This is a genomic window from Microbacterium sp. KKR3/1, from assembly GCF_021272365.1.
Lineage (GTDB): Bacteria > Actinomycetota > Actinomycetes > Actinomycetales > Microbacteriaceae > Microbacterium > Microbacterium aurugineum.
Window position 1 is genome coordinate 2,387,704 of the sequence record NZ_JAJSDW010000001.1, and the last position, 57,201, is coordinate 2,444,904.

Here is a 57,201-nt window from a genome sequence, read left to right on the forward strand (position 1 = left end):
GGCCCCTCGCTCCGGTACGCGACCGCTCAGGTCACGCGTGCCGCCTCGACCGGCGGTGCCGGTGGTGGCGGCGGCGGACAGTCTCGCCCCGCGCAGCAGCAGGTGTCGGAGGAGCCGTGGTCCACGCCCGGCTCGTCGACCAGCGCGGATGCCTGGAGCACTCCGGGCAGCTTCGGCGACGACACTCCGTTCTGAACAACTTCTGGATCCGGTCCGCAGGGCCGGCATCCGCTCATCACTAAGGAAAAACAATGGCTGGAAAGTCGAGCGGCGACCGCCGCAAGCCGCGGAAGGGCGCGAAGAACGCTGCTCCCGCGAAGTCCATCCGGGTCGGTGTCATCGATTACAAGGATGTCGCCACCCTTCGCAAGTTCGTCTCGGAGCGCGGCAAGATCCGCGCCCGTCGTATCACCGGTGTCTCGGTGCAGGAGCAGCGTCTGATCGCCACGGCGATCAAGAACGCGCGCGAAATGGCGCTCCTGCCCTACGCTGGCGCCGGCCGGTAAGGGGTATCGAGATGGCAAAGCTGATTCTCACGAATGAGGTCGCCGGGCTCGGTAGCGCCGGTGACGTGGTCGAGGTCAAGAACGGGTACGCCCGGAACTTCCTCATCCCGCAGGGTTTCGCCACGGCGTGGACCCGCGGTGGCGAAAAGCAGGTCGCATCGATCCAGGCCGCGCGTCAGGCACGCGCGATCCACGATCGTGACGACGCTGTCGCGCTGAAGAACGCTCTCGAGGGCACCAAGGTGCGCCTCACGGTCAAGGCCGGCAAGGAGGGTCGTCTCTTCGGCTCGGTCAAGACCGACCACGTCGCGGATGCTGTCGCAGCCGCCGGCCTGGGGTCGATCGACAAGCGCAAGGTGCACATCACCTCGCCGATCAAGTCGACCGGCGACCACGAGGCGACCGTGCGTCTGCACGAAGACGTCACTGCAGTCATCACGCTGCAGGTCATCGCCGCGAAGTAACGCTGTTCTCGAACGCCCCCTCTCCTTCGGGAGAGGGGGCGTTCGGCGTCTCCGGGGCGTGAGGGCACGGCCGCACGAGGACACGGACGTGATTCTGGATCCAGAATGCAGAGTTCGGTGCGATCATCCGATACTGTCGCTCCATGGTGCAATCAGGAAACGTCGCGTCGGCGAAGGATCGGGCCGACGCGCTGCAGAGACTCGCGCAGCGGCACGGAGCCGGATACCGCTCGGTGGGCGCGATGGCGTACGACATCATCCGCGATGCGATCCTCGACGGCACGCTTCCTCCCGGGATGAAGCTGCGGCAGGAGACGCTGGCTGAGTCGATCGGCATCTCGCGCCTGCCGATCCGATCCGCGCTGATCCAGCTGGAGGCGGACGGCCTCGTGATCTTCCACGCCCGCCGCGGGGCGATGGTGCGCGCGCTGTCGGTCGAGGAAGCCACCGAGGTGTACCACCTGCGCACCCTGCTCGAGAAGGAGGCGCTGCGGCTGGCGATGGCCGAGATGACTCCGGAACGGGTCGCAGCTCTGCGTGAGCTCGCCCGGACCGCCGACGACATCTCCGAAGGCGGGGAGTTCGTGGAGGCGCGCACCGAGTTCTACGCGACGCTCTACGACGCGCAGTCGCGTCCGCTGATGTGGGAGATGATCGAGCAGCTCCGTCTGAAGCTCGGCCGCTACGTGCTGGGCTGGCGTCTGGTCTCACCCGGCAGCCATGACCATTCGCACGGCGAGTTGATCGACGTGGTCGCCGCGGGCGATGCGGAGGAGGCACTGCGCGTGCTCGAGTCGCACCTGAACCACGTGCGCGACGGCGTGATCGCACTCCTGGACGCCGCCGCCACGGAGGCCGCAGCCGACGGATCCTGACACGCACAGTTCCGCGCCTCCTTCCGGGTACGCATGCATGATTCCCGCACGGATGCATGGCGGGATCGCCGGGCACGGTCATACAGGTGTCCCCGGGTCATGCAGGTGAGGCAGGGCCCGGGCTCAGGTGACGGTGCCGCGGCGCGCGAAACGGGGCTCGCGCCAGATCTCACTGTGCAGCACGTCCTCCAGGGCCTCCACGGCATCCCACACGTCGGTGTAGGACGTGTAGAGGGGGGTGAAGCCGAAGCGGATGAGGTCGGGAGCGCGGAAGTCACCGATCACGCCGCGCTCGATCAACGCCTGCATCACCGCGTAGCCGTCTTCATGGCGCAGGGAGACCTGGCTGCCACGGCGGGCGGATTCGCGAGGAGTGACCGGCTCGATGCCCCAGCGCGGGGTCAGGCGCGTGTCGACGAGGGACAGGAAGAGCTCGGTGAGGCGCAGGCTCTTCTCCCGCACGAGGGTCAGATCCACGTCGTCCCAGATGTCGAGACTCGCTTCGAGTCCGGCCACCGAAAGCAGCTGCGGGGTGCCGACGCGGAAGCGTTCGATCCCCGCGGCGGGGGCGTAGTCGACCGTGAAGTCGAACGGTCGTGCGTGGCCGTGCCAGCCGGTCAGAGCCGGCCGAGCGGTGTCGTGGTGTCGGGCGGCCGCCCAGATGAACGAGGGTGAGCCCGGTCCGCCGTTGAGGTATTTGTAGGTGCAGCCCACCGCGAAGTCCGCCTCCGCAGCGTTCAGGTCGATCGGCACGGCGCCGACACTGTGGCAGAGGTCCCAGATGACGAGCGCGCCCGCGGCGTGCACCGTGCGCGTGACCTCGGCGATGTCGTGCATCCGTCCGGTGCGATAGTCGACCTGGGTGAGCACGACGACCGCGACATGATCGTCGAGCACATCGTCGAGGGTGGGCCCGTCGTCGGCGATGAGCCGACGCTCCAGGGGCGTCCCGCCGCCGAGCAGCTCCTGCACGGCCTCGAGCATGTAGAGGTCGGTGGGGAAGTTCCCCCGCTCCGCGACGATCACGCGGCGACCGGGGCGGAGCCGGACCGCGGCGACCGCCGCTTGGAACAGACTCGCCGACGTGGAGTCGCCGAGCACGACCTCGCCGGCGTCGGCGCCGATCAGCGGTGCGATCCGGTCACCGACCGTGCGCGGCTTGGCGAACCATCCGGCCTCGTTCCAACTGCGGATGAGCCCCGTGCCCCACTCCTCGGTGATGACCTGCTCCAAGCGTGCCGCGGTGTGGCGGGGGAGCGCACCGAGCGAGTTCCCGTCGAGGTAGATCACATCGTCCGGCAGCACGAACCGTTCCCGCATCGGTGCGAGCGGGTCGGCGTCGTCGAGGGCCAGGCACGTGGCGCGGTCGATGGCGGGGCGGGTCGGGGTGATGCTCATGGAACAGTCCGTTCGAAGTCGATGCGGGGTCAGCGCCCCAGGAACCGCAGCGCGTTGTCGCGGCGGATGGCGCGCTTCTGCGCCTCGTCGAGGAAGTCGGCCCGGTCGACGACGCTGCCGACCGGACGCTCGCCCAGCGGGTACGGGTAGTCGCTGCCCACCATCACCTGACTCGTGCCGAGCGTCTCCACCAGCGCCCGCAACGCGATCGGGTCGAAGACGACGCTGTCGACGCTGAAGCGGTCGAGGTACGCCGACGGCGGCCGTTCGCTGACCCCGATGAGGTCAGGGCGCTGGAGCCACGCGTTCTCGAAGCGCCCGAGCCAGAACGCGAAGGAGCCTCCTCCGTGCGCGAACGCGAGACGGAGAGTCGGTGGTACACGATCGAAGACACCGCCCAGGATCATGGCGATGATCGACAGGTGCGTCTCGGCGGGCATGCCGGTGAGCCAGCGTGCCATCCATCGGTCGAGCCGCGGCGAACCCGGCATGTCCCACGGATGCACGAATACCGGGATGTCGTTGTCGGCGCAGTGCTGGAGGAACATCACCATGCCCTCGTCGTCGAGGTCGCGGTCACCCACGTGGTTGCCGATCTCGACGCCCGCGTGGCCGGACGCGAGCGCACGGTCGGCCTCGGCGCACGCGGCATCCGGATCCTGCAGCGGCACCTGGGCGAACGGGATCAGCCGCTCCGGTGCCGGGGCGCAGATCTCCAGAGCGAGATCGTTGAAGATGCGTGCGACCTTGACCGCTTCATCCCCCGACTTGTCGTAGGAGAAGAACAGCGGGGTAGGGGAGACGACCTGCATCTCGACGCCGTCGGCATCCATGTCGGCCAGGCGCACCGAGGCATCCCAGCAGTCGTCGCCGATGCGGCGGAACTCGGTCTCGCCGAGCATGATCATCGCGTCGCGTTCTGAGTCCACGCGAAGGGTCGGCCAGAGACCTGGCCCGACCTGTGTCGACAGGTCGGGCCAGGCGCTCGGCACGAAGTGCGTGTGGACGTCGATCGTGCCCAAGGGGCTTCAGCCCTTGCCGGGGTGGACGGTTCCGCACTGCGGGCAGGTGCGCCCCTCTTCGCTCTCGTAGAAGTCACGGAACACCGGCGGCAGGTCCTCGACGATGTCGCGCACCTGCAGCTCGACCTCGTGCACCTTGGCGTTGCAGTTCGGGCAGAACCAGGCGAACTTCTCGAGCGTGCCCTCTTCGCGGATGCGCTCGATCACGATGCCGATGGAACCCTCTTCGGGGCGCTGCGGAGAGTGGAAGACGTTGCCCGGCAGCAGCCACATCTCGCCCTCGCGGATGTCGATGCGCTGCAGACCTTCTGGCGTCTGGATGTTGACGTGCATGTTGCCGCGGTACTGGTAGAACCACTCCTCATAGGGATCGAAGTGGAAGTCCGTGCGCTGGTTGGGTCCGCCGACGACCTGCACGATGAAGTCGCCCATCGGTGTCCAGGCGGCCTTGTTGTTGACCGGTGGCTTCAGGAGATGCTCGTTCTCCTTGATCCATGCGGGGAAATCGATGACGGGTGGGATGGTGCTCATTTCTCCTCCTCGAGAGTGGCAGCGGTGATGGGGTCGGGCCGGCGCGCGATCGCCTGGATCTCGATGCGCAGGTGCGGATGGGGCAGGGCGTGCACGGCGACCGTGGTGCGGGCCGGGCCCTGCTCGTCGAAGTACTCGGCCCAGACGGCGTTGTACGCGGCGAAGTCGTTCATGTCGACGAGGAAGGTGGTCGCCTGGACCAGATCGCCGAGGTCGCACCCGGCGGCGGCGAGCACCGCGCGGATGTTCTCGATGACGGCGCGGGTCTGCACCGCGATGTCGAGACGCGTGGCGCCGAGCTCGTCGACCTCCGCACCGGCGATCGTGTTGTCGGGGCGCCGGCTCGACGTCCCGGAGACGAACACGAGGTCACCGGAGACCTTCGCGTGCGGAAAGCGCCCTCGGGGCGTCGCCTTGCCCTCGACGAGGATCCCTCGTGAATCGGTCATCGTGCTCCCTCCTCGGGCTCGTCGGATCCCTCATGCGTGCGGACGCCGACGCGCCCGAGTCCGGCGATGGACGCCTCGACGACGCCGCGGTCGGGCAGGAGGACGGCGGCGGTCGCGGCTCCGGCGAGCAGCACCATGCCGGCACGCAGTGCGAACCCGTACTGCGTGGCGAGTCGTGCGGCCGCGGCGACGGCGCGCGCCGGGTCGCCCAGGATGGCGGACGTCGAACCCGTAGCGCTGACCCGACCGTCGACCTCGAGCAGCACCGCTCTGTTGTCGAGGTCGCCGGCGCGGTCGAAGGGAGTCCAGGGGCCGGTCACGTACGCGGCGGCGGACGTGTTGTCGGCCACGACATCGGCGAGGCTGAAGCGGAAGTCCCGGTACCGCGAGTCGATGATCTCCAGGGCGGGAGCGACCGCAGCGATGAGGTCGGACAGCGGGCGTCCGGGGGCGGAGCCGTCGATGTCGGTCGCCAGGAGATACGCGACCTCGGGTTCGATGCGCGGGTGGATCGCGGATCGACGGTCGAAGACGGTGTCGTCGTCCAGGCGCATGGCATCGGTCAGAGTGCCGAGGATCACGTCGTGCACGCCCATCTGCTGGGCCTTCGCCTGACTCGTGAAGCCCAGCTTGAGGCCGGTGATGCGCTCGCCGCGCGCGAGGCGGCGGGCAATCAGCGCGTGCTGCGTGGCATAGGCGGTGTCGAGCCCGACCTCTTCCTCGGAGGAGAGCTGGTTGATCGAGGTCGCCGTGCGCTGAGCGGTGTCGAGCGCGGCGGCGAACACGGCGTCGGCGGTCATGCGGTCACCGCCGTCCGCGCGGAGACGAGGTCGAGAGCGACGTCCACGATCATGTCCTCCTGGCCGCCCACCATGCGGCGGCGGCCCAACTCCACGAGGATGTCGCGGGCGTCGAGGCCGTGCTTCTCGGCGGCGCGCTCGGCGTGCAGCAGGAAGCTCGAGTACACACCCGCATAGCCGAGGGTGAGGGTCTCGCGGTCGACGCGCACGGGACGGCGTTGCAGCGGACGCACGAGCTCCTCCGCGGCATCCTGCAGCGCGAACAGGTCGCAGCCGTGCTCCCAGCCGAGCAGATCGGCCACCGCGATGAACGCCTCGATCGGGCAGTTCCCCGCCCCCGCTCCCTGCCCTGCGAGCGAAGCATCGACCCGGTACACGCCGTGTTCGACGGCCGTGACGCTGTTGGCCACGCTCAGCGAGAGGTTCTCGTGGGCGTGGATGCCGATCTGCGTGCCGGGGTCGAGGACCTCGCGGTATACGTCGACGCGGTCGGCGACGTCGCGCATCGTGAGGCGCCCGCCGGAGTCGGTCACGTACACGCAGTGCGCGCCCGCGGACTCCATGATCTTCGCCTGCGCGGCGAGGCCGCGAGGGTCGTTGAGGTGGCTCATCATCAGGAACCCCGAGACGTCCATGCCGTGCTCGCGCGCCCAGGTGATGTGCTGGATGGCGACGTCGGCCTCGGTGCAGTGCGTCGCCACCCGCACGCTCCCGACACCGAGATCACGGGCGCGGGCGAGGTCGTCGATCGTGCCGATGCCGGGCAGGATCAGGGTGGTCAGGACGGCACGGTCGAGCACCCCGGCCGCCGCTTCGATCCACTGCCAGTCGGTGTGCGCGCCCTGTCCGTAGGCGACGCTCGACCCTCCGAGACCATCGCCGTGGGCGACCTCGATGGCGTCCACTCCCGCCGCTTCGAGAGCGCGGGCGATGCCCTGCACCTGATCGGTCGTGTAGCTGTGGCCGATCGCGTGCATGCCGTCGCGGAGGGTGACGTCCTGCACGTACACGCGGGGAGTGGTGGTCATGCGGGAACCCCTGTCCGTTCGGCGACGAGTCGCTCGGCCGTGCGCAGGGCGGCCGAGGTCATGATGTCGAGATTGCCCGCGTACTCCGGAAGATAGTGGCCGGCGCCCGCCACCTCCAGCAGGACGGTGACGCGGGTTCCTCGGAACGGACGGTCGAGAGCCGGCACGTACGCCTCGTCGACCGCATCGAACTGCACCTGTTGCTTGAGGCGATAGCCCCCGACATAGGCCTGCACGTCGGCGACCATGGCATCGACCGAGGCGCTCACGGCATCGCGATCCAGCGTGGCGGGGTCGCCCTCGACCAGGCAGAACACCGTGTCGCGCATGATGAGGGGCGGGTCGGCGGGGTTGAGCACGATGATGGCCTTGCCGCGCTCGGCGCCGCCGATCACCTCGAGCGCGCGGGCAGTGGTCTCGGTGAACTCGTCGATGTTGGCCCTGGTGCCGGGGCCGGCCGACTTCGAGGCGATCGAGGCCACGATCTCGGCGTAGGCCACCGGGGCGACGCGCGACACGGCGGCCACCATCGGCACCGTGGCCTGGCCGCCGCAGGTGACCATGTTCACGTTGGTCGCACCGAGGTGGGCGTCGAGGTTCACGACCGGTACGACGTACGGCCCGATGGCGGCGGGGGTCAGGTCGACCATGAGGCGTCCGGAGTTGCGCACGAGCGCGTCGTTGCGGGCATGGGCTCCCGCCGAAGTCGCGTCGAACACCAGCTCGACGTCGGCGAACTCCGGCATCGCGATGAGCCCGTCCACCCCGTCATGGGTGGTGGCGACACCGAGTCGACGTGCGCGGGCCAGGCCGTCCGAGCGCTCGTCGATGCCCGCCATCGCGACCACGTGGAGGGTCCTCGAGAGCCGCTTCACCTTAATGAGCAGATCGGTGCCGATGTTGCCCGAGCCGATGATGGCGATGCCGATGGTCATGCTGCAGCCCTTTCCGATACGGTGCCGAAGAAGTCTGCTCGGACGTCGCCGAGTCCTTCGAGGCGCGCGCGGAACACCCCGGCGGTCGCGTCGACCATCGGGCCGAGCGCGCCGGAGAGGATCACTTCGCCCGCGCGCAGCGGCTGTCCGCGCCGGGCGACCTCACGCGCGAGCCAGGCGACCGCGATGACAGGACTCCCGAGGCAGGCGGCACCGGATCCGGTCGAGACCGGGCGGCCTTCACGGTCGAGGGTCATGCCGAGCGTCGTGAGGTCGAACCCGTCGAGGCGCCGGGGCGTCGTACCGAGCACGACCGCCCCGCTCGACGCGTTGTCGGCGATGGTGTCGGTGATGCGGATGTCCCAGTCGGCCACGCGGGAGTCGACGACCTCGATAGCGGGCAGCACGAACTCCGTGGCCCGGATGACATCGGCGACGTGCGTCGTGGGGGAGTCCAGGTCGCGGCCGAGCACGAAGGCGACCTCGGCCTCGGCGCGCGGCTGCAGGAAGCGCGCGAGGTCGATCGGCTCGCGGTCGGCGAAGATCATGTCGTCGAGCAGCACGCCGTAGTCGGGGCTGTCGACGCCGAGCTGCGTCTGCACGGCGGGGGAGGTCAGCCCGATCTTGCGACCGACGAGGCGTCGTCCCTCCTGCAGTCGCCGGGCGATGCCGAACGACTGGACCGCGTACGCGGCATCCTGATCCGTCTCGCCGAGCAGGTCACGCACCGGCGCGCACGGCTGTCCGGACTCGGCGGCCCGCCGCAACCGCTCGTCGGCGGCGCGGACGGCGTCGACGTCGTGCTCGGTGCTCACAGCTGCACGCACACGTTCGTCGGCTCGGTGTAGAACTCGAGCGAGTGGTGGCCGCCCTCTCGGCCGATGCCGGAGAGCCCGACCCCGCCGAAGGGGCTGCGCAGGTCGCGCAGGTACCAGGTGTTGACCCACGACATGCCGGTGCGCATCTGCTGCGCGACGCGGTGTCCGCGGGTGAGGTCGGTCGTCCAGGTGACGGCGGCCAGTCCGTAGTCCGTGTCGTTCGCCAGCGCGATCGCTTCCTCCTCGGTGTCGAACGGGATGACGGCGGCGACCGGGCCGAACACCTCTTCGCGCACAGTGCGGTGGCTGTTGTCGAGGCCGGTCCACAGCGTCGGCTCGATCCACGATCCGCCATCGAGTCCATCGCCGAGCGTGGGGATGCCCCCGCCCGCGAGCACGGTCGCGCCCTCGGCGACGGCGAGGTCGAAGTACGACAGGACCTTGTCGCGGTGGGCCTGAGAGATGAGGGGGCCGGTGGTCGTGGCCGGCTGCTCCGGACGGCCCAGCCGCAGGCGGGCGGCGTGCTCGGCGAGTCCGGCTGCCACGTCGTCGAAGATCGCGCGCTGCACGTAGATGCGCTCGGTGCACAGGCACACCTGGCCGGTGTTGAGATACGTGGAGCGGGCGAGTCCGGCGACGGCCGAGTCGAGGTCGGCATCGGCGAACACGAGCGCGGCGTTCTTGCCGCCGAGCTCGAACGAGACGGGGCGCACGCGCGGCGCGACCGCCCGCATGATCGCGGAACCGGTGGACGATTCGCCGGTGAAGGTGACACCGTCGATGCCCGGATGCGTCGTGAGCGCTTCGCCGGCGGAGTCGGCGCCGAAACCGTGCACCACGTTCACGACGCCCGCGGGGACACCCGCCTCGGCGAGGATCTCGGCGAGGAGCGTCGCCGAGGAGGGCGTTTCCTCCGAGGGTTTGATGACGACGGTGTTCCCGGTGGCGAGAGCGGGTGCGAGCTTCCACGTGAGCAGGAGCAGCGGCAGGTTCCAGGGCACGATCACCGCGACGACGCCCAGCGGCTTGCGCACCGCGTAGTTCAGGGCGCGGCGGCCGTCGGGCAGCTCGGTGAGGAACGAGTCGAGCCCGGCGGTCGAGACCGTGTCGGCGAACGATCGGAAGTTCGCTGCGGCCCGGGCCACGTCGAGGTCGCGGGCCAGGGTCTCGGGCTTGCCGGTATCGCCCACTTCGGCCGAGACGAGTTCGTCGGCGCGGCGGTCGATGGCGTCGGCCACTCCGCGCAGCAGGCGGGCGCGCTCGGCGACGGTCATCCGCCCCCAGGGGCCGTCGAACGCGGCACGGGCGGCCGCCACCGCACGATCGACCTGTTCGGTGCCGGCCTCGTGCACCTCGGCGACGACCGAACCGTCGACCGGACTGATCTTGGTGAAGGTGGCGATTCCCTCCACGCGCTCGCCGGCGATCATGTTGTGGATCGCGCGGGGCGCCTGGCCCTGCTCCGTAGCACGGAGGGGAGGCGTCATCGTCTCGAAAGGCATGGGCTCAGGCTAGGAAGGTTCGAGGGATGCCGACAAATACTCTCTTGATGCACTGCCATGCCCGTACGGCTATAGTCCCGATCATGGTCACCGATCGACTGCTCGACGGACGGGTCAAGATCCGCCACCTCGTCCTCGTCACCGCCATCGCCGACGAGGGCACCCTGGTGCGCGCCGCCGAGTCGCTGCACATCACGCAGCCCGTGGTCACCCGAGGGCTCCGTGAGGTCGAGGAGGTGCTCGGCGTGCCCCTGTTCGAGCGGATGCCCCGGGGCGTGAAGCCGACCCCGTACGGAGACTCGTTCATCGAGCGCGCCCGGTCGGTGCTCGCCGAGCTGCGCGCCGCGGGCGAGGAGGTGCGGCTGCTGCAGTCCGGTCAGCTCGGCACCGTCACGGTCGGCACGCATCTCGCCGGATCGAACCTGCTGCTGCCGCGCGCCATCGCCGCGCTGAAGGTCGAGCATCCGCGGTTGACGGTGGTCGTGCGCGAAGGGACGCCCGACACCCTGCAGCAGCTTCTCCTCGCAGGTGACCTCGATCTCACGGTCGGGCGGCTCTCGCCGACGGTCCCGGTCCGTCTCGAGCAGGAGCGGCTGCATCAGGAGCCGATACGTCTGGTCGCTCGCGCGGGGCATCCCGTGCTCGGCGGGGTCAAGGCGAACTCGCTCGCCGAGCTGCTCGCGTACCCCTGGATCTTCCCGGTCGCTCAGACCGCGCTGCGCGCCGAGCTCGAAGCGGTGTTCTTCCATGAAGGGCTGCCGCTGCCGCCCGACCGGGTGGAGTGCACGTCGATGCTGACGTTGCGGACTCTGCTGATCTCGACCGATGTGATCGCGGCGCTGCCGATGTTCATCGCCGTCGACGACCGCGAGCTGCGGATCCTGCCCACCCCCCTGAGCTCGATCCGTCGATCGGTCGGAGTGACGCTGCCGAAGGATCGGGCACCGTCGCCGGCGGCGTCCGCGCTTCTGAGTCATCTGCGCGAAGAGGGCGCGCGGCTTGCCGAGTTCGAGCGCGAGTACGCCCTGACGGAGTCCCGACCGATCGGCTGATATGCCTGAATGGTCATAGCTCTGACCCGTATGGATATTGGACAGCATCGCTTCTCCAGGGTGAATCTGAGGAGGACGACACGACGTCGTGACGATCTCACCCGATTCAGCCAATGGAGGCGACATGGCCGGCTCTCCCTACGTGCCCGACGCGAAGAAGTACCGCCCGGAGGATTTCCGCCGGGTCGCGGGGGAACCGGCCGATCCCGACCCCTCGACCTGGGGTATGCAGCCGGACGGGACCTTTCTGCCGCCGGCGCACACGCCGTCCGTCCCGCGTGACGTGTTCGTCGACTGGCCCGGTCAGCTCGACTATCGCGATCCCGAGACGTACACGTTCAATGCGACCACCGAGGCGTTCTACCCGATCGTGGTGAACACGAGCCACTCCTGGCAGTGCATCTACGACTGGGATGGCCGACGCCTCATGCTGCACTACGGCGGTGGCAACCACTGGAAGCTGTACGACATCACCGACCCGCGCGACCTCACGATTGTCGACGAGGAGCAGTGGGGGTGGGATGATCCGCGTCCGCAGTTCGGCGCGACGACGGTGCAGTGGAACGAGAAGCTCGGGAAGCACATCGCCATCCAGGCGAGCGAGACCCCGCGGTACTTCCTCAAGGGGCGGGTCGCCAACAAGTGGATCGACGACACCGTCGAGGGTCAGTTGAAGGAGTGGGAGGGCCTGCGCGGCTTCCGCACCTGGGAGATGAACGGACCCAGCCCGAGGGAGTGGACGCTCCTGACCGAGGTCTCGACCGATCCGAACCACGGGCCGGACGAGATCCAGGAGGGCAACGGCGTCCTCGACCTGCCGGTCTACTACGGCGACAAGTACCTCTTCGTGGCGACCGCGCCCGACAACACGTTCACCAACCAGCCGTACAAGACCACGCTGTGGACGGCGGGGCATGCGGCCTACGACGTCTCCGACCCCTCGAAGCCCGAACTGCTCTCGACCTGGTGGGTGCCCGGATCCCGCGCCGGCGAGGAGGTGGACTCCGAGTACCTCGCCGACAACGACCGCTGGAACAACAAGACGAGCTGGTTCGGCTCTCGCATGGGCGTCTTCATGCCCCGCTCCGTGGAGTCGGGCTACCGCTACGCGTACGCCGCGCAGGGGGGTCAGGGCTTCTTCGTCCTCGACGTCTCCGATCCGACGAACATCCATCACGTCGGATGGTGCCCGCTGCCCACGAGCGTCGCCGGGACCGAAGGCGACAACGTCGACACCACCCAGGTCGAGGAGACCGGGTACGTGTACGTCTCGGGCTACCCGATGAACACCGACTGCTACGAGCCGGCCAAGGAGATCTACCAGATCGACGTGTCGGACCCGACGAACCCGCGGGTGGTGCGCACTCTGCCCCGCCCGACGCCGCCGGCAGAGGCCGCGTTCACCGACTGGGCACAGCGCCGCGGCTCGTTCGGCCCGAAGCGTTCGGGGTACTTCACGAACACCGGAACCCCGCACGGCGGAGTCGTCCCCTACGCGTTCTACGCCGCGGGGCTGCAGATCTTCGACGTGCGCGATCCCGAGAACCCGCAGGTCGGCGCCTACTTCGTGCCTCCGATGGGTCTGAAGGACGACGATGACCTCGCCGCCCCCGTGCACGGGATCTTCGTCGAGTGGGACCGGAACCTGATCTGGCTCTTCGCCAATCACGGCATCTACGCGGTCTCGACCCCGCTGCTGGGCGAGCCCGTCATCGGCATCCCCGCCGCCGACGGCTGACACCCGGCCCCCGGAACTTCGGCGTCCGCCCTGCACATAAGGGGCTTGCAGGGCGGACGCCGAATCCCCGCTCCCGTACCTTCCGCGACGATCCCTCCCGAAAGTGATCCATGACTCAGACAGTCAGGCCCTGGCCGGCCCTGTGGGCGCTGTGCATCGGCTTCTTCATGATCCTCGTCGACACGACGATCGTGGCGATCGCCAACCCGGTCATCCTCGCGGCCTTCGACGCGGACCTGACCACGGTCATCTGGGTGACCAGCGCCTACCTCCTCGCCTACGCCGTCCCGCTGCTGATCACCGGCAGGCTCGGCGATCGCTTCGGGCCCAAGCGCGTCTACCTCATCGGTCTCGTGGTGTTCACCCTCGCTTCGCTCGCGTGCGGTCTGGCCGACAGTATCGGCATGTTGATCGCGGCCAGGGCGGTGCAGGGTTTCGGTGCGGCGCTGATGACGCCGCAGACCATGGCGATCATCGCGCGGGTCTTCCCTCCGCGCGGACGCGGTCAGGCGATGGGTGCCTGGGGCGCGGTCGGGGGGCTCGCGACGCTCGTCGGTCCGATCCTCGGCGGCGTGCTCACCGACACGGTGGGCTGGGAGTGGATCTTCTTCGTGAACGTGCCCGTCGGGATCGTCGCGTTCCTCGTCGCCTGGCGTCTGGTGCCGAACCTGGAAGGACACCCGCATCGGTTCGACTGGCTCGGCGTCACGCTGTCCGGCGTCGGTCTCTTCCTTCTCGTGTTCGGCATCCAGGAGGGTGAGGTCTACGACTGGGGTGTGATCCTCGGACCGATCACGGTGTGGAGCCTGATCATCTCCGGGGTCGTACTGCTCGTGCTCTTCGTCGTCTGGCAGCGCGTCAACCGCGCCGAACCGCTCATGCCGCTCGCGCTGTTCCGTGACCGCAACTTCTCGGTCGCGAACGCCACGATCTTCCTGGTGGGGGTCGGCATCACGGCGATGCCGGTGCCGCTCGCCTTCTACTTCCAGGTCGGCCGGGGTCTCGACCCGACGCTGGCCGCACTCATGCTCGCGCCGATGGCCGTCGTCTCGGGGGTGCTCGGCCCGTTCGTCGGCAAGCTGAGCGACCGGGTCGGGCCGCGCTGGGTGACGTTCGCGGCTTTCGTCGTCTCGGCTGCGGCCATGGTCTGGTACGCGGCGACGATGACGCTCGATGCCCCGTTCTGGCTCCTGCTGCTTCCGTCCGCCCTGTTGGGGATCGGTGTCTCGGGGATGTTCGGACCTCTGGCGTCGACGGCCACCCGCAACCTTCCGCACACGCAGGCCGGAGCGGGATCGGGTGTGTACTCCACGACCAGGCAGATGGGCTCCGTGATCGGGTCGGCGTTGCTGGCCGTCCTGATGAACGCGACGCTCGCCCTGCATATCTCGGGCTTCGTGCCGGGGGCGATCCACCCCGGCAGCGACCTGTCGGCGGAGGACGGCAGCGGGCTGGCCACGGCCATGTCGCAGTCGCTGCTGTTGTCGGCCGTCGCTTTCGCGGTGTGCGCGATCGTCGTGGTGTTCTTCGAGAAGCCGCGGCCGTGGGGCGCGCCGGCAGCCCCGCAGACAGTGGAATCCGTCGTGAGAGAGGGACGATGATGGTGGCGATCGCAGTGGATCCAAAATCCAGAATGAAGAAGGACGAGAGGGTTCCGATGACCGCGAAATCCGGAGGCGGAAGACTCGTCGTCGACGCCCTCAAGAAGGACTACGAGCTCGACGGCGCCGCGGTTCCCGTGGTCAAGGACGTCACGTTCACGATCGAGCCCGGGATGTTCTACTCCCTCCTCGGCCCGTCGGGATGCGGCAAGACGACCACGCTTCGCTGTGTCGCCGGGCTCGAGCGGAGCAACGGCGGGGTCATCTCGCTCGACGGCGAGGTGCTCTCCACCGGCACCGCGCACGTGTCGCCCGACAAGCGCGACATCGGGATGGTGTTCCAGAACTACGCGATCTGGCCGCACATGACCGTGTTCGCCAATGCGATCTTCCCGCTCCAGGTGGCCGGCTCCCGTCTTCCCAAGCAGGAGGCGCGCAAGCGGGCGATGGAGTCACTCGAGCTCGTGCAGCTCGATCACCTCGCCCAGCGTCCGGCCACCGCACTGTCGGGCGGCCAGCAGCAGCGCCTCGCTCTCGCACGGGCGCTGGCCCACCGGCCGCGGTTGCTGCTGCTCGACGAGCCGCTGTCCAACCTCGACGCGAAGCTGCGCGACACCATGCGCAATGAGTTGCGCAGTCTGCAGCGCACCCTCGGGATCAGCGCGCTCTACGTCACACACGACCAGTCCGAGGCGCTGTCGATGTCGGACCGCGTCGCCGTCATGAACGGCGGGCGCATCGTGCAGGAGGCTTCCCCTCGGGAGCTCTACGATCAGCCGGCCGACCGCTTCGTGGCGGACTTCGTCGGTCGCGCGAACATGATCCCCGCCCTCGTGATCGATCGCGACGGCGCGGGTGACGCGGTGGTGGAGGCCTTCGGGACCCGGCTGCGCACGCCCGTGCCGGACGAGGTCTCGGCGGGCGACGAGGTCACGTTGACCTTCCGCCCCGAAACCGTGCGCTGGCACGAGACCGACGCCGACCGTCCCAACGTCGTTCCCGTCCGCATCGTGCGGGTGGAGTTCCTCGGCGAGATCGTCGAGTACGAGGCCGAAGTGCTCGCCGAGGGCGAGTCCGTCGGCACCATCGTCGGCCGCGGTGCACCGCTGGCGACACCCCCCGAGGGCGGCAGGGTCTTCCTCGAACTCGTCCCGCACGCCTGCCGCGTGCTGGCTGCATGACGCAACCCCGCACCACACCCGTAGATCACATTCCTGATGTCAGAGAGGACATTCAGATCATGAAGAGAACACTGGGAGCGACCGCCGTCGTGGCGGTCTTCGCACTCGCGCTGAGCGGATGCAGCACGCCGAGCGAAGCCACCGGGGGCGACAGCGCCCTGAAGGGCGACGCCGCCGAGGCCGTCTGCGACGCCGTCGAGATCGGAGCGATCACGCGCTGCGAGAACTTCTACGACGACTACTGGCCGGAGATCGACAAGCAGCTCGACACCCTCTACGAAGAGGCGAAGAAGGCCGATGGCGGCACGCTGGTCATCTGGGACTGGTACGAGCTGGCGCCCGAGGTGATCGCGCAGTTCAACGAGCGCTTCCCCGACATCAAGGTCGAGACCCGGGGTCTGACCTACAACCTGTCCTCGGCGATCATCTCGGCCAAGGCCACCGGTGCCCGCAACACCGACGTGGTGTCCGGTTCGATCACCTCGATGGCGGCCATGTACGACGAGGGGTTCTGGGAGAAGGTCGACTGGGAGAGCTTCGGCGTCCCCGCGGAGTACCTGACCATCGGTGCGCCCGAGCTCATGCCCGACAGCATCAACGGCACCCTCATGCAGTACAACACCGAGAAGGTCGAGTCGGTGCCCGAGACGCTCGACGGTCTCCTCGACCCCGAGTACAAGGACAAGGTGTCGGTCGCCGGCTACAACGCGGTGGTCTTCGCCGGATACGGGATGGCCGAGGGGGAGGACAAGATGGTCGACCTGATCGGCGACCTCATGTCGTCCGGCAACCTGAAGCTGCTCGAGGATCAGGGCGCTCCGCTGTCGAGCGGTGACGTGCCGATCGCCCTCAACCAGACCCTCTTCAACCCGAACCCGGCGCTCCAGGTCTCGCCGTTCGAGCACGCCGGCGTCTGGGCGCAGTTCTCCGGTGTGAATTCCGACGCCAAGAACAAGCCGGGCGCGGCGCTGTGGACCCTGTGGAACGCGTTCGACCCGGACTGGATCGAGCTCCGCATGACGGACGAGCGCTTCGCCAGCACCCAGGTGCCGTTCGCCGGGCTTCCCGCTGCGACGTTCGCCGAGGCCACCGGGCTCATGAAGACGAACTCCGACGCACTGCTGCTCGGCCTCGAGAACGGGGCCGAGACCGAGACGCAGGCCACTCGTGACGATTGGCAGGCCATGATCAACGCCGCCGACAAGGCGCTGAACGGATAACGATGTTCCAGGCAGGACGGACCACGGGGCGAAAGCGTCCCACCACGATGACGATCGCGATGATCGTCTCGGGCGCGGTCATCTTCATCCTTCTCGCGGTACCGCTGATCGTCCAGGTGATCACCGCGTTCCGTGGTCCGTTCCTGCCCTTCGGCGTCTCGTCGGCGAAGTGGGGCGTCGAGAACTTCGTCACCCTGTGGCAGCTGCGCGAGGACTTCTGGGGTGTGCTCGGCGCGACCGGCGCGTTCGTCGGCGGCTCGACGCTCCTCACGCTCCTGATGGCTTTCGGCCTCGCCTGGGTCACGGTGCGCACGGATGCGCCGTGGCGTCGCCTCATCTCGGTGCTGGTGATCGTGCCGTACATCATCCCGCCGATCGTGAAGGCACAGGCCTACCTGCTGATGCTCTCGCCCGAGTCCGGGGTGCTCAACCAGCTGCTGCGGTTGCTCCCGTTCGCGAGCGACGTGCCGATCGATCCGTACGCCTTCCCGACGATGATCTTCATCCAGGCGCTCACGAACGTCACCTTCCCCTACCTGATGATCGTGCCCATCCTGACGAACATGGACGGCTCGCTCGAAGAGTCCGCGCGGGTGTCCGGGGCCTCCTGGCCGCAGACGCTGCGACGGGTGACCCTGCCGATGCTCTGGCCGGGCCTGCTCGGGGTGACCGTGCTCACCTTCATCCTCGGTCTCGGCAGTCTCGAGGTTCCGCTGCTGTTCGGTCAGGAGTCCGGGCGCAACATCTTCGCCCTCAAGCTCTGGACGCTCATCAGCTCCAACGCGGGCGAGCTGCCGCAGTACGGCCTGGCCGCCGCGTGGGGACTCGTGTTCCTGGTGATCACCACCATCGCCTTCGCGGTCTATCTCCGCGCGACCCGCAATGCCGAGCGCAGGGCATCGGTCTCGGGCAAGGGCTTCCGGCCGTCGACCATGCGGATGGGGCCGTGGAAGATCCCGGTCATGCTGCTGGTCGCCGTGTTCGTGCTGCTCACGGGCATCCTCCCGCTGCTCGCCCTGCTGTGGGCGGCGATCACGCCCTATCCGGTGGCGTTCTCGATCGATGCGATGCTCGGCAGCACCGACTTCGGTGCGTTCGGGGTGGTGCTCGCGGATCCGGAGTTCTGGGTGTCGCTGGGACGCACGGTCCTCATCGCGGGCGGCAGCGCCACGATCGCGGTCGTGTTCGCCACGGTCCTCGCCTACGGCATCGCTCGTAGCAAGAAGACCGGCTGGGTGAAGGCTCTGGACCTGTTCGCCTCGTCGTCGGTCGCTATCCCCGCGACCATCGCCGGCTTCGCGATGTTCCTCACCTTCATGGTGATCAACCCCTACATCCCGATCGCGGGAACCCTCCTGGCGCTGGTGATCGCCTACTCGTATCGGGTGTCGATCGCCTACCGTTCGTCGTACAGCGCGACCCTGCAGATCCGGCCCGAGCTGGAGGAGGCCGCGCTCACCAGCGGGGCGAGTCGCTTCGAGGGGTTCCGCCGCATCATCGCTCCGTTGCTGATGCCCACCGTGATGGCCGTGTGGATCCAGATGTTCATCCTCGGCACCAACGAGTTCACGCTTCCCGCGTTCCTGGCCACCCCGTCATCCCGTCCGCTGTCGATGTACATCTACGCGATGATCAACCCGCGCTCCGCACAGCTCTATGCACCGGACCAGGGCGCCGCGATGGCGCTGATCTTCACGCTGATGGTGTTCGCGATCGGATACGGCCTGCAGTGGGCGCTGTCTCGTCGCGCGATCGGTCGGACCCGCAAGGCGGTCGGTGCCGGTCTTCCCGACCTCGCGACCCCTCCGGCCCTCGCTGCGGATTCCGCGACCGCAACCCTGGCCGTCCAGTCCCGCCCCCGCCCCCGCCCCTGACCCCGCCCCCCGTCCCCCTTCCCGCCCGCCCCCGTCCCGCCCGCCGCGCTGTTGCGGGATCGAAAACGCGCCTCAGGGCGGGTCCGGAGGCGCGTTTTCGCACTTCGACGCGGCCCGGAAGCTCACACGCTTGACTTTTGGATCCAGTATCCATTCAATGGAGACAGAGAGGCGAGGAGGCCGACATGCACATCGGATACGCCGCGATGCTCGAGCAGGTCGAGCCGACCGCCGCGATCGAGAACTGCGTCCTCGCCGAGGCGCACGGGTTCCGCGGGATCATGGCCACCGACCACTTCCAGCCCTGGTTACCTCGCCATCGCAACGCCGCGCACGTGTGGACGATGCTCGGCGCGATCGGCGCCCACACCACCGGCGACCTCGGTCCCGGTGTCACGACCCCCGGTTTCCGCACGCACCCCGCGGTCGTCGCGCAGGCCGCAGCGACCCTTGCGGCGCTCTACCCCGGTCGTGCCTGGCTCGGCGTCGGTTCGGGGGAGGCGCTGAACGAGCACATCGTCGGCGGCTACTGGCCGGAGCCCGCCGAGCGGATTGACCGCATGTTCGAGGCCGTCGACCTGATCCGCAAACTCTTCACCGCCTCCCTCGCCGGGCGTGACGCGCGCCATCGGGGTGAGCACTTCCGGATGGAGACCACCCGGCTGTGGACGATGCCGCCCACCGCGCCGCCGGTCTACATCGCCACCGCGGGGCCCGCCACCGCACGTCGTGCCGGCCGCAATGCCGATGGGCTGATCACGACTTCCGCCGAGGTCGAACGCCTCGAACCCCTGCTCGCGCGGTTCGCCGAGGGTGCACGGGAGGCGGGCCACGATCCCGACGTTCTCCCGAAGGTGCTCCAGCTCCGCCTCTCCTGGGCGCCGACCGAGGAGCAGGCGCTCGCGAACGCGCTGTCGGAGTGGCCGATCGCGGGTCTCCGGATGCGCCGAGGCGACGTGCGCTCGCCGTATGACTTCGAACAGCTGGTGCGCGGGGTGACGGCGGAGGACCTGCGCGCGTCGATGCTGATCTCCGCGGACCCCGACGTGCATCGGGCGCAGATCCAGCGCTATGCCGACCTCGGCTTCACGCGCATCTACCTGCACAACGTCGGCCCCGACCAGAGGTCGTTCCTCGAGGTGTTCGGTCGAGACGTCCTTCCGAAGGTGCACGCATGAGCGCCCCCGCGATCACCGTCTTCGCCCTCACCGGCATGGGCGAGGTGCAGCCCGGTGACGACCTCGTGGCCTTGATCCTCGACACCGGCGTCGAGCTCGCGCACGGCGACATCCTCGTGGTCACCTCCAAGATCGTGTCCAAGGCCGAGGGCTGCTACGTGCAGGCCGCCGACCGCGAGGAGGCGATCACCGCCGAGACCGTGCGCCTCGTCGCCTCTCGCACCGCCGACGGCCACACCATGCGCATCGTCGAGAACCGCCTGGGGATGGTCGCCGCGGCCGCCGGTGTCGATGCCAGTAACACTCCCGACGGCTGGGTACTCCTGCTCCCCGAAGACCCCGACCGTTCGGCGCGGACGCTCGCTGCCGGCCTGCGTGCGGCCACGGGGGCGGAGGTGGGGGTGATCCTGAGCGACACCCTCGGGCGTCCCTGGCGAGAGGGACAGACCGACGTCGCGATCGGTGGCGGAGGCGTGCGGATGATCGCCGACCTCCGCGGCACGACCGATCAGGCGGGCAAGGTGCTCAGTGTCACGACCCCGTGCCTCGCCGACGAGCTGGCTGCGGCTTCCGACCTCGTCAAGGGCAAGGCGAGCGGCAACCCGGTCGCCGTGGTGCGCGGACGCCCCGATCTCGTCGGTCCCCTCACCCTGCCCGGTGCGTCGAGCATCGTGCGCCCCTCGGAGCGCGACCTCTTCTGGCTGGGCACCGCCGAAGCACTCGACCAGGGGTACCGCGACGGCTATGCCGCCGCCCTGGCCGCCGTCCACGCACACGAACCGCACGAACACGAACAGAAGGATGCGACATGACACTGACCCTCGGATACAAGGCCAGCGCGGAGCAGTTCGACCCCCGTGAGCTCGTCGAGATCTCGGTGGCGGCGGAGGCGCACGGCATGCAGTCCGTGTTCGCCAGCGACCACTTCCAGCCCTGGAGACACACCGGCGGGCACGCCCCGTTCTCCCTGACCTGGATGGCGGCGGTCGGCGAGCGCACGTCGAGCATCCGCATCGGCACCTCGGTGCTGACTCCGACCTTCCGCTACAACCCGGCCGTGCTCGCGCAGGCGTTCGCGAGCCTGGGCTGCCTGTACCAGGACCGGATCATCCTCGGGGTCGGCTCCGGTGAGGCGCTGAACGAGATCGCGACGGGCTTCCGCGGCGCGGGGGAGCAGGAGTGGCCCGAGTTCAAGGAGCGCTATGGGCGACTGCGGGAGTCGGTGCGCCTGATGCGGGCGCTCTGGTCCGGGGACCGGGTGAACTTCGACGGTGAGTACTACTCGACGCACGACGCCTCGATCTACGACCGGCCCGAGGGCGGTATCCCGATCTACATCGCCGCAGGCGGGCCGATGGTCGCGCGCTACGCCGGGCGCGCGGGCGACGGCTTCATCTGCACCTCGGGCAAGGGACGCGAGCTCTACGTGGACCAGCTGCTCCCGGCGGTGGCGGAGGGACTCGAGCAGGCCGAGCGCTCGAGCGACACCTATGACCGGATGATCGAGATCAAGCTGTCCTATGAGGAGACGCGCGACGCGGCACTGGAGAACACCCGCTTCTGGTCGCCGCTGTCGCTCTCGAAGGAGCAGAAGCACGACATCACCGATCCGGTCGAGATGGAGAAGGCCGCCGACGCGCTGCCGTTGGAGACGATCGCGAAGCGCTGGATCGTCGGGAACGACCCGGATGCGGTGGCCGCCGAGATCCAGCAGTACATCGACTGGGGCTTCAACCACCTGGTCTTCCATGCGCCGGGTCATGACCAGCGGCGTTTCCTGCAGCTCTTCGAGCGCGACATCGCGCCCCGACTGCGCGGCTGAGGACGCCGACATGCTCCGCGGTGGTGGTGTCGGGCCCTCGGTGCCGGGGGCGCCCGTGCGTGAGTGGGTGGTCGTGATCCCGGTCAAGCGGGCCGAGATCGGGAAGTCGCGCCTGCGACTGCCGGGGGTCGAGCGCGAGCCGCTCGCTCGGGCGATAGCGCTGGACACCGTCGAGGCCGCCGCGGCCTGTGAGCGGGTCGCCGAGGTCATCGTCGTGACGAGCGACGAGATCACGGCGACCGCGCTCCGCGTGCTGCCCCGCGTGCGGGTCGTGCGGGACCGGGGAGAGGGGTTGGGCGCGGCGATCGCGCTCGGCGTGAGCGCGGCGCCGGATGCTCGTCCGCGGGCCGTGATGCTCGGTGACCTCCCGGCGCTGCGCCCAGATGAACTGGCCAGGGCACTCGCCTTCGCGTCTTCGCATCCTCGGGCGTTCGTTCCGGATGCGGAGGGGACGGGCACCGTGCTCGCGACCGCCCGGGCGGGCTTCGAGCTGCGCCCGTGTTTCGGCGATCGCTCGGCCGTCGCCCATCACGAGGCCGGCTTCGCGGAGGTCGGGTTCCCGGTGCTGAGCGGACTGAGGCGTGACCTCGATCATGCCGAGCACCTCCGTGCGGCACGCCGCGCCGGTCTCGGGCCGCGGACCGCGGCGCTCGTGGATCGGCCCCTGGTGCTGGCGTCATGACAGTCCCCGCGGCACCACGCGTCGTGGTACTCGCCGGCGGTGTCGGCGGATCGAAGTTCGTCGTCGGCGTGCGAGAGGCTGCGCGCCGACGTTGGCCCGACGGGGAGGGGGGCACCCGCGCCCGGATCACGGTGATCATCAACACCGGTGACGATCTGTGGCTCAGCGGTCTGCGCCTGCAGCCGGACGTCGACTCGATGATCTATGCCCTCGCCGGGGTGAACGATACCGGGCGGGGGTGGGGCCGAGCCGGAGAGAGCGAGCGAGTGGCAGCGGAGCTGGGAGCCTGGGGGGCCGGCTGGCCGTGGTTCACACTGGGGGATCTCGACCTCGGAGCGCATGTCGCGCGCACGGGGTGGCTTCATGGGGGTGCGACGGTCACCGAGGTCGTGGGTCGTCTCGCCGGGCGCTGGCCGCTCGGTGTCCGGTTGCTCCCGATGACGGACTCCGAGGTCGACACGCACGTGACGACCGACCAGGGGCGCATGCACTTCCAGGAATGGTGGACGCGGCATCGGGCCGGTCTCCCGGCGCAGGGCTTCGACTGGCCGGGCATCGAGCGGTCCGCGCCCGCGCCCGGGGTGCGGGAGGCTCTGGCGGAGGCGGACGCTGTGCTCTTCGCGCCCTCGAACCCCGTGGTCTCCCTCGGCCCCATCCTCGCCGTCCCCGGGATCGCCGAGGCGGTGCGTTCCTGTCCCGGAGCGGTGGTCGGGGTTTCCCCGATCATCGCCGGCGCTCCGGTGCGGGGGATGGCCGATGCGTGTCTCGCCGCGGTCGGAATCCCCGCTGCCGCCGATGCGGTCGGGCGCCACTACGGTGCGCGAACATCCGGGGGTCTGCTCGATGCGTGGGTGATCGCCGAAGAGGATGCCGCGCTCGCCCCCGCGCTCGAGGCCGAGGGGATTTCCGTCCCGGTTCGTCCGCTCTGGATGCGCGACCGCGGCACCGCCGCCGCGCTCGCCGGAGCCGTGCTCGACCTGGTCGACGAGGTTCGGAGGACGCGGGACTAGGTCCTGATGTGCCTGTCCACACCTCATCCAACGCTGCCTATCGGTTCGGGCGTGCGTCTCGGTCCATTTTATCGGCTTACTTTATTGGCTCGGATTGGATAAGATCGAGGCCGTGGCACCATCCTGGGCGAAGTCGGCGGGCAAGCACGGTGTCGATCGTCGAGATGTCATGTATGCGCTCCTGCATCCGAACTATGTTCGCGACATGGAGGACAACGGTGACGGCACGGTCAACCGGCTCTTCATCGGTCCCGAGCACGGACAGACCGAGCGCGAGCTTGAGGTGATCGTGCGGGTGGCTGTGGACGGTTCCGGACGAGAGGCGGTCATCTTTCACGTCATGCAGTTGGGGCCGGCGATCCGGCGATACCGAGAGGAGAATCCGGAATGAGTGGGAAGAACATCGATTACGACGCGTTGAGCGATCGCTATGCGGACCCGGACGCGACGTTCACGGCCGTAGGTCCCGCGCTGACCGGCGAGGCGGCCGCTGCCGCTGGCCGTGAGTTCGCGATCGCCGAGTACGGATCGGTCGAGGCAATGGAGGGCGAGATTCGCCGGGGCCGTCCCCGCATCGGTGCGGAGCCCCAGCGTGCGGCGACGGCGCGCACAGTGCGAGCCACGCTCTCCGATCGGGACTGGGAGGCGTTCGAGCAACTGCGTGCACAGAGGGGTGCGCGACAAGCAGAACTGGTCCGTGAGGCCGTGCACCAGTACCTCGTGGGCCAGCGACTGGCCGGGTGATTCCGCCCCCGGACCTTAGACGTTCGGCGAGAGATCTGGACGAAAGTCGCCAATATATCGGCGTAATGAGACGTGCCCTCGACCCGTCTCATTAGTGGGAGCAATGCTCGGCCGATCACGGTGCGAGCTCATCGGGCGGAGGGGCCTCATGAACGGACGAAACGGAGTGACTCAGCTCTTCGAGGAGCTGGAAGTCGAATGCGGCGCAAGTGTGGAGTGCATCACGGACCGGGTGTCGGTCCTGCAGGGGGTGGACATCGAGGTCGAGCTGCTCGGCGAGGGGGAGTGGGCGTGCATCGCGCCCTTCGTGCTCGTGTACGGTGATCGCGCGCGGATCCTCCTCCGGGAGTCCGACCCGCGGTGGTACCGGCTGCACGTCGTGGTCCACCAACTGGCGCATCTGCTCTGCGGGCACACGCAATGCGCGGCGCTGCCCATGTCGTTCGAGGGGTCGCCGGATCCGAAGCCGGCCGACCGTCTCACCCACGAGCTCCTGCACCGGCAGGAAGCAGAGGCGGAAGAGATCTCCCGGCGGCTGAGCGCGTTCGTCCTCGCTGCGGACTCCGCGCCGTCGCGCGCTCTGCTCGTCTAGTCCAGGCGATCGTCACCGTCCCAGGACGGGAACCGGCGCCTCATCGAACACGATCAGGGGGCGATCGCTGTCCGGTCGGGAGAGGACCACGGCGTCGACGTTCCACACCCGGGCGATGAGCTCGCGGGTGAGGACCTCCTGTGGCGACCCGGCCGCCTGCACATGACCGTTCGCGACGACCACGATCCGATCGGCGAAGGCCGCCGCATGGTTCAGGTCGTGCAGTGCCGCGAAGACGGTCATCCCGTCCCCGGCGAGTGAGCGCAGCAGCGTGAGGGCGTCGAGCTGGGCGCGGATGTCGAGATGGTTCGTCGGTTCGTCGCACAGCAGAAGTGCCGGACGCTGCGCCAGGGCCCTGGCGAGGTTCACGCGCTGACGCTCGCCGCCGGAGAGGGTCGCCGCATCGCGGTCGGCGAACGCGAGGGCACCGGCACGGCGCAGTGCCGTCTCTGTGGCCGCGGCGTCCGTCGCCTCGCTCTCGAACGACAGCCAGCCCCGGTGCGGAAGGAGCCCGAGTGCGACGATGTCGCGTCCTGTCATTCCCTCGGCCGCCGACCACTCCTGCTCCACCAGGGCCACCCGCTGCGCGCGCTCCCGGCGCTTCATCGTCAGGAGCGAGTCCCCGTGCAGGCAGGCGGACTCGACCTCGCCGCGCAGCGTGCCGGCGATCAGTCGCAACAGCGTGCTCTTGCCCGAACCGTTCGGGCCGAGCAGAGCGGTCACCGCCCCGCCCGGCGCGGTGAGGTGCATCCCGTCGAGGATGAGCCGATCGTCGCGACGGAAGCGGATGCGCCGCGCGTCGAGCCCGTCTCGGTGATCGGTCATGTCCGGTTCCTCCGCATCCGCAGCATCAGCAGCGCGAACACCGGTCCGCCGATGAGTGCGGTCACGATTCCGACCGGGAGCTCGCGCGGTTCGAACACGGTGCGGGCGATGGTGTCGGCCCAGATGAGGAACACCGCCCCGGCGAGGAACGAGACCGGCAGCAGCGCGCGATGCCGGGCGCCGACGACCGCGCGCACCGCGTGCGGGAGGATCAGCCCGACGAATCCGATCGAGCCGCTGACCGCGACCAGCGCACCGGTCAAGAGGGCCGTGCAGAGGAAGAGGAGCACCCGCATCCGGGTGACCGGCACGCCCAGGGCTTCGGCGGCGGTGTCCCCGAGCGTGAGACTGTCGAGCGGACGGGCCGACGCCAGCAGGGGGACGGCGCAGACGAGCACGGCGACACCGGCCAAGGTCGCATCCGCCCAGTCCGCGCCGCCGAGTGAGCCGAGCAGCCAGCTGAGGATCTCGCGGTAGCTGTCGTTCGTCGCACTCCAGAAGATCACCAGGCTGGTCAATGCGGCGAGCACGGCCGACACCGCGAGACCTGCGAGCACGACGGCGGTCGGTCCCGCGGAGCCGGCGGCGCGGGCAAGGGCGAGCGTCAGCACGAGAGCGAGCACCGCACCGGCGAAGGCCGCGAACGGCAGCGCCACCGCGGCGCCCAGGACGATCACGATCACCGCCCCTGTGGACGCGCCTGACGACAGCCCGAGCAGATACGGATCGGCGAGCGGGTTGCGGGTGAGTGCCTGCATCACAGCACCGCAGAGGGCCAGACCACCACCGACGGCGGCCGCCGTGAGCACGCGGGGCACGCGTCCCTCCCAGATGATCGCGTCGCGGATCGGGGTGAGGCCGCTGGCCGCCCCGGTCAGGTGCGACCACACGCTCGCCAGGAGCTCCCCGGGGGTGATGTCGGCCGGTCCGATCGCGACGGCCGCGATCACGGTGGCGGCGAGGGCGGGCAGCAGCACGGCGATGGCAGAGACCGCGCGCCGCCGTCTCGGCTGGGCGGTCGATGTCGCCGCGACCGGGACCGCCGCCCGCAACGGGACAGTGACGCTCATCGTTCTCCGAGCTGGGTCACGATCGACTCCACGGCGTCGACGTTGCGGATCCCCGCCTCGGTGGCGGGGAAGTCGACGATCACGAACCGTTGGTTCTGCACGGCGTCGAGCTCGGATGTGACCGGGTTCGACGTGAGCAGCGCGATCTTGGACTCCGCGGTGTTCCACGCGGCATCCACCAGCACGATCACGTCGGGGTCGGCCTCGGCGATCAGCTCCCAGGAGCTCGACGTCCAGGTGTCGTGCACGTCGGCGAACACGTTGTCGAGGCCGGCTGCCGACATGATCATCTGCGGTGCCCCGATGCCCGCACCGACGAAGGGCTGGTCCGTGCCCGAGGAGTACCAGAGCGCCGTGAGTCCGCGGTCGTCCGGGGCGATCTCGTCGAGGGCGGCGCGCTGCTCCGCGATCAGCGCGGACGCGGCATCCTGCTCGCCGAGCAATTGGCCAGCCTCGGCGAAGCCGTCGAAGACGGCGTCGAAGGTGAGCGGGTCGGGCATGTAGCCCGGCGCCTTGCAGGCGGCGGGCGCGACGTAGGTGGTGATGCCGAGCTTCTGCAGGTCGGCGCGCTCGCCGGCACCGTCGACCGAGAAGTTCGACTCCCACCCGGCGAACACCAGGTCGGGCTCGAGCTCGAGCACAGCCTCCTTCGACGGCACCTTGTCGGAGACGACGTCGATGCCCTCCGCGCTCGCTGCGAGATCGTCCGGCAGGGGCCCGTCGGAGAAGGCGGAGCCGATGATGCGGTCGCCGGCGCCGAGCGCCAGGGCGAGCTCGAGTGTCGAGGACTTGATGGTGAGGATCCGCTGCGGGGCGGCCTCCACCGGCACCTCGGTGCCGCAGTTGTCGAGGACGAGGGGTTTCGGATCGGCGGCAGCGGCGGGGGCTGCGGGAGCGCCGTTGCATCCGCTCAATCCGGCGGCGACGAGGAGGGCGAGGAGCGGGGTGGCGGCGAGGGCGCGGGTGGTGGCAGGCATGGTTCTCCGGAAGACGAGGAAGGGAAGGGCGCAAGCGAGAGCACGTTCGCAGTCCAAGTCGGGACCACCGGCGTCGGCCAATCGGGTCGACGCGATGCGGTCATGCTAGCGCGGATTCTGGATCCAAATCAATACTGGATTCTGGATCCAAAATGGGTGATGATGGGAATCGCCCCACCGCAGCGGCGCAGATCGCCGATCGCGACGCCGCGTTCAGCCGAGAGGAACCCATGCAGACCACACCCGTCTCGTACTTCAGCGAGGGTCAGCGCATCTCCGCCGTGTGGCGCACCCCCGATCACGCGGGCCCCTACCGTGCGCTCGTGCAGGGGCCGGGCTGGCTCGGGCTCAAAGATGCCAAGCTCTACGTCCGCTATCACGAAGCCCTCGTCCAGGCGGGCTTCGCCGTGCTCGTGATCGACTACCGCGGTTTCGGCGACTCCGAGGGCGACCGCGGCTACCTGTCCCCGGCCTGGCAGCTCGAGGACCTCGTGAACGCCGTGACCTACCTCACCACGCGCGAGGACGTGATCGCCGACGCGATCGGGGTGTTCGGAACGGGCGGGACGGGAGGTGGCAACGCCGTGCTCCTGGCCGACGCCGACCCGCGCATCAAGGCCGCTGTGAGCCAGGTGCCCGTCGCCGACGGTGAGGACTGGCTGCACCGCATGCGCAGCGAGTACGAATGGCTCGACTTCCAGAACTCCCTCGCCGAAGACCGCCGTCTGCGCGTCACCGAGGGGAAGGGGCGGATCGTGCACCCCCGCGAGGAGATCATGATCCCCACGGCCGAACGTCGCGCCACCACGATCAAGGCCGATGTCGACGACCGCATCCCGACGGCCGTCCCGCTCGCGTGCGCCGAGGGCATCCTCGCCTACCGGCCCATCGAAGCGGCGTCCCGTCTGACCACGCCGCTGCTCGTGATCGGCGTCGAAGGCGATGCGACCACGCCGACCGACCACGCCGAAGCGCTGTACGAGGCCGCGCGCGGCCCGAAGCAGCTCATCATGCAGCGGCACACCACCCACTACGCCGCCTACGACGCCTACTGGGAGCAGACCACTCCGGTGATCGTCGAGTGGTTCGACCGGTACGTGCGGCCGGCGCATCTCATCCACCGGTCGTCGCCGTCGCCTGCGGTCGGCGAGTCCATCACCACAGAATCCGTCAGCAAAGAGGAGGTCGCGCGATGAGCGTGGATCTGAAGATCACCGGTGGCACCGTCGTCACCCCCGCAGGGCCGGTGCAGGCCGACCTGCTCGTCGCCGACGGCAAGGTCGCCGGCATCGTCGCGGGAGGCACCGAGATCCCGGCCGCCCGCACGATCGATGCCGCGGGAAAGCTCGTGCTCCCCGGAATGGTCGACGTGCATGTGCACACCCGCGAACCCGGTTACGAGCACAAGGATGACATCTACACGACGAGCCTGCAGGCTGCGGCCGGCGGCGTCACCACGATGTTCGGGATGCCGAACCTCAAGCCGCCGACGACCGACGTCGCGACGCTGACCGACGTGTTCCGCCGGTACGAGGAATCATCGATCGTCGACTGGAACCACAACCCCGCGCCGACGAAGTTCGACGAGATCGCCGGCATGAGCGAGATGGGGATCCGGGCGTACAAGATCTACATGGTCGTCGACACCGGCCGCGACTATCCGCACCCCTCCGGTACCGGCATCCACAACCACGGGCACCTGCTCGAGATCATGGATCACATCGCCCAGACCGGCAAGCGCTTCATCGTGCACCCGCACGACCAGGCGCTCATGGATTACATCGAGGGCGCCTACCTCGCCCGTGGCGAGAACACCCCGGAGGGCTACGCCTCGGCCTACGCGGCTCGCGAGGGCGTGATCTGGGACACCGCGATCGACGTCGTGCTGCGTCTCGCCGAGGCCTCCGGTTGCCCCGTGCACATCGCGCACATCCAGACCCGACGCTCGATCGAGGCCGTGCGCCGTGCCAAGCAGAACGGCATCGACGTCACCTGCGAGGTCAACCACTGGGCACCGTTCCTGTCGACGTGGAATGACGTCGAGACACTCGGACCGTACGCGCTCAGCTACTGGGTGCCCGACGACAACCGCGCCGCCGTCTGGGAGGGCATGCGTGACGGGACGATCGACATCGCCGCGAGCGACCACGCCCCGCACACCCGCGAGGAGAAGGAGGTCGGGTGGACCAAGATGTGGAGTTCGCACACCGGCACGCCCGGCATCCAGTACTACTACGAGCTCATGCTCGACGCCGTGAACAAGGGTGAGCTCGACCTGCAGCGCGCGATCGACATGGTCGCCCACATCCCCGCCGCCAAGTTCGGCCTGGAAGGGGTCAAGGGATCTCTCACCATCGGGGCGGACGCCGACATCGTGATCGCCGACCTCTCCGAGGAGTGGACCATCACCAACGACGGCGTGCTGTCGAAGATCGGCTGGACCCCGTATGACGGACGCACCATCAGTGCCCGCATCCAGCGCACCCTCGTGCGCGGCGTCGACGTCTACGTCGGCGACGAGGTCACGGGCGACCGCACATTCGGAAAGCTCGCCGCATCGGCGGAAGACAGGGCGGCGTTCGCCGCGGAAGGGAACTGACATGAAATTCGGACTGCTGCTGCCGCACTTCGGCGAGGAAGCGAGCAAGGAGAAGCTCCTGGAGGGATCGAAGCTCGCCGAGAGCTTCGGATTCGACTCCGTCTGGGTGCGCGACCACCTGGTCTTCGAACCGCACGGGGAGATGGAGAAGCCGAACCGCACGTTCTACGACGCGCTGACCACCCTCACCGCCATCGGCGCCGTCACCGAGAAGATCGAGCTCGGCACCGGATCGCTGATCCCGTTCCGTCACCCGCTGGTCACGGCGCTCATGGCGGGGACGATGACGCAGCTGCTCGGCCCGCGCCTGATCCTCGGCTTCGGCGCCGGAACCTTCGACCACGAGTTCGAGGCGATCGGCTGGGGCGACCTGGACCGCGTCGAGATGGTGCGTTCGAACGCCGAGATCCTGCGCCGGGTCTTCACCGAGAACGACGTCACCTACGACGACGGGATCTTCTCGTTCGAGAACGTCACCATCGAGCCGAAGCCCGTGGGAGGACGCATCCCGTTCTGGTACTGCGGCGCCACCCCGCGCTCGGCCCGTCTCGCGGCGGAGTTCGCCGACGGGTGGATGCCCGGGCGCACCGGACTCCTCACGATGGAGAAGCGCATCCAGACCATGCGCGAGATGACCGACGAGAACGGCCGACCGATGCCGACCGTCGCCGTCATCCCGCCGACCTCGATCGAGGACACGCGCGAGGAGGCTTTGAAGCACGTGAACATCCCAGGGCTTCTCGCCTGGGCGAACAAGGCCAAGTTCGCGGTGAAGCCGCCGTCCGGCAGCTTCGAAACCGTCGAAGACCTCGAGGGCCAGCTCATCGTGGGTGACCCCGACCAGGCCGTCGAGCAGATCCGGCGGTTCGAGGAGGTCGGCACCGAGCACCTCGTGTTCGACTTCCGGTTCAAGTTCGATCGGTTCTTCGAGCAGATCGAACTCCTCGGCACCGAGGTGCTTCCTAAGCTGCGATAAGCCGCGCACCGACGCGCGGCGATGAGACGAGAGGTCGACGATGACTGACGTGAACCACACCGTACGGGACTCGGCGGATCCGCTGATCTCGGTCACCGGGCTCTCGGTGAGCTATGACGTCGCGCGGACGGGGAAGAAGCTGATCGCCATCGAGAACGTCGACCTCGACGTGTTCGAGGGCGAGTTCATCACGGTGCTCGGCCCGTCGGGGTGCGGCAAGACGACGTTCATGAACGTCATCGCCGGCCTCGTCGCGCCGAGCACCGGATCCGTCCTCGTCGATGGGCAGCAGGTCGAGGGGCCAGGGCCGGACAGGGCCGTCGTCTTCCAGGACTACGCGCTCCTGCCCTGGCGCTCCGTGTTCGACAACGTGAAGTTCGGACTCGAGATGCAGAAGGGCCTGCGCACCGCCGACTGGCGGGCGAAGGTGCAGGAGGCCATCGACATGGTCGGCCTCAAGGGGTTCGAGTCCTCGTATCCCCGAGAGCTCTCCGGCGGCATGCAGCAGCGTGTCGGCCTCGCCCGCGCGTTCGTCGCCGAGCCGCGCATCCTGCTGATGGACGAGCCGCTCGGTGCCGTCGATGCCCTGACCCGCGAGGTGATGCGCGACGAGATCGAGAAGCTCATCGAGGCGACGGGCAAGACCGTCCTCTTCATCACGCACTCGATCGAGGAGGCGATCCTCCTGGGCGACCGCATCGTCGTCTTCAAGAGCCACCCCGGGGCGATCAAGGAGATCATCACGACCGACATCCCGCGCCCGCGCTCGGAGCGTTCGGTGCAGCACGACCCACGTTTCCTCGAACTCCGCGACCACCTCTGGGAGGCGCTGGAAGGGGAGGCGACGGCGGCGGCGGTGTCGAAATGACCGCGCTCCTGGCCACCGGTCCGAATCTCGGCAGGGGTGGTGTCGCCGCCTGGCTCGCCGGGCTGAGCGCGAGGGGCAAGGCCGCCGTCATCGCGGTCGAGGTCGTGATCCTCCTCGTGCTGTGGCAGTTGGTGGTGGGTGTGCTCGGGTGGATCAGCCCGGTCTTCCTCCCTCCGCCCCTGGCCATCGCGCAGGGGTTCGGTGAGATCGTGGCCAACGGATCACTCGCCGCCAACGCCGGTGTCTCGGCGCAGGCATGGCTGACCGGTTTCGCGCTGGCCGTGGTCGTCGGCATCCCGGTCGGACTCCTCATGGGCACCTCGCTCCCGGTCGATCGGGTGATCGGGCCGATCGCCTGGACGATCTACGCCACGCCGTCGATCGCGTATCAGCCGCTCGCGAAGGCCTGGTTCGGCTTCGGGATCGGTCCGGTGATCTTCCTCGTGACGATCAGTGCGATCTTCCCGATCCTGCTCAACGTCGCCGCCGGTATGCGCACCACGAACCCCTCCATCATCCGTGCCGCGCGCGTGTACGGCGCGGGACGGATGCGGCTGTACCGCTCGGTCTACCTGCCGTCGACGATCCCGTTCCTGTTCGCGGGCCTCCGGCAGGCGGTGGTGCTCGCCACGATCGGCATGGTCGTGGCGGAGCTCGCCGGTTCTTCGAGCGGCATGGGCGCACTCATCATCCGCGCCTCGAACACGTATCAGACCGATCAGGCGTTCGCGGCGATCGCGGTCGTCGTGCTGTGGAGCGTGGGGATGACGCAGGTGGTCACGGCCATCGAACGCGGCGTCGCACCGTGGACGAGGAAGGGCAAGCGATGAGCGTGGTCTCGGCAACCGGAACGGTCCGAATCGTGCGGCCACGGCGCGTGGTGCGCTCCGGGGAGGGCAGGTGGACGCTGCTCCTGATCGGCGTCGTCGCCGCGGTGCTGCTCCTCTGGGAGGCGGTGGTCAGCTGGTTCCAGTGGATACCCGCCGCGTTCCTGCCGGCCCCCAGTGCGATCGCCGTCGCGTTCGGTCAGCTCATGGTCGACCCGGAGTTCTGGTCGGCGTTCGTGTTCAGCGTCACGAACCTCCTGATCGGCCTCGCCATCGCGATCGTCGTCGGCGTGGTCGTGGGGCTCGCGGTCGGCTGGTCGCCGGTGCTGCGCTTCATGGTCGCGCCGTTCCTGTGGGTGCTGTACTCGACCCCCAAGGTCGCGTTGGCCCCGCTGTTCATCCTCGGACTCGGGCTGGGCAGCGAGTCGAAGATCGCCCTCGTGATCCTGCTCGCCGTCTTCCCGATCCTGCTGAACACGATGGAGGGTGCGGTCACCGTGAACCCATCGCTCGTCAACGCGGCACGGGTGTACGGCGCCAAGGGGATCGGACTCGGCTGGAAGGTGATCTTCCCCGCCACGCTTCCCTACAGCCTCTCCGGGATCCAGCGCGGTGCTGCGCTCGGCTTCACGGGAGAGGTTCTCGGTGAGTTCCTCGGCGGGACCGGCGGCCTCGGCCACCTGCTGGAGTTCGCCGCCTATCAGTTCCGGATGGATGAGGCGATCGCGATGGTCGTGGTGATGGTCATCATCGCGAACCTCACGCTGCTGCTCATCTCGGTTCTCCGGCGCCGGCTCGCGCCCTGGTACGACGAGCGCAAGATCGTCGGCTGATCCGCCACTTCGACTCCCGGTCCCCGTCTCATGCGCGACGGGGGCCGGGTCTTTCGTCGCGTCGTCCGCCTCTTTCGTGCTGCGGGATCAAAACCGCACCTGAGACACACCTCGAAGGTGCGCTTTCCGTCCCGCAACCTGCAGGTGCGAGCCCCGGGTGCGAGCCCCGGGTGCGCGGCCCGGGTGCGCGCCCCGGGCGCGGCTCGCCGCACACGCGAAGAGGCCCCACCGCCATGCGCAACGGTGGGGCCTCTTCGTGTGACGGGTGCCGAAAGCTGCTCCCGTCGCGATATGTCACGCCAAACAGCGAGGTAGCGTGCGTTTTCGCGACGGGAACAGTCTGTCGGTCACGGGTAGGGCAGTGTCGCCGGTCCTGCGTTGTCGAGGCCGAGGAGCTCCTGAGCCTTGAACAGGTACGCCAGCTGAGCGTCGTCGAAGTCGAGCGGCTCGAGCTTCTGCGTCTCGATGGTGGTGTCCCACGCCTCGCCGTCGAAGTACAGGTTCGGGCAGGCGAGGTGTCCGTCGAGGATCCAGACGCTGTCCGACTCACGCAGTTCCGCGACGTCGAAGTCGTTGGCCTCGTAGATGTCCAGCGCCTCCTCCGCGTTCTCGGGGAACTCGCCGGGCGCGGGAGCCGTCATGAAGTCGGTGCCCTTGAGCGTGGCGCGCAGGAACCGGACCAAGGTGTTCGGATTCTCCTGCGCCCACTGGGTGCCGGCGATCTGCACGTCGTTGGCCCAGTTGCGCAGCGACTCGACGACGATGTTCGCACCGTGTTCCTCGAGGGCGGCGCGATCATCGGCGTAGAAGGGCTGCAGCGAGATCTTGTCGTTGACGAAGAACTCCGTCCACGATTCCGACCCGGGGCCGGGGTAGACGACCTCGGTGTTGACGGACGAGACGTCCCAGCCCTCCTCCTTGAGCACCTGGGCTCGCTGGAACTCGGCCGGATCGCCGGGGGTGCCCGCCAGCACGATGGAGGTGCCGTCGAGGTCCTCGACGCTCTCGATGTCGGACTGCACCGCGAAGTCGAAGTTCTGCCGGCAGTAGTGCCCGGAGACCAGGTCGATCTCGACGCCGCCGCGGATGGCGTCGATCACGGTGCCGGTGGATTCGACGCCGATGTCGGCACTGCCGCTGGCGACGGCGGCGGTGACGTTGTCGGCGGTGATGACCTCGACGGTGAGGCCCTCCTCCTCGTAGTAGCCGAGATCCGTCGCGAGGACGTACATCGAGTACATCGTGATGTCGGGGAAGGGGATCGCCACCGTGATGTCGGTGTCTTCGGCGGCTCCGGGTTCGCCGTCGCCGAGCTCGACGGGGCCTTCCGGTGTCGGTGTCGGCGAGGCGCAGGCGGCGAGCAGCATCAGTGCTGCTGTGCCGCCGACCACGGCGAGGCCGAGTCTGTTTCGTGTCGTGCGCATGACTCTCCATTCGGGCAAGTGCGTGCGACTCCTCCGTGGAGTGGGGCGCCTCACGCGGATTTTGGGATACGGTATCCAATTTGAGTTCCGGTGTCCATGGTTTGCGGGATATCGTGCTCGAACAGGGTCTAGACGCCTGCGATGAAAATTGGATACAGTATCCGAAACAGATTCCCGCGATGAAGAGGTGAAGATGCGAGCTGCCGTGCTGAGCCGCCATGACCTGGACGGCCTGACCGTCGCGGAGACGGCTGTGCCGACGCCCGGCACCGGCGAAGTGCTCGTGCGTGTCGACACCGTCGGGGTGAATCAGCTCGACCTCAATGTCATCGCCGGAACCGGGCCGGGCGCGCAGGCACAGCTGCCGCGCATCCTCGGGATCGATCCTGCCGGCGAGATCGTCGCAGTCGGAGCGGGTGTCGATCCGGAGCGCGTCGGCCAGGCCGTCGTGGTCAAGCCCAACATCGCCTGCGGTGTCTGTGCGCACTGCCAGGCAGGAGATGAGGCCGACTGCCCGCGTCAGGCCGTCGTCGGCGTGCATCGCGACGGGGGAGCAGCGGAGTTCGTCGTCACCCCCGCCCGCAACGCGATCGACCGTCGGGGCCTCGACGCCGCGCAGGCGACCGCCGTCGTCCACAGCGCGTCCATCGTGATCAACGCCGTCCGCACTGTCGCACTCACGGCTGGCGAGCGGGTGCTCATCACGGGTGCCGGTGGGACACTCGGCCGCGCGGCGGTCGCGATCGCCCTCGCGCGCGGCGCGGACGTCGTCGCCGCGTCTCGCCGTGCCCTCACGGCGCTCGGCGAGGAGCAGATCATCCAGGCTCAGGATGCTGCGGCTCTGGCCTCTGCGGTGAGCGGGGGAGAGGGCTTCGACGTCGTCCTCGACGTGTCCGGGCACGCTCCGACGTTGAGCGCCGGGATCTCGGCCCTGCGGTGGGGAGGCAGAGCCGTGTTCTGCGCCGCCTCCGTCGACAGCGATCTGCGCATCGATGCTCGCGACTTCTACCTGCGCCGCAAGCGGCTGGCCGGCGTGGCCAGTGCCCGCTACGACGATGTGGCTGAGGCGCTCGCACTCGCGGCTGCCGGTGCGCTGCCCTCGCTCGTCGGCAGCCGCTACGCGTTCGACGACGTCGCCACGGCGTATCGCGACTTTCCCCGCAAGGGCGAGGGGAAGGTCATCGTCGATGTGCGATGACCGCCCTCGGTATCGAAGAGGAGACCAGACGTGATGAGCACTGCACTGCCGGGCGCCGGAGCGCTGGCCGGGATCCGCGTGATCGAACTCGGTCAGTACATCTCGGGTCCGTTCGCGGCGAAGCTGTTGGCCGACCTCGGTGCCGACGTGGTCAAGGTCGAATCGCCCGAGGGCGACCCCATGCGCCGATGGGAGGGGCGGGCGACGATGAGCCCGCAGTTCGCTGCGTACAACCGGGGCAAGCGAGGGGTCGTGCTCGACCTGAAGAGCGCTGAGGGCCTCGCCGCGCTGTTCGCCCTGGTCGATGACGCGGACATCGTGCTCGACAACTTCCGTCCGGGTGTCGCCGCACGGCTCGGATTCGGTCCGGAGGACCTGCACGCCCGCAACCCGCGGATCATCTCGTGTTCCATCACCGGTTTCGGTCCCACCGGCCCTGCCGCGAAGCGTCCCGCTTACGACACCGTGATCTCCGCCACCGGCGGCATGTACAGCCAGGTCGTCCCCGCGTCCACGATCCGCCCGCTCGGTCCGGCGTTCTCCGATCTGCTCTCCGGGATGTCGGCCGTGCAAGCGGTGCTCGCCGCATTGCACGCTCGCGATGTGAGTGGGGTCGGGGAGCATGTCGAGGTCACGATGGTCGGCGCACTGCTGGACTTCCTCACCGAGTCGGCGTCGGCCTTCCTCGAGACGGGGCAGGTCTCCTCGCCCGATTCGCGGCCGCGTCGGGCGCAGGCCTACGCGTGCCGGGGGTCAGACGACAAGGCCTTCGTGATCCACATGTCGGTGCCGGAGAAGTTCTGGACCGGACTGCTCGACGTCCTGGAGCGGCCCGACCTCGCCGAGGACCCGCGCTTCTCGACCCGTGAGGGGCGCGTGCGCAACTACGACGAGCTGGACGCGGTGCTCAAGGAGATCGCGGCGACCCGTCCCCGCCCGTACTGGCTCGACCGGCTCGCCGCGCACGACATCCCGCATGGGCCGCTGAACACGATGGGTGATCTGTTCGATGACCCGCAGATCGCGAGCATGGGGCTGGTCGAGGAGATCGACGGGCCGGACGGCGCACTGCGCGTCCCGGCCCCCAGCATCCGCTTCCAGCGTTCCGGTCGGCCGGAGCTGCGCTATGCACCCGCACTCGGGGCCGACACCGAAGCGTTGACCGGGCTGCGGTCCGGATCCCTGGCCACCGACTCCCAACCCGCACCAGCGAAGGAAGGGGCTGCCTGATGCCCGGCATCGACGACCTCGTCGCGATCGACGTCCACACCCACCCGCAGACCGAGGAGTTCATCGCCGCGATGGGCCGGAGGCACTCCCAGATGGCCGCCCACTTCGGGCGAGAGCGGCCGGTCGTGTCCTTCGCCGAGCAGGCGGATCAGTATCGCGAACGCAAGATGATGGCCGTCATCGTGAACTCCGACTCGGAGACCACGAGCGGGATCAAGGGTGCGCCGAACGATCTCCTCGGCAAGGCGCAGCAGGACCACCCCGACGTCTTCCTCGCCTTCGCCGGCATCGACCCGTGGAAGGGTGAGGCCGCGGTCGCCGAGATCCGACGGATGCACGACGAGTACGGCATCAAGGGCGTCGGCGAGCTCAATCCGTCCCGGCAGAAGTTCCTCGCCAACGATCGGCGGTTCTTCCCGATCTGGGAGACCTGCGCCGAACTCGGACTCGTGGTGATGTTCCACTCCGGCTTCCCCGGAGCCGGCGCGGGCACCCCGGGCGGTGGCGGCTACCGGCTCGAGAACGCCCGCCCGGTGCCGTACATCGACGACGTGGCTGCCGAGTTCCCCGAACTGAATATCATCAGCGCCCACCCGGCCTGGCCGTGGCACCTCGAGAACCTCGCGATGGTCTGGCACAAGTCGAACGTGTACCTCGATCTGTCCGGTTGGGCGCCGAAGTATCTGCCGCCGGAAGTGGTCCGCTACGCCGACTCGCTGATCTCCGACCGTGTCCTCTTCGGGTCGGACTGGCCCGTGATGACCGCGGATCGGTGGATGACCGAGTTCGACGCGCTCGGACTGAAAGAGGAGTCGCGCCGGAAGATCCTGCTCGACAACGCACGGAAGCTGTTCCGACTGTGAGCACCCGGGAAGGAGCCGATCGTGGCTGAACTCGTCATGGCCGCCGCGACCCCGCACAACCCGTTGCTGTGGCGGGCGATGCGTGAGCCGATGCCCGATGATCTGGTCGCGGTCGAGGCGAACTTCCGGCGCATCCGCGAGGCCATCGCCGATGCCGGAGTCGACACGCTCATCGTGCTCGGCACCGATCACGTGCGCCAGTTCTTCTCCGACAACTCGCCTGCGTTCATCGTCGGCCGGGCTGCGTCGTACCACGGGACCTACGAGAACGAGGTGCGCACCTTCGGCATGGAGTACGCCGAGCTGACCGGCAGCCCCGAGCTGGCGACGCAGATCACCGGCCGCGAGGTGCTGCCCGAGACGATCGACTTCTCGGTGTCGCACGAGTGGCGCCTCGACCACAGCTTCGTGCTCCCGCTGCAGTACGTGCGGCCCGAGCTCGACCTGCCGATCGTGCCGATCCATGCGAACTCGATCCTGCCGCCGTTGCCGACCGCCGCGCGCTTCGCCGCTCTCGGGCACCACCTGCGCACCGCGGTGGAGTCGTGGGACAACGATGCGAGGGTGGGGCTGCTCACCTCGGGGCACATGGCCACGGACGTCGGGGGACCGCGCACGTTCAACGGCTCCCCCGATCCCGAGTTCGATGCCGAGGCCGTCGCCTGGATGCGTGACGGCGACCTCGAAGGAGCGATCGCCGGGTGCCGATTCGACCGGATCATGGCAGCGGGCAACGTCACCTATCAGTACGTGAACATCGTCGCCGCGCTCGCCGCGATGCAGGGTCGACCGGCGGAGCTCGCCGAGGCCACGACCTCGCGCTTCGCTTCCAGTCCGTTCTTCCTGTGGGGGGCCGCGTCGTGAGCCGATACATGATGAACAAGTTCATCCGCGCCGTCGAGATGAGCACCGCGAACGTGAACGCGTACGTGGCCGACACCGAGGGCTTCGTCGATCGTTGGCTCGCCGGAGGAGCGGGTACGGACGCCGTCGCGGACGACCGGGTGCTGACGCCGGAGGAGCGTGTCGCCTTCGTGAACCGTGACTACGGTGCGCTCTATGGCTTGGGCGCGCACCCGTATCTGCTCTGGCACTTCACGGAGGCGGTCTACGAGCACGAGTACACCGAGGGGTTCGGATGGCGTGACCTCGTGGAGCGGTATCGCGCGGCGATCATCCCCTACGGTGAGGTCGACGACATTCCCTGACTCGGTCTTCCCGCGCTTCCTCCTCGCCGGTTGGCGGTGCACCTGTCGGGAGAATCCGTCCGGAGGCGGCGTTCGAGGCTACTTTCTCCTTGCATCTGCCCAGGCTCCCGACAAGTGGACCTCGGATGCTTCGCGCGGGCGCGACGGATGCCCCGTGGTGGGATTTCCACGGGGCATCCGCCCGTTCTGCGCCGGCGTCGGGCGACGGGGAGCTGGGGGCTACGAACCCGTCGCGATGGGGTGGGTGATGACGCGTCGGCGCACCGGTGGTGCGGGGTCTCCTCCCCCGAGGACAGCCGCACCGCCGGCGTTTCTCCTTACGCCGACGCTCCGCGACGTCGCAGAAGGCCCGCTCCTCCGAGGGTGAGCAGGATCATGGCGAGGACGATCAGCCCTGCCGATGAGGCCCCGCCCGTCATCGCGAGCCCCGTCGACTGGCCGGTCCACGCCGCGCCCGAAGCGGTGGCGGAACCGGTCGAAGTGCCGGGGTCCGTTCCGGGGTCGGTTCCCGGGTCGGTTCCCGGGTCAGTTCCGGGGTCGGTGCCGGGATCCGTTCCCGGGTCGGTACCCGGGTCGGTGCCGGGGTCGGTACCGGGGTCCGTGCCCGGGTCCGTCACTGTGGCCTCGCCGAGCACCGAGATGGCGTTGCCGCCGAGCGTGATCGGAAGGCTGATCGGCAGTGCCAGTTGGGTGCCGCCGAGGAGCCCGCCGAGACCGCTGGTGGTGATGCCGCCGGTGGTCGGGGTGGCCGGTGCGGTGGTGTTCCCGCCGGTGCCGGTGACGGTCGCGTCATCGAGCAGTGAGATCGCGTTGCGGGTCACGCCCACGGGGGCGGTGACGGGTGCGGTGATCTGGGTGCCGCCGAGGACGCCGTCGGAACCACTGGTGGTGTTCCCGCCGGTGGCCGGAGTGGCCGGTGCTGCGGCTCCCTGCGTGCCCGTGCCGGTGCTGGCGCTGTCGCCGAGGAGGGAGATCGCGTTCCCCGACACCGTGATCGGTGCTGTGACGGGGGCGGTGACCTGTGTGCCGCTGCCGATGCCGTCTTCGCCGGAGGTGGCTGCGTCGGTGGGGGTGGCGGGTGCCGGTGCTGCGGCTCCCTGCGTGCCCGTGCCGGTGCTGGCGCTGTCGCCGAGGAGGGAGATCGCGTTCCCCGACACCGTGATCGGTGCGGTGACGGGGGCGGTGACCTGGGTGCCGCTGCCGATGCCGTCTTCGCCGGAGGTGGCTGCGTCGGTGGGGGTGGCGGGTGCCGGTGCTGCGGTTCCCTGCGTGCCCGTGCCGGTGCTGGCGCTGTCGCCGAGCAGGGAGATCGCGTTCCCCGTGACCGCGATCGGTGCGTTGACCGCGAGGAGCGCCTGCGTGCCCGAGAGCACGCCGTCCACGCCGTTCGTGGTCACGAGAGGCGCCTCGGCCGGTGTCCCGGACTGGGGAGCCGGGGTCTGGGGAGCCGCGGCCGGGGCGCTGGTCGAGGCGCTGTCGTCGACCAGACTCACCGCGTTGTTCGACACGGTGACGGGAAGGTTCACGGTCACCACGGCCTGGGTGCCGGATGCCGTGCCGTCCGACCCGCTGGTGACGGGTGCGGGTGCAGGGGCGGGTGCCGGTGCCGGTGCGGGCGCGGGTGCCGGTGCGGGCGCGGGTGCCGGTGCGGAGACGACGGTGTCGCCCAGCACCGAGATCGCGTTGCCGACGACCGTGATCGGGGCGGTGATCGCTGTCTCCGCCTGGGTGCCCGAGAGCAGCCCGTCCTCTCCGGTCGTCTCGGCCGCATTGGCGGTCGTCGCACCGAGGAGCGTGATGCCCCCGGCGATGAGCGTGCCCCACAGGGCCCGCTTGATGTACGTGCGCATGATCGTTCTCCTGACTGATGATGGGATCGTCTGATGGGTGCGCGCGATCGACGTGCGCGCGCAGCACGGCGTCTGTCGTCCCCGAGGGAACGACGTGACGGTCCGTCAGTCAGGAGAGACGTCGGTGTCGGCGACCGGCGACGTCGGAAGAGCGTCGTCGGATGCGCCGGAGGTCCGCTCGCCAGCACGGAGCGGAGAAGGATCCACGTCGCTGAGACGCGCGTGGGTAGCGCCTGACCCTCCGCCGGAACCGGCGGAGGAAGACGCGGGAACAGGGCCGCCCGGGAGGGTTCCTGGGGGAGAGTTTTCGGGCGCACCGGTGGCGTCGGCGCCGGATCCGACCGTGTCGGAAGACCGGGTCGACACCGTCGGAGCGGTCGCGACGAATGCCGCGCCGGCGAGCACCCGGGACGACGCCGAGAGCGGCGCCGGTCCGGGCGCGGCCTCATCTCTGGGCGCGACCGTGGTGGCGCCGGGCGTCGAGGGGCCCACGACCACTCCGGTACCCGGTGCGGGATCGGGTGTCGTCGGGTCCAGGGCGTCGAGCACGGGCGGGACGGTCGAATCCACCGCGCCGCCGAGAATGGCCGTGGTGTCGTCGACGACGTCGACCAGATCGTCGACGGTGGTGATCACGCCGAGATCGGTGACGAGTCCTCCGACGAGCGGAAGGTCGGCGACGGTGTCGAGGAGTGGATCGGTGATCTGCGAAACCGGCGCGTCGGAGAGCACCGCGGTGACGGGGGCGACCACGTCGTGCGCCGTCTCCGTGACCGCCTGCACGACGGGCGCTGTCACGGTGCCGACGACCGGAGTTGCGGCGACGGTCTCCGTGACGGTCTCGACGACCGCCGGTGCGGTCTGCTGCACGGGGGCGACGGCCGTGGTGACGACGGGGGCGACGGCCTTGGTGACGACCGGCGCGACCACCTTCGTGACGACCGGAGCGACAACCTCCGTGACGACCGGCTTCACGGGAGCTGTCACGCTCGACACGGTGTCGCCGACGAGCGAAGTGAGTCCGTCGAGTGGGCCATCGTCGCGGTCGTCCGCATGCGCGGACCCGCCTCCGAGGAAGACGGCGAGAGTCGCCCAGGCGAGCACTCCCAGGGCACCCCAGAGGACGGCGGCTGGAACGCCGCGTCGGGTGGCCCGAACGTCCACGTCGACCTCCCCCTCCGAAGGCAACGTCACCTCGGCGCAGATGCGTCGATTGCCGGTGACGATACTCGCGTCCGGACCGTCTGTCTAGGGGGGTATCCGCGAGTTTCCGCCGATGTCGGCCTGTGACGCGCCCGACGAAATCTCGGCTTGACTTTCCCCAGGTTCTACACATCCCATCCCCGACGGGGCCAACCTTCAACGCCCGATTTAAACTGATTCTCATCCACAGGGTGGGGAAACAGGAAAGCCCTGCTCAAGCAAGATAAAAAACTTTGAAGTCGGAGCACTCCACGGGGTTATCCACACCTGTTGTGCACAGACACTCCGACTTTGTCCGCACGCTTTCCACATGGTTATCCACAGGCCGTGTTGCATGGGGAAAGAGTCGCTCGTAGCGTGAGCGAGCGACCGAATGTCGGAGGCACCTGTTTCGCTGTGCAGGACGGCGTGACGGTCGAGGATCAGACGGCTCAGCCGTCGAGACGCCTCATCAGGGCATCGCATCGGAAACGTCGCATCGAAGGGAAGACTGTGTCGATCGCCGACATCTCAGAGGAGCGCATGGGCTCGTCGCGCGGGCCGGAGCGCACGCCTCCCCACGACCTTCTCGCCGAGCAGAGTGCTCTGGGCGGAATGCTCCTGTCGAAGGACGCGGTCGCCGATGTGATCGAGACGCTGAAGGGCGCCGACTTCTACATCCCGAAGCACGAGTTGATCTTCGAGGCCATCCTCTCGTTGTACTCGCACGGCGAGCCCACCGATGTCGTGGCCGTCACCGACGAGCTCATCAAGACGGGCGAGCTCGGTCGCGCCGGCGGTGCCGACTACCTCCACACCCTGACCTCGATCGTCCCCACCGCGGCGAATGCGGGCTACTACGCCGGCATCGTCTCGGAGCGAGCGATCCTGCGCCGACTCGTCGACGCCGGCACCCGCATCGTGCAGCTGGGCTACGCGGGCGAGGGTGACGCGACCGACCTCGTCAACAACGCGCAGGCCGAGATCTACTCGATCACCGGATCCGAGACCGCGGAAGATTACGTCCCCCTGCAGATCGCCGTCGATGCCGCGCTCGAAGAGATCGAGGCAGCGAGCGGTCGTGACGGTTCGATGACCGGTGTCCCGACCGGGTTCAAGGAACTCGACGAACTCACGAACGGTCTGCACGGCGGTCAGATGATCGTCGTCGCCGCGCGACCCGCCATGGGTAAGTCGACGCTGGCGCTCGACTTCGCGCGTGCGGCCTCCATCGGCCATGACCTTCCTTCCGTCTTCTTCTCCCTCGAGATGGGCAAGAGCGAGATCGCGATGCGTCTGCTCAGCGCCGAGGGTGCGATCCCGCTGCAGAACATGCGCAAGGGAAACCTCGACCCCCGCGACTGGACCACGGTCGCCGCGACCCGCGGACGCATCAACGACGCGCCGCTCTACATCGACGACAGCCCCAACATGACGCTCGTCGAGATCCGCGCCAAGTGCCGTCGCCTCAAGCAGCGCGAGGGGCTGCGCATGGTCATCATCGACTACCTGCAGCTGATGACGTCGGGCAAGCGCGTCGAGTCGCGTCAGCAGGAGGTCTCGGAGTTCTCGCGAAGTCTGAAGCTCATCGCCAAAGAACTCCAGGTTCCAGTCATCGCCCTGTCGCAACTGAACCGTGGCCCCGAGCAGCGCACCGACAAGAAGCCCGCGATCAGCGACCTGAGAGAGTCGGGCTCGATCGAGCAAGACGCCGACATGGTCATCCTGCTGCACCGCGACTCCGTCTACGACAAAGACGTGCGACCCGGTGAAGCCGACCTGATCGTCGCCAAGCACCGCAACGGCCCGACCGCCACGATCACCGTCGCGTTCCAGGGTCACTACTCACGCTTCGCCGACATGGCTCCCGGCGGCGACTTCAACTAACTGTAGGTTCCGCATCGTCGCCCGCGACGTCGAGGGCCAGCTTCCCGACATAGTGTTCGCGGAGCGCACGGTGGGCGTCTTGCACGCGAGTGAAGGGGAACCGTTGCGCGACGTGCGGCGTGAACGTGCCGGCGTCGATGAGGGAGTTGAGTCGTTCGAGGGCGGCACGGCTCCGGTCACCGTCGAAGTGGAGGATCGGCACGGCGGGTGGTGTTGCGGGCAGTGGATGAACGCCGTGGGGCCAAACCACGCGTCCTGAAGGGTGCATCGCGCGAAGCGCCCGCTCCAGCACCGATCCGCCGACGGTGACGAACGCCGCATCGAGCCCGTTCGGCGCGAAAGCCTCCGCCGCTGCCACGACGTCATGCGAGCGGCCGTCGACGACGGCCGCGGCGCCGTGGCTTCGGGACAGAGCAACGCCGTCGGCGCCGGAGGAGACGGCAAGGACCCGGATGCCGCGCTGCTGCGCCAGTTGCACGACCATGTGTCCCATGCCCCCGCTCGCGCCGAACACCATCAGCGTCTGGCCGGGCGCGAGATCGAGCAGATCAATTCCGCTCAGGGCGGTCAGGGCATCCCACGCCATCACGCCGGCCTCGGTCATCGACAGGCGCTCGGGGACGTGAGCGACGTGCTCCTCGGCCACGACCCCGTACTCGGCGTAGAACCCTCCGCGCGGCACGGGCATCGAGGCGGCGTAGACGCGATCGCCGACCGCGAAGCGTGTGACTGCGCTGCCGACGGCGGCGATCGTGCCGGCGGCATCCCAACCGAGTACGTAAGGGAAGGTCGAGGCGATACCGAACGCATCCTCATATTCCCCCTGACGCTCCACGGCGTCCCAGGAGGCCACCCCCGCCACGGACACCTTGATCAGGACATCGGACTCGCCCACGATCGGAACGTCGATCGTCCGAGGGACGAGCTCATCGACGCCGCCGAAGCGATCGAGCACGATGGCCCTCATCCGTGGTTGGGCAGAGGGGGTGCTGGACATCGGTCGCTCGGGGCTCACGCGCAGGCCACCGCGTTGGCGCAGCAGACGGCAGGTGTCTGGGTGGAGGCGCGAGCCGCGCGGTATGCCTCGCGCAGACCGCGGAACAGGGCACCACGACTCCTCCGCGGTGACGGGCCGGTTGCGTCGAGCCTCTCCAGGGCGACGCGTTCGTACTCCAGTCTCCGGTTGAGTTCCACCTCGTGACGCTGATGAACCTCGAAAGCGAACTGCGGATCCACGCCGACCTCTCCCCTCCTGACGCCGACTGCGACGTCACATTGAAAAACTTCGATGCATAGACGATCTCGCATGCATCGAAAAATGTCAATACGTTTCAGCGCGCACCCCTCTATATAGCGATCGGTCGCCGCCGGGCGTGGGGGCCTCGGCGACGACCGATGGGGTGCTGGTTCAGCTATCGACGATGCTGATTCAGTTGGGGAACACGGCTTCGAGGCCACTGCCCCAGAACACCACGATGAACCCGATGGCGACGATCGCACCACCGACGAGCGCCACCGCGTTGAGGATGATTCCCCAGGTCGCGAACTTCTTGCTGGCAGGTTCGCGGCGAAGCGCGATGAAACCGGCGATCAGGCCCGCGAGCGGCACGAGAAGTGTGAAGCCGGCAAGGAAGGAGACGATTCCGGTGACGAAGCTCGCCAGTCCGATCGCCTTGGATCGCAGTCCCTGCGCGGGGGCTGCGCTACTGGAACCGTTCGACATTGTGGATGTTGACATGATCTGCTTTTACCTTCATGGTTGAGTTTGAGTTGCGCAGCCCTTCGGGTTTCAGGGCGCAGCGCAAGGAACTCAGCAAAGCTACGTGGCGAGACTTCCCCGTCGGCGCAGAACGCATCCGATGCCGTGCTCCTCGCATGGTTCTCCGTGTCTTCGAGACGAAACCGCGCGCGCCGATGACGTGATCGGCGGTAGTCGACGTGTGAGCCGAGTAGCCGCCGTCTCAGCGACTCGCGGTCGCTGAGACCTTCTCCACTCCGACGAACTTCATCATCTGCTGGCCGTAGAGGCAGGTCTGCAGGGTGAGCTCGCCCTGTATGCCGATGAGGTCGTCCGAGGTCGCGACGCGCTTCGGCAGCATCCGGACATCCACCACGGCATAGGTGACTCCGTCGAGGGAGAGCTGCTGGCCCACCTCCCACGGGAGGATCACGTCCCCACCGCAGTTGTTGTGGGCAGCCCACGTGGGCACGGTGCCGGGGTTCTCATAGCCGACCATCTCGGTGAACGTGCCATCGCACCGGTCCAATTCCCTCTCGTCGCCCGAGGTGCCGAGCGTGATGTGGGGGAGCGCTCCGCTGGCCTGGGTCTGAACCGTGGCGATCGCGATCTTCGTCTCGCCGTAGACGCGCTCGACCTCGGAGGGAGCGAAGACCACGGCGACGAGCACCGCCGCGCCCACAGCCAGGAGCATCCCCGCGAACAGGGTGCGCGGACGAAGCGCTCGGCGTGACCTCGCGGATCGGGTGAGCGGGCGAGAGGGGGGATGCGGCATGGTCGTGGCTCCGGACGAGAAGGGCAGCTGACCAGTATCGTCACGGAGCGGTCTGCGGGTACCGGTCGCCACAAAGGTCGCGTAGCCTCACGCCCCCGATTCAGTGATGACGGCAGCCCGCTCCGTGGTCCGGAGGGGCGGAACTCCGCGGTGCGTTCTCTCTACGGAGAGCTAAGACAGGACCTCGACGTGCTGCGCGAGCGCTTTCCGGTTCGACACGTCGAGCTTGCGCATGATGCGATGCATGTGACTCTCGACCGTACGCACGCTGAGCACGAGGCGCGTGGCGATCTCCTGGTTGGAGAGACCCATCGCGGCGAATCTGCCGACCTCGCGCTCGCGATCCGTGAGGGTGACGGCCGCGGCCCCGAACCTGGCCGTGTCGAAGGCCCGGTCTCCATGAGCGGCACGAATCGCGTGCGCCGCGCTGTCTGCAGCCCGGCGTGTGGGGTCATCGCCCTTCTCGAGCGCGGTGGTGCGCGCGATCTGGCACGCCGAGAGGGCGAGTCCGACGAGCCCCACCCGCTCGAGCTCTTCCACGCACGCGAGCATCGTGACCGGGTCGCCCTCGGCGAGGGCGGAGACGTAGTCGCCGTGCGCCTGAAGCAGGCGGGCGTCCGGGAGTTCGTCGAGCGCGCGACGGGCGACCGCGAGGCGCTCCCCGACGGGGGCGAGCTCGAGCGAGGACAGCATGCCGAGCACTGCGGCGAACCGTGCGCCACGGTCCCACAGCGACTGCGACGACGCCCACATGTCATCCGCGGCCGCCTGCACCTTCCCGTCAAAAGCCAGGAGCTGCGCGCGAGGCCAGGCGTGGGTCTGGCCGGGCAGCGGCCCGTCGAGAATGGAGGAGCCGTTGATCTCCTGGGCGATCTTCTCTCCCAGGCTCAGTTGTCCGCGTCGGATCGCCACGACGGACGCGATGGTCAAGAGCGAGAGTTGAACGCCGGGAGGCAGCGGCGAGGGCTCACCGGCGGCGAACACCGTCTCCACGATCTCGTCCACGGCGGCGTAGTCACCCGCGAGGAGCTGCACGAGGATCACCGCGGCGCCGAACGCGCGGAGTGCATCGATGTCGAGATACCCGTGCGCCTCGTCGAACCCTTGCTGGAGGGTCTCGAGCGCGGCACGATGCGATCCGATCCCGAGCAGGGCGAGGCCGTGCAGGACGCGGATCATGTAAGCGTCTCGTGGGCGCTCGACCGTCTCCGTGGCAGTGTGTACCCTGAGCGCGTCGCTGAACCGACCCGTGGAGACGAGCACCAGCATCTGCGTCTCCCACAGCTGCAGCTTCACATCGTCGGGGAGGTCGTCGGTGACCTCGAGCCGTGCGCCGAAGTCGTCCGGGATGCGTGTGAGGTTGGCCTGGAGGCGGACGTCGACGGCGTCGAGCATCCGGGAGTACGGTCCGAGCGTGATCGACGCCTCGCTCAGACGCCGCTGAGCACCGTCCAGATCGTGGTCGACGTAGGCGGTCCACTCCGCCCGCAGGCTCTCGAAGTCAGCGCGTCCGGCAACGTCTCCGTTGCTCGCGTCGGTGGTGTCGAAGACGTGGCGGACGGTCTCGGTGACGGTCGGGGTGTGCGTGTGCATCAGTGCACGCAGATACCGCACGGCGCTGCTCGCCGAGGGGTTCGCCTCCCATTCGGAAGCCGTCACGATCCTGCGCGCCCGGGCGCGCTCCTGGAGCAAGCGGACGAACAGCGCCTCCTGCGTCCCGAAAGTCGGCTGGCGATTCTCACGTTCGGCGAGGATCGCCGAGGCGGATCCGGCCGTGCCGAGGCGCTCGACGATCAGGGCGGTGAGTCGGGTGCGTCGCGCGGTCAGTGGCTCGTGGCGGAAGAACTCCACGATGAGCGGGGGCACGACGGTCACGAGCTGCCGCGCGCCACTGGAGATGAACGTGATCATGCGACGTTCCTCGAGCAGCTCCAGCGTGCCCCAGTCGATGAGCTTGCGCACGGTCTCGATGTCGGCCACGCCGACGATGGCGATGATCTCGATCGCGTCCCGGGCGGCATCGTCCAGATCCTCGAGGTGCGCTTCGAGCACCGCGCGCAGGCCCGAGCTCCACAGGTCGCGGGTGGCGACCCACTCCTTCCCTCCGCGGAGCGCGATCCTCTGCTCGCGGATGCAGGCGTCGACCAGGCTCAATGCCAGCCCGATGTTGCCCCCGGACTTCGCGAAGATCCGGCTCATGGTCGCCGCCTCGATGGGCCCCTTGAGGTAATGCTCCAGCGCCTTCTCCATCTCCTCGAAGCGCAGTGGAGACATGTCGATCACATAGGAGGGTTCCAGGGTGGAGGCGGCGAGGCCGGTCGGGGTGTGGCGCGCACGCAGCCCCTGCAGCCGGGAGAGGACGATGGGGATGCCGCTCGAGCGACGAACGGCCTCGGCGACGCCCCAGGACGATTCATCCAGGTCGTCCCAATCGTCGAGGAACAGCACGGAGCGAGGTAGCCGCAGAGCATGTCGCAGAGCTTCCGCCGTTTCGTGGAGCCCACTCGTCGTGCGCTGCGTCCCCGTGGGGGGAATGCCGGCGAGGTGCAGAGCGGCGAGCGGATGCTGACGCAGCGAGGCGACGCCCCGAACCTGGATGACCTTCCACTCGCCCTCTTCCAGCCGAGCGCGGAGTGCCCTCAGGAAGGCGCTGCGGCCGCTGCCTCGTCCGCCGACGACGTCTACGCTGACGCCGGCATGCACCAGATCCAGCGCGGCGGCCAGGCTCTGCTCCCGACCGATGACCATGGCACGACCCCGCTTCCTCACGCGGACACTCCTAACCGAAAACTAGACCTGATCCCTGCGCGACGGAAGTCCGTGTTCCTGTGGGGTTCGGCCGCGCAGCCGTCCGCGGCGCGCGCGGATCAGGATGAGATGACAACGGCGCTACCGAGTCGGGTTCTGTTTCCATGCGGGTCGCGATCATCGTTGAGCGATCGCGCACGGGGGGAGCTGGCCCAGGGACACCTTTCAGTACGAGAGGGACCTGTCCGGGCGCGCACGCAGTCCGTGCGCGGTGGAACGTGGTGTTTTGCGTACTCCGCCGACGACTTAGGTGCGTTTTTCGTGTCTACTCGGTACCGCTATCTCAAGACTGTGGAAGAGCGCTTCCGATTCACGCTCCGCAGCGACTACGGCCTCCTCGCCGCGACCTACGCAACCTGTGCGCGGGGCTACGGCACTCTCGGTACCGCATCGTCCGCGGCCTCCCTCCGGGCCTACCTTGGAGATGCCCAACACCGTTGGATCACATCGGCGCTCGCCGAGGTGATGTGACACGGGCGGTCTTCCGCGGCCCATCCTGACGGTTCCCCGCCCGTGTCATGCTCTCGCTCGGCGAACGCGGAACCCCAGCCGTCCGGCTACGGATAGAGCGCGTAGCGACACGGAGCCGCATACGGGGAGTAGGCGCCCGGGCACGGAGCTGTCCTCATTCGGGTACTGCTCTCGGGCCGGATCGTCGATCGCTCAGCGCGTTGACCCGTCTACTTGCATGCGGCGTTGTCTGTTCCAGCGCGCCGAAACCTGGCGCGCTCTCTTTCCCGCGCGCCGAAAAGCTTCCCTGCACGAAAGGTACCTTCTCCATGGGATCACGAAAACCACGAACCCGACGCTTATTGTCGACGATTCTCGTGAGCACGGTCGCCGTGCTCACGAGTCTCGTCGTCGTCCCTCCGAGCTTCGCCGCCACTGTCGAGGGTGAGGACGGCCTGACGGTCGACGTCTCCCCGACCCAGGTCGTCGAATCGGATGTCGACGGCTTCACGCTCACGATCACGGACGACAATCTCAGTGGCGCGGACTTCGACTCGTACCAAGTGTCGGGAGTCCCGACGGACTGGTCGGTCGTCGTCGACGGTGGGGCGGCTGAGGTGGTCTCGCCCGATCCGCTGATCTATTCCATTCCGCGCGCGCACAGCGAGCTGCGCGTGGTCGCTCCCACGGGCTACATCGGTACCTTGTCCGGCGTGAAGATCGCGCGCGACACCAACGGCCCGAACCTCGTCACCGACTTCGACAACGGGACGTTCGACTACCTCGGCGAGTCGATGCCTCAGATCCCGGCGAACACGATCTACGCCTGGGACGACCCCTCGACGGTCCACGAGACGGCGGGGTGCAACCCTGCGACGCCGTACTACGGACCCTGCGACGGGCAGTACACGATCTGGCCGACGACCAACTTCGGTGGCCCCGACACGGATCGCTACAACGTGCTCTGGGCCGACGTCCGCTCGATCGACGACGCGCTTCCCAACGCCGATGCCACCTCCAGCGAGGTGATCTGCAGTGCGGATCCGATGACGAGCCCGGCCGCGAACCTCACTCAGGTCACCACCGAGCAGTCCGCCGCGTCGGGCAAGGTGCTGATGATGAACGGATCGATGTCGTTCCCCACGCCTCACGACCTCATCTCCACGACGGTCAACGGCTTGGAGCCCGGCGCCACCTACACGGTCAAGGGCCATGTGACGAACATCAGCTACAGCGCGGGCAACGTGCTGCCGGTGCAGTCCGCGTTCTACATGACCGACAGCGAAGAGACGAAGAACATCGGTTCGTCCCTTCCGATCGCGAAGCAGAGCTCCTGCCTGACCCAGGATGTCGTCTGGGGACAGAACGTCGGCACGTTCGTCGCCGACTCGCTCGGCACCGCGACGATCGGACTGCGCAACTACGCGGCCGGAGGCTTCGGCAACGACTTCGCCGTGGACAACCTCTCCCTCGTGAAGATGGCCAGTGTGTCGGTCGACCTCGTCGTCTTCGCCACGCCGGATGCTGCGATCACGCTCGACAAGGACTACGTCGTCGTCGATGACGTGAACGGCAACGGGATCAACGACCCGGGTGATGTCGTGAAGTGGACGTTCGTCATCACTAACGCCGGCAACGTGTCGTTGGATGATGTGCGTGTCGATGACCCGCTGCTCGATGAGCTGGCTGTCGCGATCACGTGTGACCCGACCTCCCTGGCCGCCGGCGCGTTCGCGGTGTGTGAGTCGGAGAACTACACGATCACTCAGGCCGACGCGGATGCCGGTGAGATCTACAACGTGGCGACGGCGACGGGCAACGTGACTCCGGGCACCCCGGGTGACCCGGGAGACCCGGTGAGCCCTCCGGACGAGGTCATCATCCCGACCGAGCCGACCCCGGCTCCGGGAATCGCGCTCGACAAGGACTACGTCGTCGTCGAGGACGCGAACGGCAACGGGATCAACGACGCGGGCGATGTGATCGCGTGGACGTTCGATGTCACCAACACCGGCAACGTCGCGTTGGAGAACGTCGTCGTGGATGACCCTCTCCTGCAGGATCTCGGAATCGCCGTGATCTGCGACCCCGCTCCTCTGGCTCCTGGTGAGTCGGTGCTGTGCCGCTCGGGCGACTACACCATCACTGAGGCCGACGTGGAAGCCGGTGAGATCCTGAACGTGGCGACCGCAACGGGTGGTGTCACGCCGGGTACCCCGGGCGACCCCGAAGACCCGGTGAGCCCTCCGGACGAGGTCATCATCCCGACCGAACCGACTCCGACTCCCGCGCTGTCGCTTGACAAGGACTACGTCCTCGTCGACGACGCGAACGACAACGGAATCAACGATCCGGGTGACGTCGTGAAGTGGACCTTCGCCGTCACCAACACCGGCAACGTGCCGCTGGACGATGTCCGTGTCCAGGACCCGCTGCTCGACGAGCTGGGTGTCGCGATCACGTGTGACCCGACCTCCCTTGCCGCTGGCGAGTCCGCGGTGTGTGAGTCGGAGAACTACACGATCACTCAGGCCGACGCAGAAGCCGGTGAGATCTATAACGTCGCCACCGCAACCGGAACGGTTCCTCCGGAGACCCCGGGTGACCCGGGTGACCCGGTGAGCCCGCCCGATGAGGTCATCATCCCGACCGAGCCGACCCCGGCTCCGGGAATCGCGCTCGACAAGGACTACGTCGTGGTCGATGACGCGAACGGCAACGGGATCAACGACCCGGGCGACGTGATCGCCTGGACGTTCGAAGTCACCAACACCGGCAATGTGCCGCTGGACGATGTCCGTGTCCAGGACCCGCTGCTCGACGAGCTGGGTCTCGCGATCACCTGCGATCCGACGTCCCTGGCCGCCGGCGAGTCCGCCGAGTGCCGTTCGGAGAACTACACCATCACCGAGGCCGACGCCGAAGCGGGAGAGATCCTGAACGTGGCAACCGCGACCGGAACGGTTCCTCCGGAGACCCCGGGTGACCCGGAAGACCCGGTCAGCCCGCCCGATGAGGTCATCGTCCCGACCGAGCCGACCCCGACTCCGGCCATCGCGCTGGAGAAGGACTACGTCCTGGTCGACGACGCGAACGACAACGGGATCAACGACCCGGGCGACGTCGTGAAGTGGACCTTCGCCGTCACCAACACCGGCAACGTGCCGCTGGACGATGTCCGTGTCCTGGACCCGCTGCTCGACGAGCTGGGTGTCGCGATCACGTGTGACCCGACCTCCCTTGCCGCTGGCGAGTCCGCGGTGTGCGAGTCGGAGAACTACACCATCACGCAGGTCGACGCCCTCGCCGGCGAGATCCACAACGTCGCAACGGCGACGGGCGCCGTTCCTCCGGGGACCCCGGGTGACCCGGAGGACCCGGTCAGCCCGCCCGACGAGGTCGTCATCCCGCTCGAGCCGCTCGTGGCTGGCCTTGAGCTCGTCAAGTCGGCGCAGCTCAACGACACCAACGGCAACGGCTGGGCTGACGCCGGTGAGACGATCGACTACTCTTTCGACCTCACCAGTACCGGTACCGCTGAGTTGACAGATGTCTTCGTCGACGACCCGATGCTGACTGACGCCGGTATCGCGGTCGAGTGCCCGCAGACGACGCTCGCGCCCGGCGAGTCCATGACCTGTCACGCCGTGAAGGGGTACACCGTCACGGAGCAGGACGTGGAGGACGGTCAGGTGTACAACGCCGCGACCGGCTACGCCGAGGTCCCGGACAACGTCGAGCCGATCGATCCGCCCGAGAGCGATGTGACCACCCCCGCTGACGAGGCTACGTACCTCGCGTCGACGGGTGGAAGCAGCCTGGGCATCATCGGCGGCGCGGCTGCGCTGCTCGTGGTCGCGGGAGGAGTGCTCCTCCTCGCGCGACGGATGAAGCGCCCGGTGATCGAGGCGTAACAACCGCCTGATCACGTCACAGAGCGGCGTGCCATGTCTACCGATGTGGCACGCCGCTCTGTCGTCTCTCAAACGGACTCTCCGGAGCCGACGGTACTCACTGAGAGGGTGAGCTTCTGCTCCTATGCGGAACTCCGTAGCACCTTCTACTTAAGTCGAACGGTTCTTGGAACAAGGTCGCGCTCGAACTGGTGATGTTGTGACTGGGGGAGACGGGGACGCCCGTCAGTGCTCCGACGCGCGGCTGGGGGGCCGCCGTCGGAGTGGCGCCGTGGGGAGGCGCCTCGGTGTGGTGGCCTTGCCGTGGGGAGCAAGGCCACCAGCCACCGTCGCCGCTCTTCCCCCGGGCGCACTGCGGCCGGAAGGGGTCGTCAGACGCTGCCGTCTGGTACGAGGCCGTCTTCGACGGCGCGCCGGAAGAGATCCACCTTCGTGAAGGCCGGACGACCTGCGGTCACGTACTTCCGGCGGATGCCTTTGATGTGATCCACGACCGTGTTCCGGCTGATGCCTAGCGCCTCACCCACCTGCGCCGCCGTGTATCCGGTGGCGTACAGCTCCAGCACCTCACGTTCCCGGGGAGACAACGCGACCTCGGGTGCGAAGAGCGGAGTCCTCGTGCTCGAGTCGAGCTCCCGCGCTGCTGAACGGTTCCGCTGGGTCGCACGGATACCGGCGATGACCCGGTGGAGAGGATCGGTCTTCCGCATGCTCTCCACACCGGCGGATCCCGGCACCTGTGCGGCGGAGAGCATCGGTGAGACGCCGGAGAAGACCAGGACTCCGATGCCGCGCGACACGAGTGCTTCCCAGGGAGGTGGCTGCGAAAGGGGTCCCCCGATCGCGGGGTCGACCAGCACCACATCCAGGGTCTTCCCGGCCGAGAGCAGTTCGCGGACGCTGCGTGCCGAGCAGACAAAAGTCATGTCCGGTTGCGCGTTGATCAGGACCGTGATGCCCAGCACGAGCGCCGGCTGGTTGTCGATGATCCCCACGCGAATCGGCACGCATCAAGATTCGATGCCGAACCGTGACCGCGGTGGTCGCCTGCGTCGAAAGGGGTACACCGCGGGCCGAGAATTGCGTAGTCGGTTCCAGCCGCTACGTAGTCGTCGCCGGTGTGACGACGTCGACCCGCGCGTGCCGGAGCTGGACGACCATGGGGGAGGGGAGAAGGGCGGTCGTCCAGCCCGGACCATGAGATGGTCACAACCTACGGCGCTTCCCGCGGAAGGTAAATCCCCAGTTGTGGGGATACGTAGCGGTGCTCGCTGGGCGTGGAGAAGAGGGGACCTGAGGAACCCGTTCCCGCAGGCCCCCTCACGTCGTGCCGTGGGCACGACGCGACACAAGGCTCGAAGACGCCCTGTCGAGGGCAGGACCCGAACCCGCCCTCCGTAGGACATGTAAACCGATGGCCTGGTGCTGGCATCGCGCGTCGATCGGCATTGCGTGCTGTTCGGGGGACGTTGCGTAGGAGCGACCCGGTGTCTCCGTGCCGTGGTACCTGACGCCTGTCGACAACCATGCCTTGTGGCCGGCCCTTCCCCGCGCTACTGTCCGAGGCACAGACACACGGGCCACCCACCCGCGGGTCTCGTCGTGGCAGTACCGGCATTCGCGTGGATGGTCGATCTCATCTGCTGTTCACACGAGATTGGTGCGGTGGTGAAGATGCGAGTCGTGAAAGCCCGATCACGTGCGCGAGGCGTGGCCGCCTTGCTCGCCGCGGTCAGCGTCGTCGCCGCTTCTCTGATCTTCGCGTCCCCCGCGTATGCTGCGGGGTCGGTCCTCCTAGACGAGACGTTCGGGGGCGAAACCGTTCCCGATGTCCGAGCGATCGGACTCGATGGGGCATGCATCACCGGGGCCACCGCTGCGCCGCCACCCGGAGCCTCCAACTTGGGCCCGTGCACGTTCACGAACGGTTCCCCGACGCCGGGGCTTCTTCCGGGATGGCTCCAACTCAACGATGAGAGTCAGAACCGGAACGGCGGGATGGTGTTCGATCGAGCACTCCCGGCGAACGCCGGACTGGCGATCGAGTTCGATCAGGCGCAATACGGCGGCAGCGGTGCGGACGGGATCTCCTTCTTCCTCTCGGACGGTTCGCGGTCGCTCACGAGCACCGGCGGCATCGGTGCATCTCTGGGTTACGCGCCGTTCATCTTCGGGGGAACATCGCAAGAGGGGGTCGCGGGGGGATACCTCGGAGTCGCCTTCGATGCCTGGGGGTACAACACCAACGACGATCAAGGCCGTGGCGTCGGGTGTCCGGCCCTGTCGGGCTACCTCTCCCCGCCGCGCGTCGGCAACACCGTCACCCTGCGTGGGCCCGGCGACGGCTACGAAGGATATTGCTTCCTCGCGTCGACACGACTGGGCCCTCCCGGCGGTGCCTCCACGCTGCCGGGCACACTGCGCAACGCCGTGGGTCCCGAAGAGGCGGTTCGCAACGTCCGGGTGACGGTATCGCCGGATGAGTTCCCTGTCGTGACCGTCGAGATCGACTTCACGGGAACCCGGACCGCGTACCAGACGGTCCTCTCCTACGTCATGGACGAGCGCCCGCCGGCGACCTACAAGTTCGGTTTCGCCGCATCGACGGGTGCAGAGACGGACGTGCACCTCATCCGCAACGTACAGGTGATGTCGGTGAATCCACTCGGCGACATCA

The 57,201-nt window shown here is 68.3% G+C and carries 52 protein-coding genes and 1 pseudogene (2 of these 53 cut by a window edge); 32 read left to right on the top strand and 21 right to left on the bottom strand.

The features are described from left to right. The 4 genes from LVJ59_RS11390 to LVJ59_RS11405 all read left to right on the top strand — a co-directional run. Positions 1-195: the 3' portion of a single-stranded DNA-binding protein gene (locus tag LVJ59_RS11390; protein ID WP_045262453.1), read on the top strand. 318 nt of this gene lie to the left of the window's left edge; the window shows 195 of its 513 coding nt (coding positions 319-513); the start codon falls outside the window, past its left edge; its stop codon occupies positions 193-195. A gap of 56 nt (positions 196-251) precedes the next feature. Further along, positions 252-506, top strand: coding sequence for a 30S ribosomal protein S18 (gene rpsR / locus LVJ59_RS11395; RefSeq protein WP_017203799.1), 255 nt, complete (start codon positions 252-254; stop codon positions 504-506). A gap of 11 nt (positions 507-517) precedes the next feature. Continuing rightward, positions 518-970 (top strand): 50S ribosomal protein L9, encoded by a 453-nt coding sequence (gene rplI, locus LVJ59_RS11400; RefSeq protein ID WP_047523968.1) that lies wholly within the window; start codon positions 518-520, stop codon positions 968-970. Between the two features lie 143 nt (positions 971-1,113). Continuing rightward, entirely contained in the window at positions 1,114-1,845 is a 732-nt protein-coding gene (locus LVJ59_RS11405; protein WP_052193777.1) for a GntR family transcriptional regulator, read from the top strand. A 123-nt stretch (positions 1,846-1,968) separates the two neighbouring features. On the opposite strand, the gene kynU is transcribed toward LVJ59_RS11405, so the two are convergent. From kynU to LVJ59_RS11450, 9 genes are read right to left on the bottom strand one after another with little or no spacing between them, the layout of a single operon-like run. Beyond that, positions 1,969-3,243: a kynureninase gene (gene kynU, locus LVJ59_RS11410; RefSeq protein WP_232763090.1), complete on the bottom strand. Its 1,275-nt coding sequence runs from the start codon at positions 3,241-3,243 to the stop codon at positions 1,969-1,971. A 29-nt stretch (positions 3,244-3,272) separates the two neighbouring features. Continuing rightward, on the bottom strand, positions 3,273-4,265 hold the full coding sequence (locus LVJ59_RS11415; protein ID WP_248569975.1) for an amidohydrolase family protein: 993 nt from the start codon (positions 4,263-4,265) through the stop codon (positions 3,273-3,275). A 6-nt stretch (positions 4,266-4,271) separates the two neighbouring features. Continuing rightward, positions 4,272-4,796: a 3-hydroxyanthranilate 3,4-dioxygenase gene (locus LVJ59_RS11420; RefSeq protein ID WP_232763091.1), complete on the bottom strand. Its 525-nt coding sequence runs from the start codon at positions 4,794-4,796 to the stop codon at positions 4,272-4,274. Continuing rightward, the gene (locus tag LVJ59_RS11425) at positions 4,793-5,245 is read right to left on the bottom strand and encodes a RidA family protein (protein ID WP_047523964.1); all 453 of its coding nucleotides are present in this window, start codon (positions 5,243-5,245) and stop codon (positions 4,793-4,795) included. The genes LVJ59_RS11420 and LVJ59_RS11425 overlap by 4 nt, the downstream gene beginning before the upstream one ends. Further along, a complete protein-coding gene (locus LVJ59_RS11430) occupies positions 5,242-6,045 on the bottom strand; it encodes a 2-keto-4-pentenoate hydratase (protein WP_232763092.1) in 804 nt (267 codons plus the stop codon). The genes LVJ59_RS11425 and LVJ59_RS11430 overlap by 4 nt, the downstream gene beginning before the upstream one ends. Beyond that, positions 6,042-7,073, bottom strand: coding sequence for a 4-hydroxy-2-oxovalerate aldolase (gene dmpG / locus LVJ59_RS11435; RefSeq protein ID WP_232763093.1), 1,032 nt, complete (start codon positions 7,071-7,073; stop codon positions 6,042-6,044). Before dmpG ends, LVJ59_RS11430 begins: the two co-directional genes overlap by 4 nt. Further along, entirely contained in the window at positions 7,070-8,008 is a 939-nt protein-coding gene (locus LVJ59_RS11440; RefSeq protein WP_232763094.1) for an acetaldehyde dehydrogenase (acetylating), read from the bottom strand. The genes dmpG and LVJ59_RS11440 overlap by 4 nt, the downstream gene beginning before the upstream one ends. Further along, a complete protein-coding gene (locus LVJ59_RS11445; RefSeq protein WP_308191509.1) occupies positions 8,005-8,823 on the bottom strand; it encodes a fumarylacetoacetate hydrolase family protein in 819 nt (272 codons plus the stop codon). Before LVJ59_RS11445 ends, LVJ59_RS11440 begins: the two co-directional genes overlap by 4 nt. Next, a complete protein-coding gene (locus LVJ59_RS11450; RefSeq protein ID WP_232763095.1) occupies positions 8,820-10,328 on the bottom strand; it encodes a 2-hydroxymuconic semialdehyde dehydrogenase in 1,509 nt (502 codons plus the stop codon). The genes LVJ59_RS11445 and LVJ59_RS11450 overlap by 4 nt, the downstream gene beginning before the upstream one ends. Positions 10,329-10,411: 83 nt before the next feature. On the opposite strand from LVJ59_RS11450, the gene LVJ59_RS11455 reads away from it, so the two are divergent. The 14 genes from LVJ59_RS11455 (at position 10,412) to LVJ59_RS11520 (ending at position 25,022) form a co-directional block, all read left to right on the top strand. Next, positions 10,412-11,380 (top strand): LysR substrate-binding domain-containing protein, encoded by a 969-nt coding sequence (locus LVJ59_RS11455; protein ID WP_131491712.1) that lies wholly within the window; start codon positions 10,412-10,414, stop codon positions 11,378-11,380. A gap of 124 nt (positions 11,381-11,504) precedes the next feature. Next, a complete protein-coding gene (locus LVJ59_RS11460; RefSeq protein WP_232763096.1) occupies positions 11,505-13,118 on the top strand; it encodes a hypothetical protein in 1,614 nt (537 codons plus the stop codon). A 110-nt stretch (positions 13,119-13,228) separates the two neighbouring features. After that, on the top strand, positions 13,229-14,719 hold the full coding sequence (locus LVJ59_RS11465) for a DHA2 family efflux MFS transporter permease subunit (RefSeq protein ID WP_232763097.1): 1,491 nt from the start codon (positions 13,229-13,231) through the stop codon (positions 14,717-14,719). A 56-nt stretch (positions 14,720-14,775) separates the two neighbouring features. After that, positions 14,776-15,900, top strand: coding sequence for an ABC transporter ATP-binding protein (locus LVJ59_RS11470; protein WP_165875405.1), 1,125 nt, complete (start codon positions 14,776-14,778; stop codon positions 15,898-15,900). Positions 15,901-15,959: 59 nt separating this feature from the next. Further along, a complete protein-coding gene (locus LVJ59_RS11475; RefSeq protein WP_232763098.1) occupies positions 15,960-17,120 on the top strand; it encodes an ABC transporter substrate-binding protein in 1,161 nt (386 codons plus the stop codon). Positions 17,121-17,122: 2 nt separating this feature from the next. After that, positions 17,123-18,994, top strand: coding sequence for an iron ABC transporter permease (locus tag LVJ59_RS11480; protein ID WP_232763099.1), 1,872 nt, complete (start codon positions 17,123-17,125; stop codon positions 18,992-18,994). A 185-nt stretch (positions 18,995-19,179) separates the two neighbouring features. Then, positions 19,180-20,172, top strand: a complete 993-nt coding sequence (locus LVJ59_RS11485; RefSeq protein ID WP_232763100.1) for a TIGR03557 family F420-dependent LLM class oxidoreductase — start codon at positions 19,180-19,182, stop codon at positions 20,170-20,172. Further along, entirely contained in the window at positions 20,169-20,984 is an 816-nt protein-coding gene (cofE, locus tag LVJ59_RS11490) for a coenzyme F420-0:L-glutamate ligase (RefSeq protein WP_232763101.1), read from the top strand. The genes LVJ59_RS11485 and cofE overlap by 4 nt, the downstream gene beginning before the upstream one ends. Further along, on the top strand, positions 20,981-21,994 hold the full coding sequence (gene fgd, locus LVJ59_RS11495) for a glucose-6-phosphate dehydrogenase (coenzyme-F420) (RefSeq protein ID WP_232763102.1): 1,014 nt from the start codon (positions 20,981-20,983) through the stop codon (positions 21,992-21,994). Before cofE ends, fgd begins: the two co-directional genes overlap by 4 nt. 10 nt (positions 21,995-22,004) lie before the next feature. Then, positions 22,005-22,676: a 2-phospho-L-lactate guanylyltransferase gene (gene cofC / locus LVJ59_RS11500; RefSeq protein ID WP_232763103.1), complete on the top strand. Its 672-nt coding sequence runs from the start codon at positions 22,005-22,007 to the stop codon at positions 22,674-22,676. Then, positions 22,673-23,686 carry a 2-phospho-L-lactate transferase gene (gene cofD, locus LVJ59_RS11505; RefSeq protein WP_232763104.1) on the top strand — a complete coding sequence of 338 codons (1,014 nt, stop codon included), beginning with the start codon at positions 22,673-22,675 and terminating at the stop codon, positions 23,684-23,686. Before cofC ends, cofD begins: the two co-directional genes overlap by 4 nt. Positions 23,687-23,798: 112 nt before the next feature. Next, positions 23,799-24,077: a hypothetical protein gene (locus LVJ59_RS11510; protein WP_232763105.1), complete on the top strand. Its 279-nt coding sequence runs from the start codon at positions 23,799-23,801 to the stop codon at positions 24,075-24,077. Beyond that, positions 24,074-24,430, top strand: a complete 357-nt coding sequence (locus tag LVJ59_RS11515) for a hypothetical protein (RefSeq protein ID WP_232763106.1) — start codon at positions 24,074-24,076, stop codon at positions 24,428-24,430. The genes LVJ59_RS11510 and LVJ59_RS11515 overlap by 4 nt, the downstream gene beginning before the upstream one ends. A 148-nt stretch (positions 24,431-24,578) precedes the next feature. After that, entirely contained in the window at positions 24,579-25,022 is a 444-nt protein-coding gene (locus LVJ59_RS11520; RefSeq protein ID WP_232763107.1) for a hypothetical protein, read from the top strand. A gap of 12 nt (positions 25,023-25,034) precedes the next feature. On the opposite strand, the gene LVJ59_RS11525 is transcribed toward LVJ59_RS11520, so the two are convergent. From LVJ59_RS11525 to LVJ59_RS11535, 3 genes are read right to left on the bottom strand one after another with little or no spacing between them, the layout of a single operon-like run. Next, positions 25,035-25,847 carry an ABC transporter ATP-binding protein gene (locus LVJ59_RS11525; protein WP_232763108.1) on the bottom strand — a complete coding sequence of 271 codons (813 nt, stop codon included), beginning with the start codon at positions 25,845-25,847 and terminating at the stop codon, positions 25,035-25,037. Next, on the bottom strand, positions 25,844-26,917 hold the full coding sequence (locus LVJ59_RS11530) for a putative F420-0 ABC transporter permease subunit (RefSeq protein WP_232763109.1): 1,074 nt from the start codon (positions 26,915-26,917) through the stop codon (positions 25,844-25,846). The genes LVJ59_RS11525 and LVJ59_RS11530 overlap by 4 nt, the downstream gene beginning before the upstream one ends. After that, on the bottom strand, positions 26,914-27,894 hold the full coding sequence (locus tag LVJ59_RS11535; RefSeq protein WP_232763110.1) for a putative F420-0 ABC transporter substrate-binding protein: 981 nt from the start codon (positions 27,892-27,894) through the stop codon (positions 26,914-26,916). Before LVJ59_RS11535 ends, LVJ59_RS11530 begins: the two co-directional genes overlap by 4 nt. 230 nt (positions 27,895-28,124) lie before the next feature. On the opposite strand from LVJ59_RS11535, the gene LVJ59_RS11540 reads away from it, so the two are divergent. The 6 genes from LVJ59_RS11540 to LVJ59_RS11565 are packed head-to-tail and all read left to right on the top strand — an operon-like array spanning position 28,125 to position 33,997. After that, positions 28,125-29,090, top strand: coding sequence for an alpha/beta hydrolase (locus LVJ59_RS11540; protein WP_232763111.1), 966 nt, complete (start codon positions 28,125-28,127; stop codon positions 29,088-29,090). Further along, positions 29,087-30,493, top strand: coding sequence for a dihydroorotase family protein (locus LVJ59_RS11545; protein ID WP_131493184.1), 1,407 nt, complete (start codon positions 29,087-29,089; stop codon positions 30,491-30,493). Before LVJ59_RS11540 ends, LVJ59_RS11545 begins: the two co-directional genes overlap by 4 nt. A 1-nt stretch (position 30,494) precedes the next feature. Next, positions 30,495-31,469, top strand: a complete 975-nt coding sequence (locus tag LVJ59_RS11550) for an LLM class flavin-dependent oxidoreductase (RefSeq protein ID WP_131493186.1) — start codon at positions 30,495-30,497, stop codon at positions 31,467-31,469. A 40-nt stretch (positions 31,470-31,509) separates the two neighbouring features. Beyond that, positions 31,510-32,337 carry an ABC transporter ATP-binding protein gene (locus tag LVJ59_RS11555; protein WP_232763112.1) on the top strand — a complete coding sequence of 276 codons (828 nt, stop codon included), beginning with the start codon at positions 31,510-31,512 and terminating at the stop codon, positions 32,335-32,337. Next, the gene (locus LVJ59_RS11560) at positions 32,334-33,167 is read left to right on the top strand and encodes an ABC transporter permease (protein ID WP_232763113.1); all 834 of its coding nucleotides are present in this window, start codon (positions 32,334-32,336) and stop codon (positions 33,165-33,167) included. The genes LVJ59_RS11555 and LVJ59_RS11560 overlap by 4 nt, the downstream gene beginning before the upstream one ends. Continuing rightward, positions 33,164-33,997, top strand: coding sequence for an ABC transporter permease (locus tag LVJ59_RS11565; protein WP_131493192.1), 834 nt, complete (start codon positions 33,164-33,166; stop codon positions 33,995-33,997). Before LVJ59_RS11560 ends, LVJ59_RS11565 begins: the two co-directional genes overlap by 4 nt. Before the next feature lie 347 nt (positions 33,998-34,344). Here LVJ59_RS11565 and LVJ59_RS11570 read toward each other — a convergent pair whose 3' ends face one another. Beyond that, a complete protein-coding gene (locus tag LVJ59_RS11570; RefSeq protein ID WP_232763114.1) occupies positions 34,345-35,421 on the bottom strand; it encodes an ABC transporter substrate-binding protein in 1,077 nt (358 codons plus the stop codon). 193 nt (positions 35,422-35,614) lie between these two features. Between LVJ59_RS11570 and LVJ59_RS11575 the strand changes: the two genes are divergently transcribed. The 5 genes from LVJ59_RS11575 to LVJ59_RS11595 are packed head-to-tail and all read left to right on the top strand — an operon-like array spanning position 35,615 to position 39,920. Then, positions 35,615-36,619: an alcohol dehydrogenase catalytic domain-containing protein gene (locus LVJ59_RS11575; protein ID WP_232763115.1), complete on the top strand. Its 1,005-nt coding sequence runs from the start codon at positions 35,615-35,617 to the stop codon at positions 36,617-36,619. A 33-nt stretch (positions 36,620-36,652) separates the two neighbouring features. Then, positions 36,653-37,849, top strand: a complete 1,197-nt coding sequence (locus tag LVJ59_RS11580; protein ID WP_232763116.1) for a CaiB/BaiF CoA-transferase family protein — start codon at positions 36,653-36,655, stop codon at positions 37,847-37,849. After that, positions 37,849-38,712 (top strand): amidohydrolase family protein, encoded by an 864-nt coding sequence (locus tag LVJ59_RS11585; protein ID WP_047524697.1) that lies wholly within the window; start codon positions 37,849-37,851, stop codon positions 38,710-38,712. Before LVJ59_RS11580 ends, LVJ59_RS11585 begins: the two co-directional genes overlap by 1 nt. Before the next feature lie 21 nt (positions 38,713-38,733). Further along, positions 38,734-39,576, top strand: coding sequence for a hypothetical protein (locus tag LVJ59_RS11590; RefSeq protein ID WP_232763117.1), 843 nt, complete (start codon positions 38,734-38,736; stop codon positions 39,574-39,576). A gap of 8 nt (positions 39,577-39,584) precedes the next feature. After that, the gene (locus LVJ59_RS11595; RefSeq protein WP_156118325.1) at positions 39,585-39,920 is read left to right on the top strand and encodes a hypothetical protein; all 336 of its coding nucleotides are present in this window, start codon (positions 39,585-39,587) and stop codon (positions 39,918-39,920) included. A gap of 317 nt (positions 39,921-40,237) precedes the next feature. Here LVJ59_RS11595 and LVJ59_RS11600 read toward each other — a convergent pair whose 3' ends face one another. Together LVJ59_RS11600 and LVJ59_RS11605 are read right to left on the bottom strand one after the other, a co-directional pair. Beyond that, positions 40,238-41,770 (bottom strand): chaplin family protein, encoded by a 1,533-nt coding sequence (locus LVJ59_RS11600; protein WP_232763118.1) that lies wholly within the window; start codon positions 41,768-41,770, stop codon positions 40,238-40,240. 105 nt (positions 41,771-41,875) lie between these two features. Next, positions 41,876-42,934, bottom strand: coding sequence for a hypothetical protein (locus tag LVJ59_RS11605; protein ID WP_232763119.1), 1,059 nt, complete (start codon positions 42,932-42,934; stop codon positions 41,876-41,878). Between the two features lie 531 nt (positions 42,935-43,465). On the opposite strand from LVJ59_RS11605, the gene dnaB reads away from it, so the two are divergent. Continuing rightward, positions 43,466-44,839 carry a replicative DNA helicase gene (gene dnaB, locus LVJ59_RS11610; RefSeq protein ID WP_131493208.1) on the top strand — a complete coding sequence of 458 codons (1,374 nt, stop codon included), beginning with the start codon at positions 43,466-43,468 and terminating at the stop codon, positions 44,837-44,839. Here the strand turns inward: dnaB and LVJ59_RS11615 are convergent. The 5 genes from LVJ59_RS11615 to LVJ59_RS18110 form a co-directional block, all read right to left on the bottom strand. After that, entirely contained in the window at positions 44,832-45,836 is a 1,005-nt protein-coding gene (locus LVJ59_RS11615) for an NADP-dependent oxidoreductase (RefSeq protein ID WP_232763120.1), read from the bottom strand. The two genes, dnaB and LVJ59_RS11615, sit on opposite strands and share 8 nt — an antisense overlap. A gap of 14 nt (positions 45,837-45,850) precedes the next feature. Next, entirely contained in the window at positions 45,851-46,075 is a 225-nt protein-coding gene (locus LVJ59_RS11620) for a hypothetical protein (RefSeq protein ID WP_232763121.1), read from the bottom strand. Between the two features lie 193 nt (positions 46,076-46,268). Then, on the bottom strand, positions 46,269-46,577 hold the full coding sequence (locus tag LVJ59_RS11625) for a hypothetical protein (protein WP_232763122.1): 309 nt from the start codon (positions 46,575-46,577) through the stop codon (positions 46,269-46,271). 223 nt (positions 46,578-46,800) lie between these two features. After that, on the bottom strand, positions 46,801-47,271 hold the full coding sequence (locus LVJ59_RS11630; RefSeq protein ID WP_232763123.1) for a hypothetical protein: 471 nt from the start codon (positions 47,269-47,271) through the stop codon (positions 46,801-46,803). A 252-nt stretch (positions 47,272-47,523) separates the two neighbouring features. Further along, the gene (locus LVJ59_RS18110; protein WP_232763124.1) at positions 47,524-50,121 is read right to left on the bottom strand and encodes a LuxR C-terminal-related transcriptional regulator; all 2,598 of its coding nucleotides are present in this window, start codon (positions 50,119-50,121) and stop codon (positions 47,524-47,526) included. Between the two features lie 866 nt (positions 50,122-50,987). Between LVJ59_RS18110 and LVJ59_RS11640 the strand changes: the two genes are divergently transcribed. Beyond that, complete coding sequence (locus LVJ59_RS11640; RefSeq protein WP_232763125.1) at positions 50,988-54,524, top strand: hypothetical protein; 3,537 nt, start codon at positions 50,988-50,990, stop codon at positions 54,522-54,524. Between the two features lie 371 nt (positions 54,525-54,895). On the opposite strand, the gene LVJ59_RS18115 is transcribed toward LVJ59_RS11640, so the two are convergent. Continuing rightward, positions 54,896-55,531: a response regulator transcription factor gene (locus tag LVJ59_RS18115; RefSeq protein ID WP_131493221.1), complete on the bottom strand. Its 636-nt coding sequence runs from the start codon at positions 55,529-55,531 to the stop codon at positions 54,896-54,898. 667 nt (positions 55,532-56,198) lie between these two features. Between LVJ59_RS18115 and LVJ59_RS17945 the strand changes: the two are divergent. Next, a pseudogene (locus tag LVJ59_RS17945) lies at positions 56,199-57,201 on the top strand (cell wall anchor protein); its annotated part runs 932 nt beyond the window's last position; the annotation flags it as partial.

Bases quoted from the DNA above. Each gene is read 5' to 3' on its own strand.
- LVJ59_RS11465 (WP_232763097.1), top strand. From the start codon at position 13,229: ATGACTCAGACAGTCAGGCCCTGGCCGGCCCTGTGGGCGCTGTGCATC.
- LVJ59_RS11585 (WP_047524697.1), top strand. From the start codon at position 37,849: ATGCCCGGCATCGACGACCTCGTCGCGATCGACGTCCACACCCACCCG.
- LVJ59_RS11550 (WP_131493186.1), top strand. From the start codon at position 30,495: ATGAAATTCGGACTGCTGCTGCCGCACTTCGGCGAGGAAGCGAGCAAG.
- LVJ59_RS11530 (WP_232763109.1), bottom strand. From the start codon at position 26,917: ATGAGCGTCACTGTCCCGTTGCGGGCGGCGGTCCCGGTCGCGGCGACA.
- LVJ59_RS11615 (WP_232763120.1), bottom strand. From the start codon at position 45,836: ATGTCCAGCACCCCCTCTGCCCAACCACGGATGAGGGCCATCGTGCTC.
- LVJ59_RS11520 (WP_232763107.1), top strand. From the start codon at position 24,579: ATGAACGGACGAAACGGAGTGACTCAGCTCTTCGAGGAGCTGGAAGTC.
- cofD (WP_232763104.1), top strand. From the start codon at position 22,673: ATGACAGTCCCCGCGGCACCACGCGTCGTGGTACTCGCCGGCGGTGTC.
- LVJ59_RS11470 (WP_165875405.1), top strand. From the start codon at position 14,776: ATGACCGCGAAATCCGGAGGCGGAAGACTCGTCGTCGACGCCCTCAAG.
- LVJ59_RS11545 (WP_131493184.1), top strand. From the start codon at position 29,087: ATGAGCGTGGATCTGAAGATCACCGGTGGCACCGTCGTCACCCCCGCA.
- LVJ59_RS11565 (WP_131493192.1), top strand. From the start codon at position 33,164: ATGAGCGTGGTCTCGGCAACCGGAACGGTCCGAATCGTGCGGCCACGG.
- fgd (WP_232763102.1), top strand. From the start codon at position 20,981: ATGACACTGACCCTCGGATACAAGGCCAGCGCGGAGCAGTTCGACCCC.
- cofC (WP_232763103.1), top strand. From the start codon at position 22,005: ATGCTCCGCGGTGGTGGTGTCGGGCCCTCGGTGCCGGGGGCGCCCGTG.
- LVJ59_RS11570 (WP_232763114.1), bottom strand. From the start codon at position 35,421: ATGCGCACGACACGAAACAGACTCGGCCTCGCCGTGGTCGGCGGCACA.
- LVJ59_RS11580 (WP_232763116.1), top strand. From the start codon at position 36,653: ATGAGCACTGCACTGCCGGGCGCCGGAGCGCTGGCCGGGATCCGCGTG.
- LVJ59_RS11595 (WP_156118325.1), top strand. From the start codon at position 39,585: ATGATGAACAAGTTCATCCGCGCCGTCGAGATGAGCACCGCGAACGTG.
- LVJ59_RS11420 (WP_232763091.1), bottom strand. From the start codon at position 4,796: ATGAGCACCATCCCACCCGTCATCGATTTCCCCGCATGGATCAAGGAG.
- LVJ59_RS11405 (WP_052193777.1), top strand. From the start codon at position 1,114: ATGGTGCAATCAGGAAACGTCGCGTCGGCGAAGGATCGGGCCGACGCG.
- LVJ59_RS11600 (WP_232763118.1), bottom strand. From the start codon at position 41,770: ATGCGCACGTACATCAAGCGGGCCCTGTGGGGCACGCTCATCGCCGGG.
- rpsR (WP_017203799.1), top strand. From the start codon at position 252: ATGGCTGGAAAGTCGAGCGGCGACCGCCGCAAGCCGCGGAAGGGCGCG.
- LVJ59_RS11485 (WP_232763100.1), top strand. From the start codon at position 19,180: ATGCACATCGGATACGCCGCGATGCTCGAGCAGGTCGAGCCGACCGCC.
- LVJ59_RS11455 (WP_131491712.1), top strand. From the start codon at position 10,412: ATGGTCACCGATCGACTGCTCGACGGACGGGTCAAGATCCGCCACCTC.
- LVJ59_RS11540 (WP_232763111.1), top strand. From the start codon at position 28,125: ATGCAGACCACACCCGTCTCGTACTTCAGCGAGGGTCAGCGCATCTCC.
- LVJ59_RS11630 (WP_232763123.1), bottom strand. From the start codon at position 47,271: ATGCTCCTGGCTGTGGGCGCGGCGGTGCTCGTCGCCGTGGTCTTCGCT.
- LVJ59_RS11480 (WP_232763099.1), top strand. From the start codon at position 17,123: ATGTTCCAGGCAGGACGGACCACGGGGCGAAAGCGTCCCACCACGATG.
- LVJ59_RS11560 (WP_232763113.1), top strand. From the start codon at position 32,334: ATGACCGCGCTCCTGGCCACCGGTCCGAATCTCGGCAGGGGTGGTGTC.
- LVJ59_RS11515 (WP_232763106.1), top strand. From the start codon at position 24,074: ATGAGTGGGAAGAACATCGATTACGACGCGTTGAGCGATCGCTATGCG.
- LVJ59_RS11430 (WP_232763092.1), bottom strand. From the start codon at position 6,045: ATGACCGCCGACGCCGTGTTCGCCGCCGCGCTCGACACCGCTCAGCGC.
- LVJ59_RS11555 (WP_232763112.1), top strand. From the start codon at position 31,510: ATGACTGACGTGAACCACACCGTACGGGACTCGGCGGATCCGCTGATC.
- kynU (WP_232763090.1), bottom strand. From the start codon at position 3,243: ATGAGCATCACCCCGACCCGCCCCGCCATCGACCGCGCCACGTGCCTG.
- rplI (WP_047523968.1), top strand. From the start codon at position 518: ATGGCAAAGCTGATTCTCACGAATGAGGTCGCCGGGCTCGGTAGCGCC.
- LVJ59_RS11460 (WP_232763096.1), top strand. From the start codon at position 11,505: ATGGCCGGCTCTCCCTACGTGCCCGACGCGAAGAAGTACCGCCCGGAG.
- LVJ59_RS11625 (WP_232763122.1), bottom strand. From the start codon at position 46,577: ATGTCAACATCCACAATGTCGAACGGTTCCAGTAGCGCAGCCCCCGCG.
- LVJ59_RS11525 (WP_232763108.1), bottom strand. From the start codon at position 25,847: ATGACCGATCACCGAGACGGGCTCGACGCGCGGCGCATCCGCTTCCGT.
- LVJ59_RS11475 (WP_232763098.1), top strand. From the start codon at position 15,960: ATGAAGAGAACACTGGGAGCGACCGCCGTCGTGGCGGTCTTCGCACTC.
- LVJ59_RS11575 (WP_232763115.1), top strand. From the start codon at position 35,615: ATGCGAGCTGCCGTGCTGAGCCGCCATGACCTGGACGGCCTGACCGTC.
- LVJ59_RS11450 (WP_232763095.1), bottom strand. From the start codon at position 10,328: ATGCCTTTCGAGACGATGACGCCTCCCCTCCGTGCTACGGAGCAGGGC.
- dmpG (WP_232763093.1), bottom strand. From the start codon at position 7,073: ATGACCACCACTCCCCGCGTGTACGTGCAGGACGTCACCCTCCGCGAC.
- LVJ59_RS11440 (WP_232763094.1), bottom strand. From the start codon at position 8,008: ATGACCATCGGCATCGCCATCATCGGCTCGGGCAACATCGGCACCGAT.
- LVJ59_RS11425 (WP_047523964.1), bottom strand. From the start codon at position 5,245: ATGACCGATTCACGAGGGATCCTCGTCGAGGGCAAGGCGACGCCCCGA.
- LVJ59_RS11535 (WP_232763110.1), bottom strand. From the start codon at position 27,894: ATGCCTGCCACCACCCGCGCCCTCGCCGCCACCCCGCTCCTCGCCCTC.
- cofE (WP_232763101.1), top strand. From the start codon at position 20,169: ATGAGCGCCCCCGCGATCACCGTCTTCGCCCTCACCGGCATGGGCGAG.